The following is a 53,962-nucleotide window of genomic DNA, read 5'->3' as shown; positions in this document are numbered from 1 at the left end:
TGTCCTAACGGGCGTAGAGAGTTCTCTTTTTTTAGGTATGGTTTCCTGTTTTTGCAATATTGCCTCTTAAATGATACCCAATATCCACAACTTGTAAAAACTATTCAACTTTTGTCGGAGGACTAAACAAAAAAGTTTAATTAACCCCACATTTCCCTCATACATAGGCAGGGTCTATGATTTTTATCTCCTGCTCTGTTAGCTCGTAGAGCTGATACACCAGCCTATCTATCTCTCGCTCACAAGCACGCGTATCCGCTTGCGGGTTTTGTTGCTTGGCAGATAATATCTTTTCTACTAATCCCTCTATTTGCCTCACTATACCCTCGTTTGACGTAGTAACAGGAGGAATGGGTATTTTTTCAATAAGTATTTTTTGCAAGCCTCTACTTCCAATACCTAACTTTACAGAATAGCCATTTTCAAGTAAGTATTCTGCAATTTTGCTATTTAATAAACCCAAAATATATTTTTGATTTTTCCCTGAAAAAAAGAATGTTGTTTTGTCAAGAAAAATTTCAGATGATACATAAGAAAATCTTGGGTAATTTTTTGTTCCATCAAAGTATATTTTTATTGTTTCAGAATACACTACCTTCTCCTTTTCAAATTCTTGGATATAGGCACAGTTGCGAAGGTTTGTCCAATGGTCTCCTTGGTCTTGGCGTTTGATAAGTTCTTTTTCGTATTGCAGTAAATGCTTGTAAATGGCAGGGTAATCTTTTACCACATCAATTCTCGGAATATTTTTTTCTTTCACGCCGTTGTGCGTATTTATCACCCACAAATCTGCCCATTCGTAGTAATATCGTTTAATATCTCTGCCTCGTAAAATAGGTTTGATAATAGCTTGGGTGCGTGTGCGTTCGGCTTCGTCTTGGCAGTTTGCCAATATCTCATTGCGTTTTTCTGTGGTAATGATAAAGGCTTTGTTTAAGCCAGTCAATACACCACGATAAATATTCACGTCCCAGTCTTTGAGGGGCTTTCCTATGCGTTCAATTTTTTCTTTGAGTTTTTGCTCTGCACTACTGCCAATAAACCAAGCGTCTTGTGTAAGTTTTTGCAATATTGAGCCGTTTTTACGCAACTGCTCTTCAATAGAAACATTTGGCTGCTTTTGCAAAGTAAGGGCTTGCAGTTGTATGTTTGTAGTTTTTTGCTTTTGTATGAGCAAGATATTGGTATCCACTGTAGCACTTTCAAAGACGCCCGGTCCTAAATCTATGAGCAGTATAGGGCTGTACTGAATAAAGAATTTACGCAGTTTTTCGCCATATCCTGCCCTCATCCACTTATTAGAGGTAATGTAGCACAAAATGCCGTTGTTTTTAAGTAAATGTATGCCTTTTTCGTAAAAGAGGGCGTAAATATCTCCTGTGCGAGTGAAAGTTTCATAATTTTGTTTTTCAAACATTTTGGCAAGTTTTCCTGCATCTTTTTGCAGTTGTATGTAGGGTGGGTTTCCGATGAGAATGTCAAAGCCTTCTTTAATGCCAAACATCCATTCGGCGTCGAACCATTGTTGGCTTTTTTGGGTGTCGTAGATATCGGCCCTGGCGATGGCATCGGCAAATTCGGAAGCAAAGCCGCCATTTTTGAGGGCTTGTTGGATTTGAGAGCGGAGTTGTTGGTCTTGGTTTTTAAGTTTTTCTTTTTCTGCTTGGTCGGTGGTTTCGAAGTAGCGTTTGCGGAGTTGAAAGAGTTGCTTTTCGGCTTCTAGGATAGCATCGGTTTGCAAGCCTTCGTAGCGTGGCAAACTGATAAGTGTATTAGCGGCGATGAGTTTGGTTTCAAGGTTGGGCAGTGGCTCTATTCCTTGATTAGGCAAATGGTTGTCAATTTTCTCATCAACCAACAAAGATAAAAAGAAACGTAATTTTGCAATATGTATTGCAATAGGCTGAATATCAACGCCGTACAAGCAATTCTGTATAAGAAAAAGTTTTCGTCCATAGCCAAGTTCGTTGTGCTGAAAGACACTTTCTATATGGTGAATGGTTTTTTGTTTGAGCAAAGGATCAGCGATAAACTGCTCTATGGCTTGAATTTGTTGATTTTTCCAGAGTTCGTTTTTAGGGTCTAATTTGCTAAGCAAGTGTGTCATTTGGTTGAGAGCCTCCATCAGAAATGCCCCTGAGCCCACGGCAGGGTCTATGATTTTGACATCGTGCAGGGCTTTTATCAAAAGTTTCGTATCTTCTTTGTTGAAAGGATTAGCACTATCGTTGTGGGAAAAGAGTTGCTCTAAAAGCGTTTCCAGATTAGCAATCTTTTCAGAAAGTTGGTTTTTGAAAAATTCTATCAGCGAAGCCTTGACCATAAAATAGACAATCTCGCGAGGGGTGTAAAAACTACCTGTGGCTTTTCGGGCAGTTTCGCAGGTTTCGGGGTTGTAGGTGGCAAGTAGGTTTTCAAAGACTTTACCGAGCAGTTCGGGGTCAAGGGATACTTGCTGGTCGAAGGGGGTATTTTCTTCAATGGTAAAGTGGTATTTCTGAAAAATACTGACAATTCCCTCTGCCCCAAAAAACAACACATTCGGTACAAAGGCTTGTTTGGTGGCAATATCCGAGTAGCCATCTATACGGATTTCTTGGTTTGTGTGGTTGTGGGGGTCATCTTTTCGGAAGTCAAGGCACTCAAACAAGCCTCCGTTCAGAAAGGGAATGCTCTGAAACAACTGCAAGCTCTCTTCCGCATTTTCAAACAAGTAGTGGTATCGGTAGTAGCTATGGTTCATATAGTCGTTGTTTTTCCCCTGAAAGCTATGCTCTCGGCGGAACTTTCGTTGCTCAATGGGGGTATTGAGGGTAGCAAAAAAGAGATTTTGTAAAATGGCTTTGTAGTAGTTTCCGTTCTGCTCGTCGTTGGGTCTAAAGTTTTTGAGCATTTTAGCAAGTTGTGTTGCATCAAACAAAATAGAAGGAATAAGCCCTTTTTCTTTCATAAACCAAATGAAAAACAAGCGAGTAAGGAGTCGTATCAGGGCGATGTTGCGACCCTTTTCGTGCTTTTCGGCGTCTTCAGGAAACTGCACGAGTTGTAAAGCCCGTTCATACCAACGAGCCACTTCGGTGTAAAATTCTTTGGTTACTTTTTCAACCGAAAAGGCTTCTTTGATGTCGTTGAGAGAGATTTTATTGCCTTTCAAGGCAAGGAGATTGAAACGTTCCGTAGCGGTTCTGACGTTTTCGCCTTTGCCCAAAAGGTAGGTATAGCGTTTGGGTTCGGTTTGTATAGTTTGGAAATTGCCTTCGGCATCGAAGCCTGTCAGTTCGGAAACGTACATAAACCGCCACTTGGGCTTTTGAGATTGATAAAACACAATGAATGCCCCGTCAATATTTTTCCAGTATTTGCGAAGTAGGTTTCGCAGTCCTACGCGGTTGCGTTCTATTTGTATGTGTGTAGCGAGTTCTACTTCATAAACTGCCAACGTACGTTCAAAGCCGTTTTCGTGGAGGGTGATATTACCCAACAGAAAGGCTTGTTGGGCAAAATAAGTATCTATGCTTATTGGAATAGGTTCAGAGAGTAAAGCAACGTTTGGGAAAGTATCGGCAAGGAATTGTTTCCATTGCTGGCGGTCATAGGCTTGCTGAAAAAGCGAGCTAGTTTGCGTCTGAAACAACATAGGTTCAAAAAGTTTTGATTTGCCAAGAATATAAAAACAACTTAATCATTTTTTTTAACAAAATTATAAGTTTTTACATTTTTGTTTTGTTAAATAAAAATATTTGTCTATCAAGATATTATTATATCTTTATCGCCATTTTGTCAATAAAAATACATTTATTTCCCCTGATTTTTGTCAATAAAATAAAGTCTTTTTTTTCTTTCACCTTCAAATTGTATTTTATTAACTTTTGTTAGTTCAGAAAGAACAAAACGCAGCTTTCGTAATGGAATATCTTTACCTATTCTGGAATGAAGTCGGCTTATAGAACTCTTGCCAAATCGTTCTAAGTCGGTTAATATGAGAGCTTCAAGGCGGTGTTTGGAAATTTGTTTTAGGGTTGTTTTTTCAAGATTTTCTATATTTTTGAGAAACTCTGGATTTATGTAATACTCTGTTCCTTTGGTTCTCCCTCTTGTTTTAACTACCTCGTAATCTAATAAATTTCCTAACCAGTTTTTAATCTGTTTGTCATTGGTAGATTGGATAATTCTTGCAAATTCGGTAGCTAAAATAGCTTGATGTTGGACAATAATACCCAAACAAATGATTTCCTTTTGAGTAAGGTAGAAACGTTTTTTAACTTCCTCCAAAAAGCGAATAATATCAACAGATTTAATTTGTTTGTAAAGGGTAACAGATACCCTATCATTTCCTTCTTCTACTATGGGAATAGCTTTGGCTTCGGATAGCTGAATTTCATAGATTTTGTCGTAACCGCTTCCTTCTCGTTCCATTAACCCAAGGTCATAGAAAATTTTAGAGAGAAGTTCATTTCTCTTGACAGATTGATGCAAAATATTTTGGGGTGTTACGCCGAGAGGTAGTAAGCCTGGATTATGAATTTCCAGTCGGTCTTGATATAAATTGATAAAGATATCGCCTCTTGTAGTGTATGGGCGATGTACCAGAGCATTTGCCAATAATTCACGCACTACATTTTCGTTGTAATGATAAATGGTGTATCTTCCGAGAATACCATCTGAAAACTCTATTCCCTCTCTCCATTCGGGTATTTTGTACCATATTTCTTCAACAAGTTCTTTGGGATTAAACGAAAAATCATCCCACACTTCTTTTCGCACTTTGTTTTCATGCTCATCATATTTGAGAAACTGCACTATGGGGGCATACAACAACCTTGCTCTTTGTTCTCTTTTCCCTATCCAGAGTATGCCTAAATTAGTCAGGTATCCTTCTTCGTTAATAAACTGATAGTATCTTAATAGTTCTTCATCAGATTTTTGTTTGACAAAAACTGATACTCTGTCGGAGTTTTTAATATCAGTAATAAATTGATTAATTTTTTGTATATCACAATTTTCATAATATATTTTTTGTGTTACTTTGGTTTCCCACTGAAAGGCGGACTTGTCTGTAAAAAGACGGCTTAATTCATCAGGTAGCACTGGCTTGCAGTGGTCAGCAATGCGAATATAATACTGCCCATCGGTAGTAGAGGCAATGGTAGATTGTGAAGGTAAGACTTCTATTTTTATCCATTCTCCCGCATTAGAGGCTTTTTCTATGCTAACATTTATACCAACATTCACAGAAAGTTCGCTAATTCTTTTGCGAATAATTTCATCTAGTTTAGGGGGTATTTTTTGATGAGCAGGCGGATCTATTTCCTTGTCTTCAATTCCTATAGCAATGATTCCTCCTTTTGCATTTGCAAAGCAAACACACTCTTTGGTTAGGGCTTTCCAATCGGGGTTTCCTTTAGCGAATAGTTGTAATGATTTTTTTTCAAAAGTTTGATGTTCCATAATTTATTCAAATGATTCAGAAATAATCAATACGGGTTTTTCTAAACTTTCGTCCGACTCTTTTTGAACAAGGTTTGATTGCACCCCATACTGCAAAGCAATTTTATCTAATTCGGCGAGTGCATCATTTAGTTTAAGAACTTTCTTTTGTATTTTCTTTCGCAATTTGTTTATATCGGTAGCCAGATTAGTAAATTTGCCAATATCAATCAGTAATATAATTTTTTGAATATTCTCTTTTTGGCTTTCCGATACTATCGGATGCTTTACTATTTCGAAGAGAAACTTTTTAGCACTTTGAGCCACCCCACCCAAAGCTTCGGGAGTTTCTTGCAGAGCTACTAACTTATACTCCTGCGATTGAAAATGATTGATGGCAATCGCTACGTGCTTATGATGATTTTCAATCAGTTGGCAAGATTTTTCGTCGGGTTGAGCTTCAAAAATCTTGAAAGCTTCGAGCGGAGTAATTTCATAAGGCTGATTTTGGCTATCTACCCAATAAAATTCAAATTTTTTACTATTTTTTAAGAACACAGCGGTTCCGTTTTGTAGTTCAGGTCTATGGAGGGTTGTTGAGTTTCTACCTGTTCGTGATTTTAGAGGCAATTTTTTGATTTTTTCAAACCAAGATTTGTTTTCATCTCTAAATTTTCGCAAGAAATAGAGATATTTCAGGCGTTCGTCTTCTTCTTCACGGACAGCCTCTTTATTGAATAGTTTGACTTCATCTAAAATTTCTTCTTGCGAATAAACCTGATTGTCTTCGCCAAAAGCGGTATGAAATGCCTGAATTTTCGTTAGAGCGGTTTTATTGAGTTGGATTTGCGAGTCGCCTTGTGCGGAAGGATAAAATACATAATTGTAAATAGTATCGGCTTTTGTTCCAATACGATTGACCCGCCCAATCCGTTGTATCAAACGGGTGGCATTCCAAGGTGTATCATAATGCACAATCACATTAGAGCGATGCAAGTTCACCCCTTCGGCTAATACTTCGGTAGTAATGAGAATATTGTAGTCGTTCTTTTGTTTCTGATGCTCGCAATTAGCATCAAAATTAGCAACAATGGTTTCGTAGAGGTCGTTTCGGTTTTCAGAGGAAATAGTAAGTACATCTGTTCTGCCTTGTTCTTCTAAACGTTTTTTCAGGTAATCTGTTGTATCTTTTGATTCAGAAAAAATAACTAACTTGCCTTCTATGTTCGTTTTTTTGTTCAGGAATTGTGTTTGGAGTGCTTGTAAAAATACTTCTAATTTGGGGTCATCTTCTATTTCTTGCCACGAATTCACTAAATCATCTATGTTTTTTTTGTCTTTTTTTAGAAGCTGAATGAATTCAGGTTTGAAATCTGATGCCTTAAAAACTCTATTTTTGGGGTTTTCTTCGCTTAGTCGTTCAATTTCTTTTTCAATTTCTTCTTCACTCCAACCTTTTTCTAATAATTTGTTGATATCTGTATCAGGAGCGATGAATATTTTGTCATTTTCAAACATTTTAATCATTCGGTCGGTGGCTTTTTGGAAAGAATTCAGCGACTTTTTGAAAGCATAAAAACTACTTTCTAATCGCTTTATCAAGAGAGTTTTCATAATCATAGCCAAAGATTTAGAAGCTAATTCTGCACGTTCATATAATCCTTTTGCCGCCTCAGGTTTCAATCCAGCAATAGCTTGATAGCGAGCATAATTAAGTTTATCTTCATCAATCAGATAGAAAACCGTTTTGTAAAATAACTGATTGAGCTTTTCGTTCATCACATATTCAATTTTTTTAGGAGGTTCTACTTTGGGAAATCTGATGCCCTGCTCTGCTAAATCTTTTTGGTATTCGGGGATATTTTCTATATCTTTTCGGGTTCTACGAATAGTGATAGGTTCAATTATATTTTTTCGGATTTTGCCGTAAATATTGCGTAGCTTATCAATATCAGGTTTTTCAGTACGTTTAAGAGCTTTGTATTCCTCCACAAGCGAAGCAAAGAACGATGTCAGATTGGTAATAGGCAAAGTAGATTGCCGAGCATCTTGAAACATCAGTATTTGATGAAAAATATCATCGGGCTTGTTATTGAGAGGAGTAGCTGTTACGAGAATAACTTTTTTTTGCAGACCTTCTATGTGTCCTTTGTTAGCTCTTGGGCTTTTGCATATGAGTTGTAAATTCTGAAATGCTCCCGTAGTATGATTGCGAAATTTATGAGCTTCATCTACAATGATAAGGTCATATTCTTCTTTGTTCCAGTAGTCTGAATGCCCCTCTAAAATTTTATGCAAACTTCCGTTGGTAATAAACTTGGCATATTTATCAATGCCAAAATATTTGAAAGTGTTTTTCCAGTTTTTTTCCACAGCAGGTGGATAAATCACTAATATTTTGGTATTTTCTTTGCCGTTTTGCAGAATAAACTTTTTAGCTACCATTGTAGCTACTACGGTTTTGCCTAAACCTACTACATCAGCCAGTATAAAGCCATTATGCTTCAAAAGCATATGGAAACCTTCATTGACGGCATCTATTTGGTAGGAAAGTTTTTTGAAATTAGCAGGCAAGTCGCCAATAGAGTCGGGGTCATAGTTTATGCTTTCTCCGAAGTATTCTATAAGCAACTTAATGTAAAGCTCAAAAGGAGTAATATCATCGTTCAGGTAAGTTTTCTTTTCAATGTTTTGCACATCGACAGGCAATATATCTACAGCTTCTTTCCAAAGAATTTCAAATTCTTCGGTGGCAAATTTTACATCTTCATAATCGTTGAGTTGTACATTAAACTCGTAGTTGCGTATTGTGCTTGCACCTAATCCTGCATCGGTCAGGTTGGAAGAGCCTGTAATCACTGATGCAGGCGTATGCTGATTGAAAGGCTCAGGTCTGAAAATATACACTTTGGCGTGAATTTTCTTGTCGGGGTGAGCTTTGACTTCAACTTTTTTTGTTATGATGTCTTTAATAAATTGTAAAATACCTTTTTCGGTTTCTTGGTCATAGTGAGTTTGTTGAATATCTTCTTTGATTTCTTGAATAAATTCTTCTTTGGTTCTGTCTTTACTTCTAAAAAAGTCAAATCCTTTTTTTTGAGCTTCTGCTAATAGTTTATCTACATTGATACCTACAAGAATTCTGATTTTAGGCACTTTCTCTAAAAGCGGTCTGATACGAAAATACCCCGAAGCCCGAAAATATCCCACTAATGCATCAAAATAATGAATGTTTGGATTGTACTTAAACACTCCCTCAAACTTACTGATAAGAGTATTTTCGTCTTTGTTGGTGAAAAACTTAGTAGTCATAGCAAACTTTATTAGTTAGATACAAACATACAAAGAATGAGCAAGCAGTTTCATTTTCTCCGAATATATCCCGAACCCGTAGGTTTTAGGATTTTGTAATATTGTAAATCTTGGTTAGCCGTAAAACCTTCACCTTTTACGACATTATTACCACTCTCAATAACTACGAAATTATCGGTGAAAATGCGTTTTTCGTGAGGCGACCAGTGCAGAACTTCTGTTTTGAGTGTTTTATCTTCTACTAAATCTTTCAGTACCACTTTTCCTGTGGCAGTGTAAAGATTAGTAGCTTTATCGTATTTGCCTTTGAGAGCCGTCAGGCGAGAGCGGGCTTGTTTTTGTTCGTTGTAAAAAATCACTTCAACTCCTTCGGGATATTCTATGTTACCATTTTGGAACTGCCATTGTTTAGGGGCTGTAATTCGCATTTTCAGTTTGGCAGAATCGCTGTAAAGCGTCTGCACCTCAAAAGTTTCAATAATAGGTCCCGTGTAAGGCGGAATGGGTTTATCGTTTTCTTCATCACAAGCCACAAAAAGCAAACATAGAAAGCAATAAACAAAAATTCTTGATAGTCCCTTCATTGTTTTAAAAGTTCTAAAAATTCTTGTTCCGAAATAACTTTTACACCTAATTTTTGAGCTTTTTCCAATTTGCTCGGACCTGCCTCGTTACCTGCCACTAAAAAATTTACTTTGGAGGAAATTCCTGAAAGCACTTTTCCACCATTTTTTTCAATTTCATCTTTTAATCCCTCTCTACTGAATTGTTCAAATACGCCTGAAATTACGAAATTAAGTCCGTTCAATTTTTCGCTTTTCAGTTCTTTTAGAGCGTTTTTCATTTCAAACTGCAAACCCGCTTTTTGCAAGCGTTCTATAATTTGCAAATTATCTGCATCTTGAAAGTAAGCAAGCACACTTTTGGCAATTTTTTCTCCGATTTCGGGGACTTGCAATAGTTCTACGAGTGTAGCGTTTTGCAATTTTTCCAAGTTACCGAAGTATTCTGCCAATTTCTGAGCTACCGTAGCCCCCACAAAACGTATGCCCAAAGCAAATAAAACCCGCTCAAAAGGTACTTTTTTACTTTCTTCAATATTATTCAGAATTTTCGTAGCCAGCTTTTCGCCCATACGCTCCAAAGGTAAAAGCTCTTCTATGCGTAAATCGTACAAATCCGCAATATTATGTATCAGACCTGCTTGGTAAAGTTGCTCTATAATTTTTTCGCCCAAACTGCTAATATCCATTGCTTTACGCTGTACAAAATGCTCTATTTTACCTTTAATTTGTGGTGGGCAACCTTTTTCGTTAGGGCAATAATGCACTGCTTCTCCTTCCTTTCGTATCAGAGCTGTACCACATTCAGGGCAGTGCGTAATATACTGCAAAGGCATACTATCAGCAGGGCGTTTGCTCAAATCTATGCCTGTAACCTTCGGAATAATCTCACCGCCCTTTTCTACAAAAACCATATCGCCAATTCGTAAGCCCAAACGCTCAATTTCATTCGCATTGTGCAGAGAAGCACGTTTTACAATTGTGCCTGCCAGTTGTACAGGTGTAAGTTCGGCAACAGGCGTAATAGCCCCTGTTCTGCCTACTTGATACGTAATGCTTTTCAGAGTAGTGCTTGCCGTTTCGGCTTTGTATTTGTAAGCTATTGCCCAACGCGGTGATTTAGCAGTTGTACCCAACTCATTTTGTAAAGCAAAACTATTCACTTTTACTACTACGCCATCAGTTTCTACAGGTAAGTTGTGTCGTTTGTGTTCCCATTCGTGCAGATACTCTAACACTTCATCAATATTTCGGCAAAGTTTGTAGGTTTTAGAAACTTGAAAGCCCCAATTTTCTAATGCTTGCAAAGCCTCATAATGCGTCTGAAAAGGCAGATTTTCTCCTAATACAAAATACAAGTAGGCATCTAAACCTCTACGAGCCACTTCGGCGGAGTCTTGCAACTTGATTGTTCCCGAAGCAGTATTGCGAGGATTGGCAAAAAGTGTTTCACCAATATCTTCTCGTTCTTGATTGAGCTTTTCAAATTGCTCTTTGGAAATAAAAATTTCTCCACGTACTTCAAAACGCTCGGGAATATCATTTGCCTTAACTTTTAGGGGCAAAGTGCGAATGGTCTTGATATTTGGGGTTACATCGTCTCCCTGTACTCCATCGCCGCGTGTGATAGCTTGCTTGAAAACTCCTTTTTCGTAAATCAGACTGATTGAAACACCATCAAATTTTAGCTCACAAACATATTCAATAGCTTGGCTTGTATTCAGAAAACGCTTTATTCTTTCGTCAAAATCTTTTACTTCGGCTTCTGTGTAGGTATTGGCAAGCGAAAGCATTGGGTACTGATGTTTTATGGTAGGAAATTCTTTGGTAATCGTACCTCCTATGCGTTGCGTAGGTGAATCTTCTGCTCTAAACTGCGGAAATTCGTTTTCCAAGCGTATCAGTTCGGCTAAAAGCATATCAAATTCGTAATCCGAAATTTCAGAAATATGCTCATCGTAATATTTTTGGTTGAAATAATTGATTTTTTCAGTAAGATAAGCAATGCGTTTTTGAGCTTCTTGGGCAGTCATAGTTGATTTTTTTATGAAATTTGCAAGCAAATTACAAACATTTTGTTTGTTTTGTGTGTAGTAAAGCGAAAAAATTATGCTATTGGTAACCTATATCATTATTGGAATAACGGTTGTTTTGAGCTTTGTGGCTTGGAGCAACCCTAATCTTATGCAAAAATGGATTTTCAATCCGTATCGGGTAAGCAAAAGAAACGAATGGCATAGATTTCTGACCTCAGGCTTTATTCATCTGGATTACCTTCATCTTATTTTCAATATGGTTTCCTTATATTTTTTAGGGCTTTATGCCGAAAAAGAATTTTATAGGCAGTTTGGAGAAAATTATCAGTGGATTTTTGTTATTTTTTATCTTTCAGCTATTATTGTAGCCGATATTCCTGTATTTTGGAAAAATAGAAACAATGCCTATTACAATGCTTTGGGGGCTTCGGGGGCTGTTTCGGCGATAGTGTTTTCTGCGGTAATGATAGAGCCCAACATTCGTTTGCTGATTTTTCCTATTCCTTTTCCTGTACCCGGCATTTTGTATGCAGTGCTGTATGTTGCTTATTCGGCATATATGTCCAAAAATGCTCGCGACAATATCGGACACGATGCCCACTTGTACGGCTCGCTCTATGGCGTAGTCTTTACACTGATTTTCTTCCCCGACTCTATCAGCAAAATTATTGAGGCAGTGAAAGATATTTTTTCATAATTTTTGTTTTTTTAAAAACTATTTTATACGTTTGCGAAAACTAAATTCTTAAACTTATGACAACACAACACAACACAACACAACACAATTCAATTCAATTCAATTCAATTCAATTCTTAAATTTTTCAACGTACTCATTACGTTTATTTCTTTTACGCTTTTGATTTCCTGTAATCTTGTTCCTGAAAATATTATTGAACCTAACATATCAGATAATTATCAAAAGCGAGTTAATAGTAAAGTTAGATTTGAAAATGGCAGGCTAGTCTTTGAAAATTCCGAAGTTTTCAAAAATCTATTAAACTATTTAACTAAAAATCCTCAAAGTATTGACTCTTTTGAAAATGCTTTTCCAAATTATGTTTCTTGGCGAAGGTTCAATCGTCAAATTTTGAATGATAGTAGTGCAAGTCCTCTTATTTTGTGTGATAGTTGTCTTGAACTACCTAATTTTTTTCAGGTAATACTGAATTCAAAAGCTGAATTTCAAGTAGGAAACATCATTGTTTTTGTAAGTGAAGGTAAAAGCTATGAGATCCCTTATTCACAAGAAAATAGCCTAAAAGTCAATGGAGTATTTGATAAAAGATTGCTAATTGAAATTCCAAGTTATAACTTTGAAAATATTTTGGTTGAAAATAGAGAAAATGGAAGGAATTATGCAGATGCTAAATATCAATATGAATATCACTTTGGCGGACATACATATAAACAAGTATTTGAAATAGCCGCAACAAAATTTAAGTTGCCAGGTACTTCTTCTAGTGGTTCTTTTTTGTATATGCGGATGAAATTAGAGTATTTAAAAAGACGAACCTTTGGCTCTCCTATTTGGACACCAGCAGGCGAAAATAGAACGACTCTTGTGAATAATTTTAATGGTTCTTCAAGTTATAATAATCAATCTTACACATCACGTAACCATTACATTAATGAACCTTATACTACAAGCAATCAAAATAAAGAATTTTATCTCAATGAAGTGTATGGTAGTAGTCATTTAATTGACCCAAGCAAATGGACTTATAGTTTCAATAGTTACTTGATGCATTTGTATGTTTCTTCACACGGTCAAGGACCCAGCTTAATATACACAGGTGGCAGAGGTCTTTATGTACCAGGTGCAAATTGGCTCAAAACTTATTAAATTTATGAAAAATCTAAAAAAAATCCTTGCTTTTTTTGCGATTATTTTGGCTCTTAATGCCTGCAAACGAAAAGATATAGATGAATCGGCTGGTACAATGCAAATCACCATTTCCGACAATCAAGGAAATATTCGGACTATCAGTTACGAGAAGGTATCTGTTGGTATTCAGGAACCTCAATCCGATAATGTAAAAGATTTACGATTTATTCGTATCACTGGCTACCAAAAGAATAATAATGCTGAAATACAAACGCTCATTTCTTTTGCAAGAAAAAAATCCTCAACCACCCATCATACTAAATTGGTGCAAAATTACCACTTTTGGGACGATATTAAAACATATAGTATCAGTTTGATACGCCCCGAAGCAACTTATGCAGCCACTTGGCTTGATGAAAGATATGCAGATGAATATAACTTTCATATTTTAAGAGAAAATGAGCAATCTATGGAAGCAGAATTTAAGGCGATGATTGTAGAAGGACGTCAGCATAGTGATACTACAATTGTTACAGGTAGATTAGAAATTGATAAAAAAGCAAAGTTTTAGTTTTTTACATTTCAAAGCTTTTAATTACAAAAATGATGCAAGCTTTTGGCTTGCATCTTTCTTTTATTTGGAAGGAGGTTTTGATATACTTCTCAATTATTCTTGTTTGCGAAAATAGTGCGGCTACACTTACATAAAGTAAACTCGAATAATCAATGAATATGACTTAATCAAATAATTTTGAGTATAAAACTAAAAAAATCGTAATTTTGCAAGCAATTTTCAGAGTATTCACCCAAAAAGCAAAATTATGAGTAACACTACTCCTCACGTTCCTTCTGTGGGCAGAACCTTGGATAGGTTCATCAAGCAAGACCAAGCCCAATTCCCTAATGCCACAGGCGACCTATCGCAACTCTTGCGTGATATTGCTTGGGCAAGCAAAATCATTCACCGAGAAATCAATAGAGCAGGGCTGATTGATATTACAGGCTCCTACGGCACGCATAACATTCAGGGCGAAGAGCAACAAAAACTTGATGTCATTGCCAATGTGCGTTTTATTCGTGCCTTGAAAAACGGCGGCGAAGTATGCGGAATTATCTCGGAAGAAGATGATGATTTCATCGACACAGGCAACCTGAATGGCAAATATATTGTTGCCATAGACCCACTGGACGGCTCATCTAATATTGACGTAAATGTTTCTATTGGTACAATTTTTTCTATCTATCGCCGTAAAAGTCCTTTGGGAACGCCCCCTGTTTTAGAAGATTTTCTGCAAAAAGGTACTGAACAAGTAGGAGCAGGTTACGTGCTTTATGGCTCTTCCACAATGCTTGTCTATACCACCGGACACGGCGTCAATGCCTTCACTTACGAAAACTCTTTGGGCGAGTATATTCTTTCCAAACCCCATTTGCAAACCCCCGATGACGGCAAAATTTACTCTATCAACGAAGGCAATTACAATGACCTTTCCGAAGGGGTAAAAAATTATTTGAATTACTGCAAAGAAAAAAAATATTCAGCTCGCTATATTGGCTCTTTAGTAGCAGATTTCCACAGAAACCTGCTGAAAGGGGGAATATTTATGTACCCTGCTACTGCCAAAGATAAAAATGGCAAACTTCGCCTAATGCACGAATGCAACGCTCTTGCCTTTATTGTAGAACAAGCAGGAGGAGTAGCCTCCGATGGCAAGCAACGTATTTTAGAAATTGAGCCTACTTCTATTCATCAGCGAGTGCCTCTGTACATAGGTTCAAAAAATATGGTAGAAAAAGCTATTGCCTTTAATCCTTAAAAATAAAAGCCACCGACACAAAACTTTGCGTCGGTTTTTTTGTAAATTGCAATGCAACAACAAAATTTTATGCTTATGCAAATTTCACGTGTTTTTGACCTGCTAGAATACCAAGCCCAAAATTTTCCTAAAAAAGATGCTTTGGCTTGTAAAGAATATGGCGGCTGGGTACATTATAGCACCCAAGATTTTATCAGCATCACCAATCAACTTGCTACGGCTTTTTTAGAGTTAGGAATACAGAAGGGAGATAAAATCGCCATCATCAGCAATAATCGCCCCGAATGGAATTTTGTAGATTTTGCTATTCAGAAAGTAGGAGCCGTAAGCGTTCCTATGTACCCTACTATTACCGCTGAAGACTATCGCTATATTTTAGAACATTCGGAAGCCAAACTTGTTTTTGCGGGCAGTGGCGATATTTATGAAAAACTGCTGAAAGCTATCAAGGAAAGTCCATTTTTAACCCAAGAAAATCTTTATACCTTCGAACAAATTCCTAATGCCCAACATTGGCGAAACTTACTCAAAAAAGCAAACAAAGAAAGATTAAAAGATTTAGAACAGATAAAAAACTCTATCCAACCCCAAGACCTTTTCACCATTATTTACACTTCGGGCACTACGGGCAAACCCAAAGGCGTAATGCTTTCACATAAAAACGTGGTAAGCAATGTAAAATCAGCTATTAGCAGTTTGGTACTTACCCACGAACACAAAGCGTTGAGTTTTTTGCCTCTTTGCCACATCTTTGAACGAACCGTTACGTGTGCTTACATCTACAAAGGCATTTCTATTTATTATGCCGAAAATTTGGATACCATTGGCGAAAATTTGAAAGAAGTTCAGCCACACGTTTTTACGGCTGTACCACGTATTTTAGAAAAAGTCTACGAAAAAATTCTTGCCAAAGCTAAAACCCTTTCGCCAATTGCTCAAAAACTCTTTTTCTGGGCATTAGACCTTGCCGAGCAGTACGATACCCAAGAAAACAAAGGTTTATTTTACAATTTGCAATTGAGTTTAGCGAATAATTTGGTGTTTGATAAATGGCGTGAGGCATTAGGAGGTTATGTAAAATACGTTATTTGTGGCAGTGCGGCACTCAATCCGAAACTGGCACGCATCTTTTGGGGAGCTTGTATTCCGATTTTAGAAGGCTACGGAATGACAGAAACCTCGCCCGTTATTACCGCAGGCTCACCCAACAAAGAAGATTACATAATCGGCACCGTTGGCAAAGTAATTGAAGGAGTACAGGTAAAAATTGCAGAAGATGGCGAGATTTTGGTAAAAGGTGATAATGTAATGATGGGCTATTACAAAGACTCTGAACGCACCGCCGAAACTTTTACCGAAGATGGTTGGCTCAAAACTGGTGATATTGGCGAATGGGTGCAAGGTAAATATCTGAAAATCACTGACCGCAAGAAAGAAATTTTCAAAACCTCAGGCGGAAAGTACATAGCCCCACAACCCATAGAAAACAACCTCAAACTTTCGCTTTATATTGAGCAAGCTATGGTGATTGGTGAAAACCAAAAATTTCCTGCGGCTCTGATTGTCCCTTTTGAAGAGGCTTTGAAAAATTGGTGTTTGGAACAGGGTTTGCCCTACGAAAATCTCACCCAAGCCATAGATTTGGCAGAAGTTCAGATGCTTTACCAAAAGGAAATAGATAAAGTAAATGAGCAATTAGCTCAATACGAAAAGATTAAAAAATTTGTGCTTTTGCCTACTGCTTGGAGCATTGAAGGCGGGGAACTTACCCCTACGCTCAAACTCAAACGTAAAAATATTTCGCAAAAATATGAAGCCTACATCAATGAAATTTATGCAGAGCAAGTAGCCGTGTAAAAATGTAAAAAATAACAAGAAAACTAAAAAGCCTGTAAGCGTTACTTACAGGCTTTTTTAGGATTTATTTTTTTACCATAACCTTACAGAGGCGATAGTCATTTTCACCCGTCTGTTCATTTCTTTCTGTTGCTTGGTTTTGTTGTACTCAGCGATTTCTTCGGGTTTGGCAAGTGGCTTGGCATCAGGCGAATCTATTTCAAAAGGTTTAGTATCGCCATAACCTACGGCTTTCAAACGAGTAGCCGCAATACCTTTGGAAATCATATAATCCATTACGAATTTGGCTCTTGCTTCTGAAAGAGCTTTATTATCAGGGAAAGGAGATTTTTGAGGTTTCACATTGTCGGTATGACCTTCAATCAGCATAAAGGTTTCAGGCTTGCTTTTGAGAATATCAGCCACTTTATCCAAAATAGGATACCATTTCTTTTGAAGTTTTTCAGGAATAGTGGCTTTGCCCGACTCAAACTCAATTTTGCTGGCTTGTTTCAAGATAGCCTCTTCGGCGGCAGAAACAACTTTGGGACAACCTTTGGTTTCACGAGGTCCGGGTTTATCAGGACAACCATCTTCATAATCTAGCAAACCATCTCCGTCTGAGTCTTTCATTTCAGGGCAACCGCGATTGTGTTTAGGTCCCTTTTTATCTTTACAATCGTCTTCTTCATCAGGAACGCCGTCTTGGTCAAAATCAGGGGCAGGGCAACCAAAATAACGAGCAACCCCCGCCACATCGGGACATCTATCCTCATTATCTAAAAATCCATCACCGTCTTTATCCCCCCAGGGACAGCCGTTGTTTTCGCGAGGTCCCATAGTTCCCATATTGCCTTGTGCATCACCCGGTGTTCCTGGACATTTATCTTCATAGTCATACACACCATCTTTATCAGTATCTTGTGGACAACCATAGTCATCTACTTTTTGGCTTGTAGGCGTATTAGGGCATTGGTCGCGAACATCAGGTACGCCATCATTGTCGCTATCCACTCTATACACCGCAGGCACATTCACTTTACGGGGTTGCACACCTTTTTTAGGTTTAGCTTTTTGAGCATTTACACTCACACCCAAGGCTAAACTTAGCAATACAAGCAAGAAAATTCTAACTACTTTCATAACACTTTTTTTATTTTGGGCTGAAATTTAGGTTTTTGCAATACAAAAATAATGCAAGAGTTGTTTTTTTAGCAAAAAAATAAAAACTTTACCACAAAAACAAACTTTCTTGTTTCAAACATAGTTAAAAAATTTGAAAAACCAAAAAATATGGCAAAGCAAAGCAAAAATAAATCTGAAAATACACAAAACATTGATTGGCGTGAGGGTTTTGTGAAGTTTTCTTTGGAAAACAATCGTTTGCCTCAAAGTGCTTATGAACTCGCAAAATTCTTGGAAGTTTCGGAAGAGAGTTTCTACGAAAATTACAGCAGTGTAGGTGCTTTGGCACAAGAGATTTGGAAAGGTTGGTTTGAAACTACCAAAAGCCAAATACAAACAGATGAGCAATATCAGAGTTTTTCGGTACGCGAAAAACTACTCGCTTTCTATTATACTTGGCTTGAAAATCTCAAAGGCTATCGCAGTTTTGTAGAAATTGCAATGCAAACCAAAAATCTTTGCTCACAGGAGCAATACAAGGCTTTCAAAGAGAGTTTCAAAATCTTTGCCCAAGAGCTACTCAACGAAGCCCTTGAAACAGGCGAAGTACAAAACCGCAATATTCTGAACCAAAGCTATCCCGAGATTTTGTGGTGGCAGGTGATGTATCTGCTCAATTTTTGGCTAAAAGACACCTCGCAAGGCTTTGAACGTACCGATGCCGCCGTAGAAAAGGCTGTCAATCTCTTTTTTGACCTTGCAGGAAGAACCTTTTTGGATAGCCTTGTAGATTTTGCCAAATTCAACTTCCAAAAATAGGCTTATGATTTACACAACTGCGAAAGCACCTTTTGGAAACCTTGTGTTTTCGCAGTTATGCCCCAACTGGCTTACAAGGCTTTCATTTCCAAAATTTCGTTCTCAGAAAATAATTTAAGGGTTTTACCTTGAATTTCATAGCGTTTTACAGCTACATAATTGATACGCACCGTATCGCAACAGGCTTGCGTACATACAAAATCGGTGGCGTTCATCTGAATTTCACCTTTTCCTACAAGGCTGAATTTCCCTTCACAACCATTTACGTCTAAATTGTATTGCAAACGCCCATCTTGGGTAAAAGTGGCAAAGAAACTTTTATCCGAAAAATCTTGCTTTTTGCCTGTGTTTTTTTCAGTAATGCTCACGAGTTGCCATTTACCATAAATTTTGGCTTGAGAAGCACTTTGGGACATTGTTTTTTTGCTTTGGCAAGTCATAAAACTCATTAAAAAAAGTCCGATTACAAACTTTTGCATTTTCTTTTTTCGCAAATATAAGCAAAAATCATACGCAAACTTTTGGGAAAAGCTCGTAAAATTTTTTAACTTTGTTTAGTGAAAATGTTTTTTCATTAAAAAGCGAAAAATGAACTTTACCGAGCATAAAATCGCTTGTTATCAGCATATTTTCTTTGATTTAGACCACACCCTTTGGGATTTTGAAAAAAATTCTAACGAAACCCTTTTAGAACTGCATAAAGACTTTTTAGATGAACGAATTATTCCCAAAGAGCAGTTTTTGGCGGTTTTTCACGAAGTAAATGCTCATTTATGGCATCTACACGATACCGAACAAATTACTGCCCAAGAGTTGCGAGAAAAGCGTTTTACTATGGTTTTTCAGGAGTTTGATTTTCATAACCCCGATTTATCTATTGCTTTCTCGCAAATCTATTTGGAAAAAACACCCCGCAAGCCTCATCTTTTGCCCCAAGCCAAAGAAATGCTGGATTATCTTTCTCAAAAATATAAGTTACACATCATTACTAATGGCTTTCCTGAAATTCAGCGGATAAAAATGGAAAGTGCAGGCATATTGTCGTACTTTCAGGAAATTGTAACCTCGCAAGAAGCAGGCTGTAAAAAGCCCCAAAAAGGCATTTTTGAATATCTTTTGCAAAAAGTACAATGTCCCAAAGAAAATTGCCTGATGATTGGAGATAATTTACTCACCGATATTGAAGGAGCTTTGCAAATAGGTCTGGATTGCGTTTTTTACAATCCAAAAAAAGTCCCACACAATAGAAAGCCCTCTTATGAAATTAGTTGCCTTGGCGAATTGAAAGAGTTTTTGTGAGTTTTCTGTAAAAAAGCGATACTACTCTCGGGGTGAATAGTATCGCTATCTGAAAGAGTAGATTAGAAATTACTCTTTCACAATCATTTTTTCTAATATCCCAAATTCAGGGTGCAATACTTTCAGGTAATACAAACCTTGTGGCAGATGTGATACCATGAATTGTGTTTCTATACCCTGAACATTCTCCAATCTTATTTTTTGCTCCCCTTGGGCATTATAGAGCCTGATTTCGTAAGGTGTTTGGGCAAACATTGCCAGTACCTCTTCATCATTTTCACTATGCTCTATTTTTACCTGCAACACATTACCCGTAGGGTTTGGATAAGGATTGGATATGCGTAAATTGTAGCACTTTTCCCCATTGGGCGGGCAACCCGTTGCCTGATATACGGCTCTAATCGTGCCTATGCCACTATTGCAAGGGTTTGTCCCTAGTGCCTCTACGTAGATTTGTCCATCGGTCTCCCCTACTCTAAAACTACAAGACAAGCCCGTACCATTATGACCAGGTGCATAGCCCCAACAGAAATATCCCGTACAATTGTATGGCACAATAGGCTGTGATGTAGCAGGATCTACGGGCACCACCCACCAACGATACCCCGTAGCACCTGGTACAGGATTGATACGATAATTTACGATTTGTCCCCGCCATACCTGAGTAGGTCCAATGATGTTTTGTATTTGTGCCGCCGCCGAAGGCGTGAGCAATACATTGTAGGTAATTGTAGTGCCTCCTACTTGAGCCTGAATAAAACTACTCGTGTTACTCGATACATTGGTAGATACTACAAGTGTATTCGTATTACTGCTTACAATGCTAAGATTAGGACCCACTGACCAAGTAACACTCATACAAGTAGGTGCATTAGTGAGCGTAAAAGTAGCCGTTTGGCAAAACACACTCGGACCTACAATTTGAGCATTACTCGAAATAGCCCTTAACACCGCCGCATAGGCATCTACCAAGCCATAACCATAATTGTTATCAAACCCTGGCTCTCCTAAATCTTGGGCTGTTTCTTGCAGAATAGTACGCACTTGGGCTTCTGTAAGATTAGGATTTACTTGCAATAACAATGCCGCTACCCCTGCTACCTGAGGGCAAGCCGCTGATGTGCCATTGAAGTTAAATATGTACTGATTATTCCTACCAAGCGTTACAATGTCTCCAATAATACCACCACTTGGAGCTACTAAATCAATCTCGGGACCGCGACTGCTATAGTCATGTAAATTTCCATTTTTATCAATTGCTCCTACTGTTATTACACCGGGTAGGTTACCTGGATAAAGTACATTTCCAAAACTATTACCAGAGGCAAATACTACAACACAGCCTTTCCCATTTCTACCCATAGTTAAAGCATTTTGGATTGAATTGGTAATTAAGTTTGAAGGAGTATCCAATTTCCAAGAACAACTTAATATATCTGCTTTACCAATATGCCAAGACCATACTATACTATTAGCTATTTCCACATTTGAGTATGCAAGACCTTCACTTATCATTCTTACAGAAAGTATTTCCAAATTTGTAGCAATTCCAATGATACCAATGGTGTCATTATTTGCACCAATTATACCAGCACAAGCCTGTCCGTGAAAGTCAAAAAATGTTGTAGGTCTTCCAGGATTATCCCGATTACGGACATCTAAACCATTCAGTAACAAGCAACTTAAATCTTCGTGTGGCTCTATACCATCATCTAGCACAGCTACTCTTACCTTTTGATTTGTACTTGCACAAGTATTTATTAAGTCCCAAGCCTCAGGGGCGTTGATATCTATATTTGGTCTGCCTCCTCCTTGTCCTGTGTTATTCAGATAATATTGTAGTGGGTACAAAGGATTACAAGGACTACCAGATATGAGGTTTGGTTCTACCCATTCAACAAGACCACTTCCGTAAATAGCTTCTGTGAGTGCAAAAAGTTCACTAACTTCCTTTATATCTATGAGGTAGGTACCTAACAACTCTTGGTAACTTGTCTTATTGAATTTGCTTCCAAAAAGTTGCTCTACTTGTATAATAGTAGAATTTGGTTTTAGGGCGAGGACTATTTGATTGGTTGGATATACTTGCTCTCCTTTGTATTTGAAAGCTATCAAAAATTGCAAATCAGGAAAGGTATTCTTCAGAGAGTTTAGCTCGGATATTAAAGTATTAAATAATGAACCATTTTTTAATTTCAACAAAAAACTATTTGGTGATAGGTTTCGCAAATAAAGAGTAAAAGGTTTTGTAGATAAATTTCTGATAATCAAACTTTTACCCCCCCCAATTTGCATTTTTTCATTATGAAAAATAACTATGGTGGTAGTATCTGACTCCAAAGTTATTATTCTGTTTTCATAACGATAAAAAACAGACTGGGCTAATGTAAATGTAAAAGAAAAAAATACAGCAAATAATAGAGATATCTTCATAATCCTTAAATATTATTGATTAAATAAATTACATTGGTTTTGAATACTTATGAGAACATTAGGTGGAGGAAAACAATCTGTGTGATAACCCCACTCATCTATTACAGAGTAGTTTTTAAAGAAAATTTTTGTACCAACCACTTGCTTACTCTTGTCTAGGTTCTCTATTACCACACAATTATTAAAACCCTTCCAATTGACCCCAATATTTCTATTTTTAATTTGAACTACCGTAAAACATATCATTGAAAGGTCAGGATTTTCATTCATTTTTCTTGCTTCAGCGATAACCACTCCCTCAATGCACTCCTCTTGCGGGTTGGGGGATTTTTTGTTGCAAGCAGTGCTGGCGGCTATCAGCCCAATCGTGGCTAAAAAGCCTAAAATTTTTAGTGTTTGCATAAAATATTTGTTGGTTTATTTCTCCCTCACTTACAGGCAGAGGGTTGCTCCTTACTTGGTAAAAATAAAAGAATCTTTGCTAAAATACAAAGGCTTTTATAAATATTACGTATGCAAGTGGGAAAATGTTTCAAAAAGGTAAAAAATTTTGAGTGTAATAAAATTATAATTTTGGCGATGGGGAATCCTTTTTTTCAGAAAAATAAATAGCCTTGAAGGTTTCTCGCTATTCACATATTTTTCCAATAATTTTTCTTATTTCGCAAAGCAAAGAGCAATCCTCGGAAGGCTATTTGAATGTGATTGAATAGATTTGGTAAAAAACCAAAGTGTTTTTGCAAGATTCGGTAACGCTCTTGCAAAGAAATGTTTCGTTTTTGGGTAGTCAGTCCTCCGAGCAGATAGGTCGCTATGATTTCTTGTGTATTTACAACATTGGTAGCCTTTTGAAGCACCCGAATTACCCAATCAATATCAGCGGAAAGCGTATAAGTAAGGTCGTAAGGCTCACAAATGCTTTTTTTGACAATAAATGCCTGATGACAAACTACTAATCCTTTGCGTAAATCTTTCCAAGAAAGTCGCTCGGGCAAACAATGAGGAGTAATTTGACTACGCAAACCCAAAGGTTGCAAAGAATTTTCAGCTATTATCATTGCATCGCCATAATAAACGTCTGCATCTGCATTCAGGGCAAAAACTTTTTCCAAAGTCGTATCCTCATAGAAAGTATCGCCTGCATTCATAAAAACCACATAGTCGCCTGTGGCTTGGGCAAGCCCTTTATTCATAGCATCATAAAGCCCTTTATCAGGCTCACTAATCCAATAGTCAAGGTAATGAGCATTTCTTTTGATAATTGCAAGCGTGCCATCGGTAGAATTGCCATCAATGATGATGTACTCTTTGTTGGTGTAGGTTTGCAGAATTACACTTTTGAGCGTTCTCTCTAAATGTTTTTCGGCGTTGTAAGTAATGGTAATAATGGATATTTTGGGCGAAGGCATCTTTGTTTTAGTAAATCGTTAGTTTTTTCATCAAGATTTGTCCGTTTTGGGCATTTTTGATAAGCACCACATACAGACCCTTCTGAAAGAATTGTGTGTTGATTTGTAAAAACCCTTCTCCACGATACTTTTCCGAACACCACCTGCCACTTACATCGCAAATGGTTACTTCCAAAGGTGCATTTAGCCATTCAATTTTTACAAAATGCCGAGCAGGATTAGGATAAAGCAAAACTTCTTTTGCAAAGGAACTGACAAGACCTGAAACCACAGGATTTTCCAAAGTATAATTTTCATCGTTGGTAGGAACAGGCACTCCTACTGAAAGCGTATTATTTCCGTGCAGTAGAGCATAATACACTTCCGAAAACCCCGCAATATTACGCGGCTGATTGGTAGCAGTGCTAGCAATTTGCGTAGCAAGTCCCCCACGTGTATTGCCATTGATAAGCACCATTGCCGAATAAGTTCCCGCCGAAGTGAAAAAATTTTGCCCCGCTTGCTGATAAAATTTGAGCCAACTATTGCGATTTAAGTAAATACCAAATTTCAAGCGATATTTTGCCACTGCATAACTCACTGCACAACTATTGTTTTCGTAAAAATCATTATCGCTGGGGTTAAAGGCATTGGGCAAAATAGTAGTAGTATTCAAGAGAGACAAGCCATTGCTAAAACTCAAATTACCGTCGTAGGCGTTGTATTTGTTGGCTCGGTTGTTGGTTACGTAAATTTTTCCTGCTAATTTGCTGTTTTCGCCTATAAAAAGATTCAAAATCTGATTGCGGCGAATATGCGAATTAAGCAAAGCTCCTGTTTCACCACCATTGATAAACTGAAAGAAATTCGCAAAGCCCGTAATATTGACAAAAAGCACCTTTTTTGAAAGCCTGATAGCATTACGCAATTGATATTTATCACTCTGATTATTTGCGGCAATGGTTTGCAGAATGGTAATATTGCCTGTAGCCCCTCTGCTACGCAAATTTTGTCGGTACTGATGAGCTACCACAGTATCGCTTCCTGTTACAATGAGAATATTATCATTCACACTGCCACTATTTACAAAGTCTTGCAAAAGATTTCCATTTTCGCTTATTCCTTCACCCCCGCTGAGCCAAACCTGATAATTGGCGTTTTCTTGCGATACGGTAGGACTAACAAAACTACTCGCTTCTTGCAACATTGTCAGAGTATTCAGATTGATTTGGTGTCCGTGCAGGAGAATATGAGCTTTGAGGTCAGGCGTGTAAATTTTGTTATTTGGGAAAGAAAAACTTTGTGGAGCGTAAATATGCACTGCCCCTGAGCCGTAACAGGTCGCATTTTTAGAAGCATCTATGCAAAGAGCCGTTTTATCATCAACGCCAATACCTTTAACGAAATTACCTGTCTGTTGGTACCATTTTGCCAAAAAACCCATCAAACGGGCATTTCTGCCTCTTTCTGCAAAGTGAGTGTCAAAGACAAAATTAGGGAAAATGTGTATAAAATCGTTTTTCAAAGAATAATAAGGCGAATTGATATTTTCAAGAGCATCGGGGGGAAAAAGACTACCATTTTCAGCACTGAACAAAATTGATGAAAGAATTGCCATACCCGCCGAAGTTCCTGCAATCACGCCCCCTGCATTGAATTTATCTTCAACAGCTTGCTCTACGAGTGTTCCTTTGTAAAGCGTGTAATATTGGCTTTGGTCGCCTCCTTTGAAAAAGAAAACATCGTGGTTCATCAAGTCGCTATATGTCGTAGGCGAATTTGCTTGAGCAGTGGTACTAATGGTAAAATTAGTAGCATCTGTGGCTCCCAAGCTCAAAAAGTAATTCCGAAGCCAATTATCTTGCGTCTGATAGCTGATAATAGCCACTTTTTTATTAACAGACTGATTAACCGCCCACTGATAAGGAGCATCGCTCCAACCACCCTGAATTTCAGTGCCTCCACCTACCAAAACAAGTTTTCCTTGCGAAAAGGTGTTTTTTTGTCCTACCATTAGCAAAAGCAATAGCAATAAAAACCTACAAGTTTTCATAATTTTGATTTTTTAAGCATTAACAAGTTTCTGCAAATTTCGGAAAAAATGCAGAAAATTTTTGGATTGTGAAAGAAAAAAAGGTGTCTTTACTCGAAAAATTTTTCTAAATCTTTTCTCATTTGTAAAAAGGACTCTTTGTGTATGTACATCATATGCCCCGCCTCATAGTAAGTAGTACGAATGTTTTTCTTTTGTTCAGGGCGTAAAAAAGCGTGATTGAAAGTGTAATCTGTGGCAAAGTAAGGGGTTGCAAAGTCATAATAACCGCTACATACCCAAACTTTCAAGGCAGGATTTTTCGCCATAGCACTACGCAACTCTTCGGCTACGTTCAGATACCTATTCTGAACATTGTTGTAATTCCAAGGTTGCACTCTACTGGTAAGCACTTCATAAGCTAAATGTGTTTCAAATTTAAGCTCTTGCCGAATATACTGATTGATAGCCGTTGCATAAGGTCCTGATATAGTGGCATTCAGGCTGGGGTCAAATTCAAATCTTTCGCCTGCATTGTCGTAATCTACGCCTATCATTCGGCTATCCAAACGCCCTACGGTTTTGCCTTCTTTGCGTAAAAGTTCTTTACAGAAACGCCCAATTTCTATTCTATAAAAACAATTTGCCAAAAATTCAGCAGAAAGTCCTGTATAACGTTGTAGCTTTTCTGCGACACTCTTTTTTTCTGTTTCTGTTGCCCAATCGCCTTTTACAAGAAAAGTAGCATATTCATTCAGAGCAAAATTTTCTACCTCTTTAAGCAAAGACTTCAAATCTTTTTGTTGTAAGTCGGTGGGTAGCTTTTTATGATACCAAGCCGTAGCCGTATAAGTAGGCAAAAATAAAATGTAGGGCAAATCGTTGCCTTTATCAAAACGCACCGTTTGAAACTGCAAAACCGCCGAAATCAGACACAAACCATTAAAATACATATTGTAGCGGTCTTGTAAATAATTTGCCAAACCAACAGCACGTGTAGTGCCATAGCTTTCTCCTGCTAAATATTTCGGCGAAGCCCAACGAGCATTTTTAGAGCAGTACAAACGAATGAACTCACCCACACTTTCAATATCTTCCACATAACCCAAAAATTGAGCAGGTTTTTCCCCTTCTACGGCTCGGCTGTAACCTGTATTCACGGGGTCAATGAATACCAAATCCGTTTTATCTAACCAGCTAAATTCATTATCAATATATTTGTAAGGTGGGGGTAAAGGTTCGCCTTTGTCTGTCATTAGCACTCTTTTGGGTCCTATCACGCCCAAATGAAGCCAAAGCGAAGCCGAACCCGGTCCGCCATTGAAACAAAATGTAATCGGACGTTTAGTAACATCACTAATTCCCTCTTGAGTGTAGGCTATGAAAAAAATATTTGCTTTGGGTTTGCCGTATTCGTCTTGCAGCTGCAAAAAACCTGTTTGGGCTTTGTATTTGATGATTTTTCCCTGAATAGTAATCTGATGATTGGTTTCTACGATTTTAGGCGGTGGATTTTCTCGCTTACCCTCTTTTTCTTTATTTTCAGTTTGTTGGGCAAAAGCGTAAGTAGTAAAAATCCACAGCAACACAAGTATTGTAACTTTTGGCATTTGCATAAACATAAATTTTTATTGCTCAACGTTGGAAAAAAGAAAAAATTTTGTCTTTCCTTAAAAAATAAAAGTTTCTGTTTCAAAGTTAATTTATTGTTGCTTAAAAGCTGATTAAAAGCCCAAAAATTCAATATTTCGTAATATTTTTTTTACACTCAAAACAAAGAAAAAGACGTATTTTGTAAAAAAACTGCCTTGAAAAAGCATCATAAAACCATCGTTATTTCTGATGTTCATTTGGGGGCATCAGGTTCAAAAACCAAACAGCTTGTCCGTTTTCTAAAACAAAATACTTGCGAAACCCTTATCTTAAACGGCGATATTATCGACGGCTGGCAACTGCAACGCTCAGGCAAATGGAAACGTAAGCATACGCGTTTTATCAAAGTTGTCCTGAAAATGATGGACAAATACAAAACACGTGTCATTTACGTTAGAGGCAATCACGATGATTTTCTTGACCAAATCTTGCCATTGCGTATTGGCAGACTTTCCATTTGCAAAGATTACATTTATGAAAGTTTTGGCAAACGCTACTATATTACACACGGCGATATTTTTGATAGCATCACTACCAAATTAAAATTTGTAGCTAAATTGGGCGACATTGGCTATAACTTTCTGCTTTGGCTTAATAAGCGTTACAACCAGTACCGAGCCAAACGAGGGTTGCCCTATTATTCGCTTTCGCAAAAAATTAAAGCCAAAGTAAAAACGGCAGTTTCTTATATTGATGATTTTGAAAAAGAACTTGCTCATTTCGCTAAAATCAAGCAGTGCGATGCCGTAATTTGCGGGCATATTCATCAGCCTGCTATGAAAGAAATAGACGGCATTTTGTACCTTAATTCAGGTGATTGGGTTGAGTCGCTTACGGCTCTTACAGAGGATTTCAATGGAAATTGGGAACTTGTGCATTACATCAAAGATGTGGATATTCACGCCGAGTACGCCCAAGAAGATGAAAAAGACGAAGAGCTTGATGAAATGAACGATTTTAATGTAGAAGAATTAGAATTGGTTGAAAACCTGCTCCATAGAAAAATATCCTAAATCAAAATTATGAAAGAAAAAAGAAAGCCTCAAATCATCAGATTTTGAGGCTTTTTTGTCGGGATGACTGGATTTGAACCAGCGACCCCTCGCACCCTAAACGAGTGCACTACCTGGCTGTGCTACATCCCGAACAATCTTTCGGACTGCAAAGGTATAAAAAAACTTTTCAACTCCAAAAGAAAAATCATAATTTTTTCTAAATTGCCCCTCTAAATTTAGAATTTATGCGAAAAATTTTATTCCTTGACCGCGACGGCACTATTATTGTTGAACCTACCGATAATTTTCAAGTAGATAGCCTTGCAAAACTTTCATTTATTCCGAAAGTAATTCGCAATTTACATTTTTTGCAAAATAATTTAGGCTACGAATTGGTAATAGTTACCAATCAAGATGGCTTGGGTACTGCCTCTTTGCCTGAAACCGATTTTCTCCCTCCTCATCAAAAAATGCTTCAAACACTGGAAGGTGAAGGTATTACTTTCGCCGAAATTCTTATTGATAAAACCTTTGAACACGAAAATGCCCCTACTCGCAAACCCCGTACAGGACTTGTAGAGCATTATCTCAACCAAAACGATATTGATTACTCACAATGCTACGTTATTGGCGACCGCCTCACCGACCTTGAACTTGCCTATAATATGGGCATCAAAGGGATTTTGTTCAACGCTTCTACTTTGCCACTTGCCGAAAAACATCAAAAAGCTCTCGCTTTGCAAACGAATGACTGGGACGAAATTGCTCAATTTTTAGCAGAAAAAAATAAAACCGAACGCAAAGCCCTCATTCACCGAAAAACCAAAGAAACGGATATTCGTGTAGAACTCAATTTGGACAGCTACGAATATACCGATATTCAGACACGCATTGGCTTTTTTGACCATATGTTGGAGCAAATCTCCAAACACGCCCGCATTGCCTTACGCATACGCGTACAAGGAGATTTACATATAGACGAGCATCATACCATTGAAGACACTGCTTTGGCATTAGGAGAGGCTTTCAAAGTGGCTTTGGGTAATAAAAAGGGCATTGCTCGCTACGGACATTTTACCCTACCAATGGACGAAACCCTTGCCCAAGTGGCTTTGGATTTTTCAGGCAGACCTTATTTCGTGGCTCAAATGAATCTCAAACGCGAGAAAGTCGGTGATTTCCCTTCGGAAATGTGCAAACACTTTTTCAAATCTTTTTCCGATACAGCCCTTTGCAATTTGCATATTTACTCGCAAGGCGAAAACGACCATCACATCATTGAAGCTACTTTCAAAGCCTTTGCCAAAGCCATTCGGCAAGCTATACAAATAGAACATCAGGATATTCCTTCTACCAAAGGAATTTTGTAGCTTTCGGGTTGCAGTTTTCAGAAAATTTCAGAAAGGGCTATAAAAGCCCTTTTTTTCTTGGCTAAATTCAAAAAAAACTTACTTAAACACAATTTTGGGAAAAATTTTAGCGAAAAATAAAATTTTAGCGAAATTTCGCTTGACTTATATTTTTCGCTAAATTATCTTTGTAACAGATTTCCGTATGAAAAAGTGTTTTTCAAAAGAAAAATGGTTTCACCCAAAACATACTAACCCAATGACACGCCAAGAAAAAATCAATGCTCTACTGCAAGACTGGGCAAGCAATCCCCGCTGGAAAGGCATAGAACGCCCCTACACTGCCGAAGATGTCGTGAAACTCACAGGCTCTTTGCAAATTGAATACACATTGGCTCGCAAAGGAGCAGAAAAATTGTGGAAAAAACTCAATACTCAGCATTACGTAGCAGGGTTAGGGGCTTTGACAGGCAACCAAGCCATTCAAGAAGCACAAGCAGGTTTAGATGCTATTTATTTGAGCGGCTGGCAAGTAGCCGCCGATGCCAATTTGGCAGGCGAAATGTACCCCGACCAAAGTCTTTATCCCGTGGATAGTGTTCCTGCGGTAGTAAGGCGTATCAATAAAGCCCTTTTGCGTGCCGACCAAATTCAATACCTTACAGGCGAAGGCAATGTAGATTATTTCTTGCCTATTGTTGCTGATGCCGAAGCAGGTTTCGGAGGAAACCTCAATGCCTACGAGCTTATGAAAATGATGATTGAAGCAGGTGCCGCAGGCGTACATTTTGAAGACCAGCTCTCTTCGGCTAAAAAATGCGGTCATTTGGGCGGAAAAGTGCTTGTTCCTACCCAAGAAGCTATCCAAAAACTCATTGCCGCAAGGCTTGCAAGCGACGTAATGGGTGTGCCTACCGTAATCATTGCTCGCACCGATGCCGATGCCGCTAATTTGCTTACCAGCGATATAGACCCTCGCGACCAAGCCTTTATTACAGGAGAACGCAGTAGCGAAGGATTTTACTACGTAAAGTGTGGCATTGAGCAAGCTATTAGCCGTGGGCTTTCTTATGCTCCTTATGCCGATTTGCTTTGGATGGAAACCAGTCACCCTGACCTTGGCGAGGCTCGCGAATTTGCACAAGCCATTCACGCTCAATATCCGGGCAAATTGCTTGCTTACAATTGCTCACCTTCGTTCAACTGGGCGGCAAAACTTTCTGAAAAAGAAATGCTCACTTTCCGAGAAAACTTGGCAGACTTGGGGTATAAGTTTCAATTCATTACGCTTGCAGGTTTCCACGCTCTCAATACCAGTATGTTTGAATTAGCTCTCGCTTACAAAGGTAAAGGTATGGCAGGCTATTCTGAACTACAACAAAGAGAATTCGCCCTACAAAGCAAAGGTTTCAAAGCTGTAAAACATCAGTCTTTTGTGGGTGTAGGTTATTTTGATAGCGTGCAAGAAGTCATTACAGGAGGGGAAGCCTCCACTGTGGCTCTGAAAGGCTCTACCGAAGAAGCTCAATTTAAGCACTAAAGATAAACAGATTGCGTTGTTTCTTGACCAAAAGTTCTCGCCTATGGCGGGAATTTTTGTTTTTTAGCCGATTGCTTTCAGAATAGTTTCCATTTTCAGGGCTGTTTCATTCCATTCCTTTTCAGGGTTAGAATTAGCCGTAATACCTCCACCCGCATACACATAAGCCTCTTGCAAAGAAGGTAAAATCTGCATACAACGTAAATTTACAAAAATGTGCGTTTCTTGCTCTATATTCACTTGCCCCAAAAAACCGCTATAAAACTCCCTATCGTAGCCTTCAAAGTTTCGGATAAATGCCAAACTTTCATCTTTGGGCATACCACAAACCGCCGAAGTAGGGTGCAAAAGTCCTAACATCACTTGCCAAAGGTGCGGAAAATGTACTTCGTTCAGATTTACCCAAAAATCGGTACGCAAATGAGCCAAATTTCCTGCCCTAATAGTTCGGGGACCATCTTCTTCAAATTCTCGCAAACGTATTTTCTTAAAAGCATTGATAATGTAACGGCTCACAAGAGCCTGCTCCTCTATTTCTTTCTGTGTCCAAGTGATTTCGGAAAGATTTGCCTCTTCGGGGTATTTTTGCGTACCTGCCAGTGCCATTGTGCGAAAGATGTTATTTTTATCCACACTGACTAAAATTTCAGGACTTGCCCCTATCCAAATATTGCAGTTAGGCACATACACCACCGAAACAAAAGCCGAAGAATACAAAGCACAAAGATTTTGAAAAACATAAGAAATTTGCAAAGCATCAGAAATCCCTACTTTCATCTTTCTTGAAAGCACAACTTTCTGAAAAGTCTTTCCCTTGATAGCTCCAACCGCCTTTTCTACCAAATGCAAATGTTGTGTTTTCTCCAAATCTGTATTTGGCAAAATCAACTGAACTGGACTTCGGGGGGTATCGGAAAATTCCTTGTACTTGCTATTAAAATCTTTGAGAAGAAAAATGCTTTCAGCGGTTAGAGTTTGGGCGGAATTACTGTAAAAATCAGCATTCAGGAAAAAAATTTTCTGCAAACTCTCATTTTCAAAAGGACTGAAAATAAAGCCTTTTCTTTCGTTAAATTCATCTACCTGCAAAGGCTGTGGCTCAATTTTTTCAGAAAAATCAATTAGGCAATGTATAGTTTTGCTATCAGGCAAACGCCATAAAGCCGTAGCGTAACCCTTCTGCAAAGCCCATTCAAAAATTTCTGTGGGTAAAATAGTAAGCGAACTGGTGGTAAATGTTTCCAATTTTTTCTTTTCCAAACAATTCTAAAAAGTGAAAAGTTTTTGTTTTTCATAAAAATGCCTGTAAGATTTTGAAAATCTCACAGGTATCAAGTAAAGCAATTGTGCCAATCAAGCTACCAAAACTTTCAGGCTTTGTGGCTGAATGGTAACCTTCAACTCTTTTCCAAAAGCATAATTTTCGCCGTCCAAATGTACTGCACCCGCTTGGGAACGTTTGAGCTTTACACTTTTTACTCTAAAACTTTGATAATATTTAGTTTTAGGTAAATTTTTCAGAAACAAATCTAAACCTATTTTGGGCATTTGCCACTTTGGGAAAGGAGTGAGTACGCACACATCAAGCCAGCCGTCCTGAATATCGGCTTGGGGAGCAATAAAAGCATTATTGCCGTATTGCGAGGCATTGGCAAAAGTTACCGAAAAGGCTTCCATTTCCATTGTACCATTTTCGGTTTCTAAAATGTAAGTTTCAGGTTTATACTGAAAAAAAGCTTTCAAAGTGCTTTCTACATAAGTCTGAAAACCTCTTTTGCCTGCTTGTGCGAAAAGACTACTAACGTAAGCATCAAAACCTACGCCCGAAGTGCAAAGAAAAGGCTTTTCGTTAATAACGCAAGTGTCTATTTTTTGCGGATTGAATTTTTTGATAATTTCAACGGCTTTTTCGGGCGAAGCATACATATTAAGGTGGCGAGCCAAACCATTCCCCGAACCATAAGGAATAATCCCCAAAGGAATTTCCGAACCTATCAAGGCTTGGGCTACTTCGTTGATAGTGCCATCACCTCCCACTGCTACTACCACATCAACAAGTTTTTCTACTGCCCTCTGTGTAATTTCGGTAGCGTGCTTTTCTTTTTCGGTGAAATTTATGGCTATTTCATATTCACTTTTCGGAAAATGCTTCTGTAAAGCCTCAATTACTCGTTTTTTAGATTTACCGCCTGAAATAGGATTGATTACAAATTGCAGTTTCATAGCTTGATAACATTAAATTAACATAAAAGGAACGTAAAGTTAATAGAAAAAATTTTTTATGCAAATTTTTTCAGAAATTTCTTTTCTTTTTCCAACGTTTATGCGACCAAAGCCAATTCGGCGGAGTTTCCTGAATTTGTTTTTCTAAAAGCCTGACATAATTTTCTGTAATTTGCCTATCAGGTCTCCTTTGAGGGTGATAAATCTCTTCAAAATACAATTCGTAATGCCCTCTTTTTAGCTTACGTACTCCTCCAAAAAGCACAGGCAAGTTTAATTTAAGGGTAATTTTTTCAACTCCTGCAAAAAAAGCTGTATCCTGATGTAAAAAGTGCGTCCAATGGTCTTTTTCTGTACCCGCAGGACTTTGGTCTGCCAAAAACGCCACTATACGACTTTCCTTGTGATTTTGTAAAACATCTTTCAGGACATTCTGCATTTTAAGAGGTTTCGCCCCAAAGCGAGTACGAATTTGAAGCATTAGGTCGTCAAAGAAACGATTACTCAAAGGCTGATACACAAAATAAAGCGGATAAGGCTGTTTCAGGTTGCAAATCAGCGAGAGCCACTCCCAATTGAACAAATGCCCTACAAAAACTAGTACAGCTTTATTTTCAGAAAGATAACTTGTAAGTTTATCTAAATCTTTTACCCGCACCCTTTTTTCTAACTCTTGTGGCGAAATAGCAAGTACTTTCAGCGTTTCTACAAAAACATCTATTAAACCCCTGTAAAACTGCTTTTGAATAGCTTTTAATTCTTTTTCAGATTTTTCGGGAAAAGAGTTTTTCAGATTTTGCCAAACTACCTTTTTGCGATAGCCAACCACATAATACGCTAAAAAATACAAAAAATCACTCAAAACATACAGCAAACGTAAAGGTAGCTTGGCAAGCAAACGAAAAAAGAAAGCCATTATTCAGAAAATTAAGCATTCAGAGGCATTTTCTCGTTTTCGGAGATTTCAAACTCTATGGCATTAGCCACTTTTTGCGAAAGCAAAGCAAGTGAAAGCACTTCTTGTGCGGTATCTACGTAATGAATTTGCAAGTCTTTCAGGTAATGAGCTGGAATTTCTTTGACATCTTTTTCATTGCGTTTGGGCAAAATAACCTCTTTGATACCAGCTCTGATAGCGGCTAAAAGTTTTTCTTTTACGCCCCCAATAGGCAAAACTTTACCTCTTAAAGTAATTTCGCCTGTCATAGCTAATTTTTCTTTCACTTTTCTTTGCGTAAAAGCAGATGCCAAGGCAGTAAGTATGGTAATTCCTGCCGAAGGACCATCTTTGGGAACAGCTCCCGCAGGCACGTGAATATGCAAATCGTATTGTCCAAAGAGGCGATGGTCTATTTGGTATTTGTGGGCGTGAGCTTTCAGGTAAGAAAGAGCCGCCGTAACAGATTCTTTCATTACCTCGCCCAATTGCCCCGAAATAGTGAGTTTGCCTTTACCCTTGCTCAAAGAGGCTTCAACGAACAGAATTTCGCCGCCTGTGGCAGTCCAAGCAAGTCCTGTAACGATACCTGCGATTTCGTCATTTTCGTAAATTTCTTTGTCGAAAGTAGGTGAGCCTAACAATTTTTCTACCACTTCGGGGGTTATTTTTTTGGCATAAGGTTCTTCTAAAGCTACCGATTTAGCTACCTTACGCATAACTGCCCCAATTTTTCGCTCCAAATTTCTCACCCCCGATTCGCGAGTGTAGTTTTCAATAATAGTCTGAATAGCACTATCCGAAAAGCTCACTTGGCGGGCAGTCAAGCCATTTTCTTGTCTTTGTTTAGGAATGAGGTGTTTTTTAGCTATTTCCAATTTCTCTTCTGTGGTATAACCACTGATTTCAATAATTTCCATTCTATCACGCAAGGCGGGGTGAATGGTATCCAAAGTATTAGCAGTAGCAATAAACAAGACTTTGGAAAGGTCATATTCTACTTCCAAGTAGTTATCAACGAAAGTGCTATTTTGTTCGGGGTCTAACACTTCCAAAAGTGCCGAAGCGGGGTCGCCTTTGTAATCAGCACCAATTTTATCAATTTCATCAAGTATCATCACGGGATTGGAAGTGCCTGCTTTTTTGATACTACTAATGAATTTACCCGGCATAGCACCAATATAAGTTTTGCGATGCCCACGAATTTCGGCTTCGTCGTGCAAACCACCCAAAGACATACGTACATATTTTCTGCCCAAAGATTTTGCAATAGAACGCCCCAAAGAGGTTTTTCCTACGCCGGGGGGTCCGTAAAGGCAAAGAATAGGTCCTCGTAAATCTTTTTTGAGCTTCAAAACTGCCAAATATTCTAAAATTCTTTCTTTGACCTTTTCTAAGCCATAATGGTCTTCGTCCAAAATTCTTTGAGCGTTCTTCAGGTCTAAATTATCTTCCGAGTATTCGCCCCAAGGCAAATCTAATAGTAGCTCAATGTAATTGAGATTGATAGCATATTCGGGCGAGGCGGGGTTGGCACGTTGCAAACGCACGAGTTCTCGTTCAAAATGTTTAGCGACTTGCTCGTTCCACTTTTTTTGAGCGGCTTTCTGACGAAGTTCATCAATTTTTACACCGCCTGCCTCATCACCGAGTTCATCTTGCAGTACTTTGAGCTGTTGGCGTAAAAAGTAATCACGTTGTTGTTGTTCAATATCGGAATGTGCTTTGCTTTGAATTTCGTGTTTCAACTCGAGCATTTGCACTTCTCGGAGCATCAGTTCTAATAGCTTGGTAGCTCTTTCTACACCATCGCTGATTTCCAAGAGTTGTTGCTTTTCGTGCAATTCAGCATTGAGGTTGGAAGCCAAAAAGTGTGTAAGAAAAGGCAAGGATTCAATGTTATCCACAGCAATTTGAGCCTCCTGTGGAATATCAGGGTTGAGTTTCAAAATTTTGATAGCCGCCTCCTTCAAAGAAGCTATCAGGGCTTTTACTTCGCGAGAATACTGCATTGGGAATTTTTCAGGTAACCCCTCTATTTTTGCCCAAAAATAAGGCTCCTCACGCAAAAATCGCTGAATTTCAAAACGCCCACGCCCCTGTATGATGATAGTCATACTGCCATCAGGCATATTGATAGTTTTGAGAATATGCCCCAAAGTACCTATATGGTACAAATCTTGAGCAGTGGGCTCTTCTACATTCGGATTTTTAAGAGCTACTACTCCTAATATTTTATCACCCTTATTTACTTTTTTAACCAAACGAATCGCCTTTTTTCGGCTCACCGTAACAGGAACAACCACTCCCGGATAAAGAACCGTATTGCGGAGAGCTAAAATCCCAATCTCTTCGGGTATTTTTTCGTTATTTTGATCACCTTCACCAAAAATAGAAATTATCTCTACACCAGTATCATTTCCATTTTCCTTCAAAAATGTTGAATTATTTTTTTTTGCTTTCTTTGTCATTGTAGAACGATTTTTGCTTAATCAACCAAAAAGGAACTGACAAAAAGTCATTTAAGAATATGTGAGAAATTTGCAGGTAATTCTGAATATAAACCTGCTTAAATATCATTTTGGTATGTGCTTGATTGAAAAATTTAGCAAAAATAAGTAATTTCAATTATTGTGCCAAAAAGAGGTGGCAGGGCAGAAAGTCAGATAAATGATTTTTTTGTAAGTTTTTAGCAAAAAATTAGTTTTTTTACTAATTTTACAAATTGATAAGCAAAAATCACAGACTTTACGCAAAGCAAGTTATTTCATAATACAATGCAAACTATGATTTATCGTTGGCGAATAGGTATTTTTTTCTTTGTACTTTCTATCCATTTTTTACAAGCCCAGCCCGATAAAATAAAATCGCAAGGGGTTGTAAAAGTCAAAGACCCCGTTGTAGGCAAACATTCTGAAAGCGTATTTGAGTTCCCCAAAATCAACTCTACCAAATATTATTCTGATGAAAAAAAATGGCAAAAAATAGAAAAACTCATTAAAAATCACAAATATAAAGAGGCTTATCCTTTACTTTTTGACTATGTCAAGAGCTTTGGTATTGAAAACTTCTATCGCGACGCAGAAAAGATGTGGATTTTGGCTAAAATGATAGAATTATTAGATGATTTTGAAGCCTCCAAAAGCCTTTACAGAACTATTCTCAAACATCACAAAGGTAGCGAAGTAAAAGCCATAGAATTACATTTTGATAGTATGACCGTCAATCAGAAAATTTACTACGTACCAATTGAATACTACTATGAACTTGTAGAATATCGCAAACTTGTTGATACCCTAATGCCCCCCGAAGCCTTGCTTTTGGAAATGGATTTTGCCGTCAATTCTACCAAAGCCGATTACGCCCCCACAACCTTCGCAAGACAAAATGACAGCCTCATCATTTTTAGCTCCAAACGCAAAGAAAAGCAGGTGATGGCTATCAAGCGTGAAACCAAAGCAAACGAAGACCTTTATTTTTCTCGTAAAATAGACGGATACTGGGCTGAAGCCAAAGAGTTCAAAGGACTAAATACAGGCTATAACGAAGGGTCTGCACATTTGAGTAAAGACGGCAAAACACTGTATTTTTCTCGTTGTGATGCCCCCGATTGCTATGGCAATTGTGATATTTACGTAGCTTATTTACAGCCTGATAGCACTTGGAAAGTTCAAAATTTAGGTATCAATGTCAATAGTGTAGCTTGGGACTCACACCCTGCTCTTTCTAAAAATGAGGATACCTTATATTTTGCCTCTGATAGATTGGGGGGATTTGGGCTTTCAGATATTTATTTCACTTACAAATTACCTGATGGTTCTTGGGCTAAAGCCCAAAATTTAGGTCCCACTATCAATACACGTGGCAGTGAGGTAAGCCCTTACGTGCATCCCATATACGATGTGCTATATTTTAGTTCTAATGGGCATTTGGTTAATTTTGGCGGTTTTGATATTTATAAATCTTACAAACTTTTTGGGCGTTGGCAAGAGCCTTTCAATGTAGGTCCGCTTGTCAATAGTAATGCTGATGAATATTATTTTACAATTGACCACCAAGCCAAGTATTTGTACTACGCCAAAGCCACGGAAGATGAACCCGATAATCTCAATCTATTCTCTTTTCCTGTACCTATGGAAGCAAAGCCTGATGCTACGGTAGTTTTCAAAGGTAAAGTCGTAGATCGCCAAACTGGTAATCCTTTTCAAGGAATTGTTTCCATTATTGATTTAGATAATGGTATTGAAATTGCCCCTCAGTATCTACGCCCCGATGGTTCGTATGAATTTCAATTACGCAAGAATAATAACTACCTTGTGATTATTACGGGAGATGATTTTTTCAGGATTGAGAAAAAGTTTTTCCTTACAGGCGATACACAAATGGATTTGCAAGGGGAAGCTATTCGCTTTAATAAATGGAAATTTGCTTCATTGGAATTTGAAGGGGGTAGTGCAGAAATCAAGCCTGAAATGCAATCCGATTTAGATAAGGTAGTTCACTTTATGGCAGACCACCCCAATATTCGTATTAAAATCAGCGGACATACTGACTCTGACGGCAATGATGAGGCTAATCTTAAACTTTCGCAAGCCCGTGCCGATGCTATCAAAAATTATATTGTAGAAAAAGGTAAAATTTCACCCAGCCGTATAGATGCTATTGGCTATGGCAGTACCCGCCCCATTGTGGTAGAAAAAACCGCCGAAGATAAAAAACTTAACCGCCGTGTGGAATTTGAAATCCTGACTAAAACCAAATAATCTACCCCGACTAATACTTCATTTTTCCAAAATCAAAAACATAAAAAAGACACAAAACTTTTTGGAATTTTGTGTCTGAATTTTTTTACCAACTTGCTTTTTTTACACCGGGCAATTTGCCTTCCAAAGCCCACTGACGAAGCAAGACCCTTGAAATTCCAAATCGGCGAATGTAACCTTTGGGGCGACCTGTAATTTTGCAACGATTATGCAAACGTACAGGCGAGGCATTACGAGGCAGTTTATCTAGAGCCTCATAGTCTCCTGCTTCTTTGAGAGCTTTGCGTTTGGCGGCGTAGCGAGCTACTAATCTTTCTCTTTTTCGCTCACGTGCTTTGATAGATTCTTTTGCCATAAGTTTGGTTTAATTATTTTTTCAAGTTTGCAAAAGGCATACCGAACGCTTTGAGCAATTCGTAGGCTTCTTTATCGGTTTCGGCAGTAGTTACAAAAGTAATATCCATTCCTGAAATACGATTTACTTTATCAATACTAATTTCAGGGAAAATGATTTGCTCTTTTACACCCAAAGTGTAATTTCCTCTGCCATCAAAACTTTTGTCACTTACTCCTTTGAAATCCCTTACACGAGGCAAGGCGATAGTCATCAATCTATCCAAGAACTCATACATAATATTACCACGAAGGGTTACTCTTGCACCGATAGGCATATTTTCACGGAGTTTGAAATTGGAAATAGCCTTTTTAGCAAAAGTAGGCACAGCTTTTTGCCCTGTAATCATTGTGAGTTCTTCTACTCCCTGTTCAACGAGCTTCTTGTCGGCTACGGCAGCACCAATACCTTTATTGATGACAATTTTAGTAATGCGAGGAACTTGCATTACAGATTTGTAGCCAAACTGCTCCTTTAGGGCAGGGACGATTTCCTTCAAATACTTTTCTTTCAGCCTAGGAGTTGTTGCCATTATTGTATAAATTCGTTAGTTTTTTTAGAATAACGTTGTAATTTGCCTTTATCGTTGCGTCTTCTACCTGTACGGGTAGGTTCGCCTGTTTTGGGGTCTATGAGCATTAGGTTGCTGATATGAATACCCGCTTCCTTTTCTACAATTCCCCCTTGCGGATTAGTAGCCGAAGGTTTAACGTGCCTTTTTACAATATTTAAACCCTCCACAATGGCACGGTCTTTTTCGGTAAGCATCTTAATAACCTTACCTTTTTTACCTTTCTCATCACCTGCAATCACCAAAACCATATCACCAGTTTTGATGTGGTATTTTTTCTGTTTATTGAACTTTCTTTCCATAATGCTTACAATACTTCGGGGGCTAATGAAACGATTTTCATAAATTGTTTTTCACGCAATTCACGAGCCACAGGACCGAAAATACGTGTTCCACGAGGTTCGTCTTGGTTATTGAGCAATACAGCGGCATTGTCTTCAAAACGAATGTAAGAGCCGTCTTTACGGCGTACTTCTTTTTTAGTTCTTACGATAACAGCACGCGAAATTGCCCCTTTCTTGATGTTACCCGAAGGGATAGCCGATTTTACGGTAACAACAATTTTATCGCCTACGGTTGCATATTTTTTGCCTGTACCGCCTAAAATACGGATACAAAGCACTTCTTTGGCACCGCTGTTATCAGCCACATTTAATCTTGATTCTTGGCGTATCATAATTACTTGGCTTTTTCAATGATTTCAACTAATCTCCAACGTTTGCGTTTGCTAAGTGGTCTGGTTTCCATAATTCTGACCACATCACCGATATTACACTCGTTCTTTTCGTCGTGAGCCATAAACTTGGTAGTTTTTTTCATAAACTTACCATAAATAGGGTGCTTCACTCTACGCTCTACGGCAACTACGATAGATTTTTGCATTTTATTGCTAACTACTTTGCCAACTTTTTCTTTACGGGCATTTCGTTCAACGGCAGTCTGTTCCATAATTTTCTTATTTTCCGAGTTCTTTCTGTCTGATAACCGTCTGAATACGAGCTACAACTTTGCGAGCCTCACGCAAACGCATAGGATTTTCTATGGGAGCGATAGCGTGAGCCATTTTCAGTTTTAAGAGAGCATCTCTTTCCTCTGCCAGTTTCTCTTTCAACTCTTCCAAAGAGAGTTTTTTTAATTCCATTGCTTTCATAACACACAAGCATTAAGATTCAACATAATCTCTACGCACAACAAATTTGGTTTTCACGGGTAGTTTCTGAGCGGCAAGCCTGAGAGCCTCTTGGGCAACCTCTTGTTTTACGCCTGCAATTTCAAAAAGAATAGTACCCGGTTTCACGCAAGCTACCCAATATTCAGGAGCCCCTTTCCCCTTACCCATACGCACTTCGGCAGGCTTTTTGGTTACAGGTTTATCGGGGAATATGCGTATCCAAACTTGTCCTTCACGTTTCATTTCGCGAGTCATTGAAATACGAGCCGCTTCAATTTGGCGAGCCGTAATCCAAGCCGCTTCCAAAGATTTGATAGCAAAAGAGCCAAAAGCAATTTCTGCTCCACGTGTAGCAATGCCTTTCACACGTCCTTTTTGCTGTTTTCTGTATTTGGTTCTTTTTGGTTGTAACATTGCTCTTTTCGTTTAATAGGTAACCACATAACGAAAGCCTCCTTGCTCAATGGTAACGGCATTGAACCGAAGGCTTAAGGCTTACTTTTCTTTTCTTCTTCTTTTCTTTCCTCCACCACTACCGCCTTTTTTTCGATTTTCTTTCAAAGAAGAAGCCTCTTCTGAAAGACCCGGATAAAGATTGGGTTTTCCGTAAATTTCACCCTTGAAAATCCAAACTTTTACACCAATTTTACCATATACGGTATCTGCTTCTGCCACCGCATAATCAATATCGGCACGCAAAGTATGCAAAGGGATACGCCCTTCTTTATATTGCTCAGTACGAGCCATATCGGCACCACCCAAACGACCCGAAACTTTCACCTTGATACCTTCCACACCTACACGCATAGCCGCCGCTATTGCCTGTTTCATAGCTCTACGATACGAAACACGAGCTCTGATTTGCTGTGCAATGGTATCGGCTACCAAGCGAGCATCTTTTTCAGGGCGTTCTATTTCAAAGATATTGATTTGAATATCTTTGCCAGTTAGCTTTTTAAGTTCTTCCTTGATTTTATCTACTTCGTTACCTCCTTTGCCAATCACCACGCCGGGACGAGCAGTTTGGATAGTAAGTGTAATACGTTTCAAGGTACGTTCAATCAGGATACGAGCAATGCCTCCTTTGGGAACACGTGCTTCAACGTATTTTCTGATTTTTTCATCTTCTACTAATTTTTCAGGGAAATCTTTTCCACCGAACCAATTAGATTCCCAACCTTTGGTAATACCTAATCTGAAACCTATCGGATGCGTTTTTTGTCCCATTGTGTTTATTCATTTACGAGTTTATCAAGAGAAGGAGCAAACAATGCGTTTCTATCATCAATAATCACGGTTACGTGGTTAGAACGCTTACGAATACGATGAGCTCTGCCTTGTGGAGCAGGGCGAAGACGTTTGAGCATTCTGCCGTGTCCTACGAAAATAGTCTTTACAAACAAATCAGCATCTTCCAATCTGGTATCGGGGTTGTGCTGTTGCCAATTTGCCACTGCTGAAAGCAAAAGTTTTTCAAGGCTACGAGCGGCGTGATTGGGCTGATATTTGAGTACATTCAGGGCTTGTCCTACCTCCATACCACGAATTAAATCCACCACAAGTTTCATTTTGCGAGGCGAAGTAGGTACATTTCTAAGTTTAGCAACTGCTTCCATACTTTGTTGTTTTTAAGAGGTTTTTCGGAGTATCCTCCATTCCATACATTACTTTTTACCTTTATCTTTTTTGGCGGCGTGTCCGCGGAAGGTACGCGTAGGGGCAAATTCGCCAAGTTTATGACCAACCATTTGTTCAGTTACATATACAGGGATAAATTTGTTTCCGTTATGTACTGCAAAGGTATGTCCTACGAAATCGGGAGAAATGGTAGAACGACGCGACCAAGTCTTGATAACCGACTTCTTACCCGACTTTTCCATATCCAAGACTTTTTTGGTAAGTCTGAAATCTACGTAAGGTCCTTTTTTCAGTGAGCGTCCCATACTTCTTGTTATTTTTTACGTCTGCTGATGATTAAACGAGTAGAATACTTTTTCTTGTTACGAGTTTTCTTACCTTTGGCAAGCAAACCTTTGCGAGAGCGAGGGTGTCCTCCCGATGCTCTACCTTCACCACCACCCATAGGGTGATCCACGGGGTTCATAGCAACACCACGCGTACGAGGTCTGATACCCATCCAACGCTTTCTACCCGCCTTACCGATTTGTTCGTTCATATGGTCGGCATTAGAAACCTTACCCACGGTAGCCATACAAGTGGCAAGAACCATACGCATTTCACCAGAAGGCAATTTTAGTGTAACATATCTTTCATCTTTGGCGAGTACCTGTGCATATGCTCCCGCACTACGGGCAAGCCCACCACCTTTTCCAGGTTTGAACTCAATGTTATGTACAATAGTACCAAGAGGCATTTCTCCGAGAGGCAAAGCATTTCCTAAATCAGGGGCTACGTTTTTACCCGACTTGATAGTCATTCCAACTTTCAAGCCTTCGGGAGCGATAATATAACGTTTTTCCCCATCTTCGTATTGTACCAAAGCGATGTATGCCGTACGATTAGGGTCGTATTCTATGCTTAGCACTTGTGCTGATACATCAAATTTATCGCGTTTGAAATCAATGATACGATAGCGTCTTTTGTGTCCGCCACCGATATAACGCATAGTCATTTTTCCTTGGTTATTGCGACCTCCTGTTTTTTTCAGGGGAGCAAGCAAGGATTTTTCGGGCTCAGTTTTGGTGATTTCCGTAAAAACGGGAGCTATTCTAAAACGTTGCCCGGGTGTTACGGGTTTTAATTTCTTTACTGCCATTTTGTTTCTTCTTTTTCAGTGAAGCACTATAATTAATGAAAGTTTCAGCAAGGTACGCTTAGCCATTGCCATACACATCTATAAAATCGCCTTCTGCTACACGTACAAGGGCTTTTTTATAGGCTTGTGTTCTACCAGATAAAACATTGGTTTTGGTATAACGTACTTTGGGCTTTCCTCCGTAGCGTAAAGTATTTACACTCTCTACGGTTACGCCGTATATTCTTTCAATTTCATTTTTGATTTCCACTTTGTTGGCTTTTTTATCAACAATAAAAGTGTAGATACCTTTATCGTGAAGCCCTGCGGCTTTTTCGCCAATCACCGCCTTTTTAAGTATCGTCTTCATATCCTTATTCTTTTACTAAAATTTCTTGGATTTTGGCAACTGCTCCTTCGCACAAAATTACCACATCAGCATTCATTACTGCGTAGGTATTGAGGTCAGAAGCTACGATAGTATTTGCTTTGGGTAAATTTCTACCAGAAAGATACACATTAGGTGTGTGTTCGGGTAGCACGAGAAGCGTCTTTTTGTCTTGAACAGCTAATTTTTCAAGAATTGCCAAATATTCTTTGGTTTTGGGCTTATCAAAGCTGAAATTTTCTAATACTTTGATAGCATTTTCTTGAGCTTTATAGGTAAGAGCCGATTTACGAGCCAAAATTTTGGTTTTCTTGTTGAGCTTGAAATCGTAATCACGAGGTCTGGGACCGAAAATTCGTCCTCCGTGGCGGAACAAAGGGTTCTTGATACTACCTTTACGAGAGCCACCTGTACCTTTTTGGCGATGAAGTTTGCGGGTAGAGCCGTGTACTTCGTTTCTTTCTTTGGATTTATGCGTTCCCTGACGCTGTGCCGCCAAATAGTGCTTTACATCTAAATACACAACGTGCTGATTAGGCTCAATCGCAAAAATCTCATCAGGCAGGTTAATTGCTCTGCCAGTTTCTGTGCCTTGTATATTCAAAACGGGTAATTGCATCGCTGTAAAAATTATTTTTCAATGATAACAAAAGAGTTTATCGCACCGGGTACCGAACCTTTTACGATAATGAGGTTCTTTTCAGGAATAACTTTCAAAACTTTCAGGTTTTGCACTTTTACACGGTCATTACCAGTTCTACCTGCCATACGACGACCTTTGAAAACGTGCCCAGGTGTAGAACCAGGACCCATTGAACCAGGGTGGCGTTGGCGGTTGTGCTGTCCGTGGGTTTGCCCACCCACACCGCTAAATCCGTGTCTTTTTACAACACCTTGAAAACCTTTACCTTTGGAAGTTCCCACTACATCAACTAAATCACCTTCTGCGAAAACATCTTGTACAGAAAGCGTATCGCCGAGTTGAAGAGGTTTTTCAAACCCTTTGAACTCCACTAATTTACGTTTCGGGGTAGTACCCGCTTTCTTGAAGTGTCCGAGCAAAGGCATTGGCGTGTTTTTTTCTTTTGCTTCGCCAAAACCCAGCTGTACTGCTTCATAACCGTCTTTTTCCTTCGTCTTCACTTGCGTAACTACGCAAGGACCAGCTTCTATCACCGTGCATCCGACAAGCTGTCCATCGGCACTGAAAAAGCTAGTCATTCCGATTTTTTTTCCAATAAGACCAGACATTGTACTTTTTTGCTTAAATTTCAAAAAATCAATCCCTTACGATAGGGTTTCCGTAAGGGACTGCAAATTTAGGAATAATTTTTGAAAACAAAAAAATTTTAAGAATTATTTTTCAATAATTCAGCTATTTGTCTTGGAGAAGCTATCCTTGAAATCCTATTTTCTTATGCGAACCATCGCAAAAGGGCTTTTTTTCCGAGGCACCACAACGACAAAGAAAAGTTTTTTCTTTTTCAATTTTTTGAATCTCTCCACTCACTTTTAATGTACAACTGCCATAAACCACCATAGGTCCGTTGGGGAGAATCTCAATTTGCAAGGTTTGTTGTTCCATAAAATCAAAGATTTAGGTGTAAAATTATTGCAAAAACATCAAATCGGAACATTTACGTGCCTTTCGGCGTGATAAGAAGAACGCACCAAAGGTCCCGCTTCTACATATTTCAACCCTCTTTTCAAACCCTCTTCTTTGTAATGCTCAAACAAATCGGGGTGAATGTACTCAACTACTTCCAAGTGCATTTTAGTAGGTTGTAAGTATTGTCCCAGTGTAAGAATATCTAAACCATTGGCTACCAAATCGTCCATTGCTTCATACACTTCCTCACGGGTTTCACCCAAGCCCAACATTATCCCTGATTTGGTACGTTTGCCAAATTCTTTGGTTCGGCGAATTTGCTCCAAACTACGCTCATATTTAGCTTGTGGGCGTACTCTGCGATACAAACGCTTAATGGTCTCCATATTATGCGAAACTACCTCCTGCCCTGCGGAAATCATAGTATAAAGAGCTTCCCAATTGCCTTTCACATCGGGAATAAGCGTTTCAATAGTAGTTTCAGGACATAATTCTTTGGTTAGCCTTACGGTTTCGTGCCAAATCGCCGCTCCTCGGTCTTTGAGTTCATCTCTATTTACCGAAGTAATAACAGCGTGTTTTACACCCATAAGTTTAATCGCCTCTGCTACTCTGCGAGGCTCATCGGTATCGTATTCGGTAGGTTTGCCCGTAGCAACCGCACAAAATGTACAGCTACGCGTGCAAACATTTCCTAAAATCATAAAAGTGGCAGTACCCGCTCCCCAACATTCGCCCATATTAGGACAATTACCACTTTCACAAATTGTATGCAGTTTGTAGGTATCTACGAGTTTTCTCACTTTGGCGTATTCGTACCCAACGGGCAATTTTACGCGTAACCAATGCGGTTTTTTGGTTTTATATTCTTTTTCAGAAGTTACAATGGGTAATTCTATCATAATAATAATTTTTGCAATAAAAAATGTTCTGACTACAATAAAACGCACAAATCTATAAATAAATTTGGCAAAATGTCTTTTCCTGTAAGGGTTTTATCGGCAAAACCTTCTACCATCTCAGGTTCTTGGGTGTTTGGTGTGTAAATATAAACCTTTTGCTCTTGCAAGTCTATTAGCCACGCAAGTTTTACGCCATTAGCCAGCCATTCTCGCATTTTTTCTTGCAAATCTTTGAGCCTATCCGCAGCAGATTTAATTTCTATCACAAAATCAGGACACAGAGGCACAAACTTTTCTTTTTCTACTTCGCTCAATGCCTCCCAACGCTCTCGCTTGATAACCGCTACATCAGGCGATTTGATAGAGCTATCAGGCAAACGAAATCCTGTGCTGGAATCAAATACTACTCCAAATTTTTCTTTTCTATTCCACAATATAATTTCTGCATTCAATTCTGAATTAAATTTCCCCGTTTTTCCGCCTGTAAGTGCCACAACAATAATATCGCCTTGGGCAGTGCGTTCAAATTTCAAATGGTCGTTCTGTCTGCAAAATTCAAAAAATTCGTCATCTGTAAAACTTAGCTTTTCAGGAATATGCAAAATAGTAGTTTCCATATCTGTTGGAACTTGGCGGCGTTTTTACAAAGATAAACATTTTCATAGAAAGGAAGGTTTTGCAAAGTGAAATTTTTACTGCCAACCTCCTCCCAAAGCCCTGTACAAAGCAATAACATACTGAAACTGATGCAAGCGAATTTCAAATAAATCTATTTCTGCCTCCAAAACAGCTTTTTGCGTGGTAATAACTTCTAAATAATTCGCAAATCCTGTTTTGAATAAGTCTTGCGAAGTAATTATTGCTTTTTGAAGTTCTTCTACCTCTTTGTTTCGCAACTCATAGACTTGTTGAAGGTTGGCAAGAATTTTTTGAAAAGTCTGTATTTCTTGAAATGCACGTAGCACTGTTTTCTGATATTCAAAATACGCCTCATAGTTTTGAGCTAAATTCACCTTATAGTTGGCTTTCAAGGCATTGTTTTGAAAAATGGGAGCAGTAAGCCCCCCCAAAATACCATAAGCTATGGAAGCCGAACTAAACAAGACATTTCCTCTGAAAGCGTTCAGCCCTGCATAAGCATCTATGTTTAAGGAAGGTAGAAAAGCCGCTTGTGCAGAACGTAAATCTAAACGTGCCGCTGCTAATTGTCTTTCTGCCAAACGCACATCAGGACGTAAACGAAGCATCTGTAAAGGCGTACCTATACGAATAGTAGGAATAGTTTTTTCTAATAAGTTCTGACTGCGAGCAATTTTTTGAGGCACTCGCCCACATAAAAAATTGATTTGATTTTCTAAATCTGTAATCTGGTTTTCCAAAAGAAATTTCAAACTTCGGGTACGATAAAGTTGTGCTTGTGTTTGTTGCACAGCAAGTTCTGTTGCTTTTCCTGCTTCTTTTTGTGTTTTCATCAAAGCTAAAACTTGCTCTTGCAACTGAATATTTTTTACAACCACTTCCAATTCACTATCCAAAGCTAAAATCTGATAGTATAAAGTGGCTATTTGTACTACCAATTCTGTTGTAATTAAGTTTTTATATTCTTGCGAAGCTAAAATGCGTGCTTGTTGAGCTTTCTTGGAACTACGAAGTTTTGTCCAAATATCTATTTCCCAACTACTACGCAACCCTACAAATAAGTCCGTAGTCGGATTTGTAGGGATACGCTGATTTTCACCAATGTTTCCTGATAGGTTGGTGTCAAAGTTGCCCACACCATTCATCGTAAAATCGCCAAATTTATCTGCCCCTGCCGAAGCGTGAAAACGCACATTAGGCAATAAAATGCCTTTGGTATAAAGATACTCTGCTTTTGCCTTTTCAATACGTTGTAAGGCAATTTGTAAATCTCTGTTATTTTGTAAAGCGATGGCTATCAAGTTTTCAAGTTCATCATCTTGAAAAAAATCTTGCCATTTGAGCAAAGCCACTGAATTAGTATCTTGCGAGAGGCTTACAAAATTTTGGGGAATATCTATTTTCAAAGGCTCTTGAATGGGTGCAAAATAACGTTGGCAAGAAAAAGCTAACAATAAGACAGCCCAGAAACAATATTTTTTCAGGTTCATAAGATAATTAGCTATGATTAGTTTTTTTCGGAAAAGGTTAAAAATTCTTGATTTTCAGCAATATGATTTTCTTTCAAAATACCCTCTTTGGCATTAGATTTCTTTTTACCTAATTCAGCCATAATTACATACAAGCCTGGAATAACAAAAACACCAAGCACGGTACCTATCAGCATACCTCCTACGGAAGCAATTCCGATAGACTGATTACCTGCGGCACCCGCTCCCGAAGCCAAGCAGAGAGGTACTAACCCTGCAATAAAAGCCAGCGAGGTCATCAAGATAGGACGTAAGCGAGAACCTGCTCCTTCTATTGCCGCCTGCAAAGCTGAAATACCCTGTCGCTGGCGTTGAATAGCAAATTCTACAATCAGAATAGCGTTTTTCCCTAAAAGTCCTACAAGCATTACAAGAGCTACTTGTGCGTAAATGTTGTTTTCTAATCCTGTAATTTTCAAGAAAAGATAAGAGCCAAATACTCCAAAAGGCAAAGAAAGCAGTACTGCCAAAGGCAGAGCAAAACTCTCATACTGAGCCGAAAGTATCAAATACACAAAAAGCAAACAAATTAAAAAAATATAAAGCGTTTGATTTCCCGCCAAAATCTCTTCTCTTGTAATTCCTGACCATTCAATAACATAACCTTTTGGCAGAACCTCTCGGGCAACCTCCTCAACAGCACGAATGGCATCACCACTGCTATAACCTTCGGCGGCTTCGCCATTGATAAGTGCCGTAATATACATATTGTAACGAGTGATTTGCTCCGCCCCATACACACGCTCCAAACGTACAAAAGAAGCAAATGAAACCATTTCGCCTTGCTCATTTTTTACATAAAGTTGTAGAATATCTTCGGGTTTGGAGCGATATTGTGGTTTGAGTTGAATCATTACTTTGTACATTTGCCCAAAACGAATAAAATTAGAGGCATAATAGCTACCAATAAGAGCTTGCAATGTTTCCATTGCGTTCTCAATGCTTACTCCCTTTTTGGCGGCAACTTCTTGGTCAAGATGAATGAGATATTGCGGAAAATCTGCATTAAAAGTAGTAAAAGCCGTTTTGATTTCAGGGCGTTTTTGGATAGCTTCTATGAATTTTTGCGTAATTTGGGCGGTCTTGGTAAGAGAAAGGTCTTCGGTTTTGTTTTGCAAACGAAGTTCAAAACCACTTGAATTTCCAAAACCAGGCACCGTAGGTGGTAAGAAAAACTCTATTTCTGCTTCTTTAATCTCTTCGGTAAGTTGTGCAAAAATTCGTGTGAGTTCTTCGGCGGTTTCTTTGCGATCTTCCCAAGGTTTGAGGTTAATCATTCCCATACCATACGAGGCTCCTGTGGATTCAGTCAGAATACTATAACCCGCAAGTGTGGAAATAGACTCTACTGCCGCGTGCTTTTGCAAAGCTCTCTGAATTTTATCCAAAGTAGCAGATGTTCGCTCCAAAGTAGAACCCACAGGTGAGGTTACACTCACATAAATCATTCCTTGGTCTTCGGTAGGAATAAATCCTGTGGGTAAAATTTTGCTAATGCCTACCACTAAAACAATTGCCATCACGGTAGTGAGCAAAGTAACTTTTTTCAGCGGAGCTATACGGGCTACTATTTTCTTATAGAAATTTTCAAACCACTCATACTTTTGATTGAACTTTTCAAAAAATTTATAAATCCAAGCCTTTTTCAAGGATTCTTCACCCTCTTCGGGGTCGTGGTAATGCGTGTGTTTGAGCCACAAAGCACACAAAGCAGGTGTAAAAGTAAGAGCATTGATACCTGAAATCACTATTGCAAAAGCCAAGGTGAGTGAAAATTGTCGGTAAAAAATCCCCACTGGTCCTGAAAGAAATGCCACAGGCACAAATACCGCCGACATTACCAGCGTGATAGCCAAAATAGCCCCTGCAATTTCATTCATTGCTTCAATGGTTGCTTGCAAAGGCGAACAATGTTTTTCGTGCATTTTTACGTGAACTGCCTCTACTACCACTATCGCATTATCCACCACAATTCCGATAGCAAGCACTAATGCAAACAGCGTGAGCATATTTACCGAAAAACCCAAAAGTTGCATAAAAACAAAAGTTCCCACCAGTGCCACAGGCACAGCCAAAGCACTAATCACTGTAGAACGAAAATCTTGTAAGAAAAGATACACTACCACAAAAACCAAAATAAACGCCTCTATGAGCGTTTTAATAACTTCGTGAATGGAGGCATCAAGGAAGCGAGAAACGTCATAGGCAATGCTGTAAGTCATTCCAGGGGGGAAAGAAGTTTCTTTCAGTTCAGCCATTTTGGCTTTGATATTCTTAATAACTTCTGCCGCATTGGAGCCAGGGCGTTGTTTTATCATAATAGACGCCGAAGGTCTCCCATCTGTTTTAGAGACCATTGAATAAGTAAGCGAACCAAACTCTACATCAGCAATATCTTTCAGACGCAAAATAGAGCCATCTTTTTCGGCACGGATAACCAAATTTTCGTACTCTTCGGGGGTTTTGAATTTTCCCGTATAACGTAGTACATACTCTAAACTTTGAGCTTTTTTAGCCGAACTTTCCCCTGTTTTTCCCGGTGCAGCTTCAATATTTTGTCTGCGTATGGCTTTAATCACATCATCAGGGCTAATCTTATAGGAACTCATTCGGTAAGGTTTGAGCCAAATACGCATAGCGTATTCTTTGGAGCCAAGAATTTCACAAAAACCTACTCCATCAATACGTTTGAGTTCCTTGATGATATTGATATCGGCAAAGTTGTAAATAAACTCCTCGTCTGCGTTTTCGTCATTGCTGTAAATATTTAAGTACATCAACATACTATTCACTTCCTTCTCGGTAGAAACGCCTGCACGAATAACCTCTTCGGGAAGTTCATCAATTACGGTAGCTACCCTGTTCTGTACGCTTACCGCCGCTACATCGGGGTCTGTGCCTACTTTGAAATAGACCGTAATAAGCGTAACACCACTATTGTTGATAACCGTACTCATATAAGTCATTCCTGGTACGCCATTGATAGCCCTTTCCAAAGTTATGGCAACGGCATTCATACAGGTTTCGGCATTAGCACCTGTATATTTGGCAGTAACGGTTACCGAAGGAGGAGCAATATCAGGGAATTGTGTTACAGGGAGTTGGAATAAAGCCAAAACGCCCAGTAATACAAAAAAAATAGAAATGACCAATGAAAGAATAGGTCGCCGAATAAAACGCTCTACCATAAAAATTATTTACAAGTTTTCAGCTAATAAACTATCAACAGAAATTATTTTAGGATTGATGCTAACTCCTTCCTTCAAACCTTGAATACCTTCTACTACTATTTTTTCACCTACTTTCAGACCCGATTTTACAATATAAAAATTTTCGCGTCTTTTGAGTGGAATAAAACTGCGTAATTGAGTTTTGTTGTTTTTATCTAAAACGAAAACATAGTTTTTATCTTGAATTTCCATCACTGCCTTTTGAGGAATAAGGATAGATTTTTGTATTTTTTTAGAAGCCAACACTTTACCTGTAGCACCGTGTTTGAGCAAGCGGTCTGGATTTGGAAATTTAGCCCGAAAGGCAATAGAACCCGAACCACCCTCAAAATCTCCTTCTAAAGTCTCTATTACCCCTTCGTGTGCATACACACTATTGTTGGAAAGTACAAGTTTCACGACTTGTTGCTTTATGCTGGTATCCAACTGACGCTTCTTCATATACTCTAAATATTCATTTTCGGTAATCTTGAAATAGGCATACATATAAGAGTTATCAGAGATAGTTGTAAGCAAAGTCCCTTCTTGCAAAAGGCTACCAATTTTGAGGGGAATTCTATCAATTAAGCCATCAAAAGGGGCGTGAATAATAGTATAAGAAAGTTTAAGCTCTGCTTTTTGGAGCTCGGCACGAGCCTCTTCTACTTTGGCAAGAGAGGCTTTCCATTTAGCTTCTGCCATTTTTAGTTCTACTTCTGAAACTACTTTTTTATCTACCAAAAGTTTCACGCGTTCTACTTCAATTTCAGCCGTATGAGCTTCTGCCGTTGCCGTTTGTAAATTTGCATTAGCGGTAGCTACTTCCGCTTTATACTCTAAATCATTGATTTTGAAAAGGGGCTGTCCCTTACTTACTTTTTTCCCCTCATCAACAAAAATTTGCTCCAAAAAGCCTGCTACTTTGGTGCGTATCTCAACATTCTTTACTGCCTGAATATCAGCTACATAATACTCATAATCTTCTACATCTTGCTCTTTTACCTGCACAACAGACAACGGAATAGGAGTTTGTTGCTCTTGGTTTTCTTTTGTACAAGCAATAAAAAAAATCGTGCCTAAAAGCAAAGCACCCAAAAAGTTTTTATACATAAAGCAATGAAAATGTTTGGTTAGAAAAATTTAAAATTAGAAAAAGCTATGCTTCAATCTCTAAATGCAAATAAGAAAGGTGTTCAAAATTTTGGTTATTTTTTCGCAAATTTATTCATTCTTCTGAAATCCATAACTTTTTTTCGGAGAAAATGTTTGAAATTTTATTTTTTTAAAATGAAGTTCAATATGACCGCCAATTGAGGTATTTGGAAAAATAAAAAAATGGCATTTATTTAGGAAAATTTTCCAACGATTAACCTAAAAAAAATGCCAAATTTATTAGAAATCCTCCTGCTTTTACAAACAGAA

The 53,962-nt window shown here is 38.5% G+C and carries 47 protein-coding genes and 1 tRNA gene; 11 read left to right on the top strand and 37 right to left on the bottom strand.

Annotated features, from left to right (window positions below):
* Window positions 1-157 precede the first annotated feature (157 nt).
* From Rain11_RS08760 to ligA, 5 genes are all read right to left on the bottom strand, one after another.
* The gene (locus tag Rain11_RS08760; RefSeq protein ID WP_101358980.1) at window positions 158-3,637 is read right to left on the bottom strand and encodes an Eco57I restriction-modification methylase domain-containing protein; all 3,480 of its coding nucleotides are present in this window, start codon (window positions 3,635-3,637) and stop codon (window positions 158-160) included.
* 158 nt (window positions 3,638-3,795) lie between these two features.
* Window positions 3,796-5,448 (bottom strand): ATP-binding protein, encoded by a 1,653-nt coding sequence (locus tag Rain11_RS08755; RefSeq protein WP_101358979.1) that lies wholly within the window; start codon window positions 5,446-5,448, stop codon window positions 3,796-3,798.
* A gap of 3 nt (window positions 5,449-5,451) precedes the next feature.
* Entirely contained in the window at window positions 5,452-8,739 is a 3,288-nt protein-coding gene (locus Rain11_RS08750; protein ID WP_101358978.1) for a helicase-related protein, read from the bottom strand.
* Window positions 8,740-8,789: 50 nt separating this feature from the next.
* Window positions 8,790-9,323, bottom strand: coding sequence for an LPS export ABC transporter periplasmic protein LptC (gene lptC, locus Rain11_RS08745; RefSeq protein WP_101358977.1), 534 nt, complete (start codon window positions 9,321-9,323; stop codon window positions 8,790-8,792).
* Window positions 9,320-11,335: an NAD-dependent DNA ligase LigA gene (gene ligA, locus Rain11_RS08740; RefSeq protein WP_101358976.1), complete on the bottom strand. Its 2,016-nt coding sequence runs from the start codon at window positions 11,333-11,335 to the stop codon at window positions 9,320-9,322. Before ligA ends, lptC begins: the two co-directional genes overlap by 4 nt.
* Window positions 11,336-11,411: 76 nt before the next feature.
* Here ligA and Rain11_RS08735 point away from each other — a divergent pair, with 76 nt between their 5' ends.
* The 5 genes from Rain11_RS08735 (at window position 11,412) to Rain11_RS08715 (ending at window position 16,838) form a co-directional block, all read left to right on the top strand.
* On the top strand, window positions 11,412-12,035 hold the full coding sequence (locus tag Rain11_RS08735; RefSeq protein ID WP_101358975.1) for a rhomboid family intramembrane serine protease: 624 nt from the start codon (window positions 11,412-11,414) through the stop codon (window positions 12,033-12,035).
* Window positions 12,036-12,195: 160 nt separating this feature from the next.
* Window positions 12,196-13,182: a hypothetical protein gene (locus Rain11_RS08730; RefSeq protein WP_101358974.1), complete on the top strand. Its 987-nt coding sequence runs from the start codon at window positions 12,196-12,198 to the stop codon at window positions 13,180-13,182.
* Window positions 13,183-13,186: 4 nt separating this feature from the next.
* A complete protein-coding gene (locus Rain11_RS08725) occupies window positions 13,187-13,735 on the top strand; it encodes a hypothetical protein (protein ID WP_101358973.1) in 549 nt (182 codons plus the stop codon).
* A gap of 250 nt (window positions 13,736-13,985) precedes the next feature.
* Window positions 13,986-14,981, top strand: a complete 996-nt coding sequence (gene fbp, locus Rain11_RS08720) for a class 1 fructose-bisphosphatase (protein WP_101358972.1) — start codon at window positions 13,986-13,988, stop codon at window positions 14,979-14,981.
* Window positions 14,982-15,056: 75 nt separating this feature from the next.
* Entirely contained in the window at window positions 15,057-16,838 is a 1,782-nt protein-coding gene (locus tag Rain11_RS08715) for an AMP-dependent synthetase/ligase (RefSeq protein WP_101358983.1), read from the top strand.
* A gap of 72 nt (window positions 16,839-16,910) precedes the next feature.
* Here the strand turns inward: Rain11_RS08715 and Rain11_RS08710 are convergent, their stop codons facing one another.
* Window positions 16,911-17,960 carry an OmpA family protein gene (locus tag Rain11_RS08710; RefSeq protein WP_101358971.1) on the bottom strand — a complete coding sequence of 350 codons (1,050 nt, stop codon included), beginning with the start codon at window positions 17,958-17,960 and terminating at the stop codon, window positions 16,911-16,913.
* Between the two features lie 150 nt (window positions 17,961-18,110).
* Here Rain11_RS08710 and Rain11_RS08705 point away from each other — a divergent pair, with 150 nt between their 5' ends.
* On the top strand, window positions 18,111-18,761 hold the full coding sequence (locus tag Rain11_RS08705) for a TetR/AcrR family transcriptional regulator (RefSeq protein ID WP_101358970.1): 651 nt from the start codon (window positions 18,111-18,113) through the stop codon (window positions 18,759-18,761).
* Window positions 18,762-18,832: 71 nt separating this feature from the next.
* Here Rain11_RS08705 and Rain11_RS08700 read toward each other — a convergent pair whose 3' ends face one another.
* Window positions 18,833-19,240, bottom strand: coding sequence for an META domain-containing protein (locus tag Rain11_RS08700; protein ID WP_101358969.1), 408 nt, complete (start codon window positions 19,238-19,240; stop codon window positions 18,833-18,835).
* A 109-nt stretch (window positions 19,241-19,349) separates the two neighbouring features.
* Between Rain11_RS08700 and Rain11_RS08695 the strand changes: the two genes are divergently transcribed.
* Complete coding sequence (locus Rain11_RS08695; RefSeq protein WP_101358968.1) at window positions 19,350-20,060, top strand: YjjG family noncanonical pyrimidine nucleotidase; 711 nt, start codon at window positions 19,350-19,352, stop codon at window positions 20,058-20,060.
* 69 nt (window positions 20,061-20,129) lie between these two features.
* On the opposite strand, the gene Rain11_RS08690 is transcribed toward Rain11_RS08695, so the two are convergent.
* From Rain11_RS08690 to Rain11_RS08670, 5 genes are all read right to left on the bottom strand, one after another.
* Complete coding sequence (locus Rain11_RS08690) at window positions 20,130-22,262, bottom strand: S8 family serine peptidase (RefSeq protein ID WP_165778102.1); 2,133 nt, start codon at window positions 22,260-22,262, stop codon at window positions 20,130-20,132.
* Between the two features lie 243 nt (window positions 22,263-22,505).
* Window positions 22,506-22,895 carry a hypothetical protein gene (locus Rain11_RS08685; protein ID WP_101358966.1) on the bottom strand — a complete coding sequence of 130 codons (390 nt, stop codon included), beginning with the start codon at window positions 22,893-22,895 and terminating at the stop codon, window positions 22,506-22,508.
* A gap of 230 nt (window positions 22,896-23,125) precedes the next feature.
* The gene (locus tag Rain11_RS08680; RefSeq protein WP_101358965.1) at window positions 23,126-23,902 is read right to left on the bottom strand and encodes a glycosyltransferase family 2 protein; all 777 of its coding nucleotides are present in this window, start codon (window positions 23,900-23,902) and stop codon (window positions 23,126-23,128) included.
* A gap of 7 nt (window positions 23,903-23,909) precedes the next feature.
* Window positions 23,910-25,934 (bottom strand): T9SS type A sorting domain-containing protein, encoded by a 2,025-nt coding sequence (locus tag Rain11_RS08675; RefSeq protein ID WP_101358964.1) that lies wholly within the window; start codon window positions 25,932-25,934, stop codon window positions 23,910-23,912.
* 89 nt (window positions 25,935-26,023) lie between these two features.
* Window positions 26,024-27,502 carry a S10 family peptidase gene (locus Rain11_RS08670; RefSeq protein WP_243390571.1) on the bottom strand — a complete coding sequence of 493 codons (1,479 nt, stop codon included), beginning with the start codon at window positions 27,500-27,502 and terminating at the stop codon, window positions 26,024-26,026.
* 219 nt (window positions 27,503-27,721) lie between these two features.
* Between Rain11_RS08670 and Rain11_RS08665 the strand changes: the two genes are divergently transcribed.
* Window positions 27,722-28,579: a UDP-2,3-diacylglucosamine diphosphatase gene (locus Rain11_RS08665; RefSeq protein ID WP_101358963.1), complete on the top strand. Its 858-nt coding sequence runs from the start codon at window positions 27,722-27,724 to the stop codon at window positions 28,577-28,579.
* Window positions 28,580-28,637: 58 nt separating this feature from the next.
* On the opposite strand, the gene Rain11_RS08660 is transcribed toward Rain11_RS08665, so the two are convergent.
* Window positions 28,638-28,711, bottom strand: a tRNA-Pro gene (locus Rain11_RS08660).
* 95 nt (window positions 28,712-28,806) lie between these two features.
* Here Rain11_RS08660 and hisB point away from each other — a divergent pair.
* The gene (hisB, locus tag Rain11_RS08655) at window positions 28,807-29,931 is read left to right on the top strand and encodes a bifunctional histidinol-phosphatase/imidazoleglycerol-phosphate dehydratase HisB (protein ID WP_101358962.1); all 1,125 of its coding nucleotides are present in this window, start codon (window positions 28,807-28,809) and stop codon (window positions 29,929-29,931) included.
* A gap of 238 nt (window positions 29,932-30,169) precedes the next feature.
* Entirely contained in the window at window positions 30,170-31,450 is a 1,281-nt protein-coding gene (gene aceA, locus Rain11_RS08650; RefSeq protein ID WP_101358961.1) for an isocitrate lyase, read from the top strand.
* 63 nt (window positions 31,451-31,513) lie between these two features.
* Here aceA and Rain11_RS08645 read toward each other — a convergent pair whose 3' ends face one another.
* The 4 genes from Rain11_RS08645 to lon all read right to left on the bottom strand — a co-directional run bounded on the left by Rain11_RS08645 (window position 31,514) and on the right by lon (window position 37,081).
* Window positions 31,514-32,695, bottom strand: coding sequence for an isochorismate synthase (locus tag Rain11_RS08645; protein WP_243390570.1), 1,182 nt, complete (start codon window positions 32,693-32,695; stop codon window positions 31,514-31,516).
* A 108-nt stretch (window positions 32,696-32,803) separates the two neighbouring features.
* Window positions 32,804-33,673 (bottom strand): diacylglycerol/lipid kinase family protein, encoded by an 870-nt coding sequence (locus tag Rain11_RS08640; protein ID WP_101358959.1) that lies wholly within the window; start codon window positions 33,671-33,673, stop codon window positions 32,804-32,806.
* A 70-nt stretch (window positions 33,674-33,743) separates the two neighbouring features.
* Window positions 33,744-34,589 (bottom strand): lysophospholipid acyltransferase family protein, encoded by an 846-nt coding sequence (locus Rain11_RS08635; protein WP_101358958.1) that lies wholly within the window; start codon window positions 34,587-34,589, stop codon window positions 33,744-33,746.
* Between the two features lie 11 nt (window positions 34,590-34,600).
* On the bottom strand, window positions 34,601-37,081 hold the full coding sequence (gene lon / locus Rain11_RS08630) for an endopeptidase La (RefSeq protein WP_101358957.1): 2,481 nt from the start codon (window positions 37,079-37,081) through the stop codon (window positions 34,601-34,603).
* A gap of 306 nt (window positions 37,082-37,387) precedes the next feature.
* Here lon and Rain11_RS08620 point away from each other — a divergent pair, with 306 nt between their 5' ends.
* Window positions 37,388-39,373, top strand: a complete 1,986-nt coding sequence (locus tag Rain11_RS08620; protein ID WP_243390569.1) for an OmpA family protein — start codon at window positions 37,388-37,390, stop codon at window positions 39,371-39,373.
* Between the two features lie 85 nt (window positions 39,374-39,458).
* Here Rain11_RS08620 and rpsN read toward each other — a convergent pair whose 3' ends face one another.
* The 20 genes from rpsN to Rain11_RS08520 all read right to left on the bottom strand — a co-directional run bounded on the left by rpsN (window position 39,459) and on the right by Rain11_RS08520 (window position 53,650).
* Window positions 39,459-39,728: a 30S ribosomal protein S14 gene (rpsN, locus tag Rain11_RS08615; RefSeq protein ID WP_101358954.1), complete on the bottom strand. Its 270-nt coding sequence runs from the start codon at window positions 39,726-39,728 to the stop codon at window positions 39,459-39,461.
* Between the two features lie 13 nt (window positions 39,729-39,741).
* On the bottom strand, window positions 39,742-40,299 hold the full coding sequence (rplE, locus tag Rain11_RS08610; protein WP_101358953.1) for a 50S ribosomal protein L5: 558 nt from the start codon (window positions 40,297-40,299) through the stop codon (window positions 39,742-39,744).
* A complete protein-coding gene (rplX, locus tag Rain11_RS08605; protein WP_101358952.1) occupies window positions 40,299-40,640 on the bottom strand; it encodes a 50S ribosomal protein L24 in 342 nt (113 codons plus the stop codon). Before rplX ends, rplE begins: the two co-directional genes overlap by 1 nt.
* Before the next feature lie 5 nt (window positions 40,641-40,645).
* Entirely contained in the window at window positions 40,646-41,014 is a 369-nt protein-coding gene (rplN, locus tag Rain11_RS08600; protein ID WP_101358951.1) for a 50S ribosomal protein L14, read from the bottom strand.
* Window positions 41,015-41,016: 2 nt separating this feature from the next.
* A complete protein-coding gene (gene rpsQ, locus Rain11_RS08595) occupies window positions 41,017-41,286 on the bottom strand; it encodes a 30S ribosomal protein S17 (RefSeq protein ID WP_101358950.1) in 270 nt (89 codons plus the stop codon).
* A gap of 7 nt (window positions 41,287-41,293) precedes the next feature.
* Window positions 41,294-41,488, bottom strand: a complete 195-nt coding sequence (rpmC, locus tag Rain11_RS08590) for a 50S ribosomal protein L29 (RefSeq protein WP_101358949.1) — start codon at window positions 41,486-41,488, stop codon at window positions 41,294-41,296.
* A 12-nt stretch (window positions 41,489-41,500) separates the two neighbouring features.
* Window positions 41,501-41,923 carry a 50S ribosomal protein L16 gene (rplP, locus tag Rain11_RS08585; protein ID WP_101358948.1) on the bottom strand — a complete coding sequence of 141 codons (423 nt, stop codon included), beginning with the start codon at window positions 41,921-41,923 and terminating at the stop codon, window positions 41,501-41,503.
* Between the two features lie 81 nt (window positions 41,924-42,004).
* On the bottom strand, window positions 42,005-42,736 hold the full coding sequence (gene rpsC, locus Rain11_RS08580; protein ID WP_101358947.1) for a 30S ribosomal protein S3: 732 nt from the start codon (window positions 42,734-42,736) through the stop codon (window positions 42,005-42,007).
* 5 nt (window positions 42,737-42,741) lie between these two features.
* Window positions 42,742-43,125 (bottom strand): 50S ribosomal protein L22, encoded by a 384-nt coding sequence (rplV, locus tag Rain11_RS08575; protein ID WP_101358946.1) that lies wholly within the window; start codon window positions 43,123-43,125, stop codon window positions 42,742-42,744.
* 48 nt (window positions 43,126-43,173) lie between these two features.
* Window positions 43,174-43,452 (bottom strand): 30S ribosomal protein S19, encoded by a 279-nt coding sequence (gene rpsS / locus Rain11_RS08570; RefSeq protein ID WP_101358945.1) that lies wholly within the window; start codon window positions 43,450-43,452, stop codon window positions 43,174-43,176.
* Between the two features lie 8 nt (window positions 43,453-43,460).
* Window positions 43,461-44,285 carry a 50S ribosomal protein L2 gene (gene rplB, locus Rain11_RS08565; protein ID WP_101358944.1) on the bottom strand — a complete coding sequence of 275 codons (825 nt, stop codon included), beginning with the start codon at window positions 44,283-44,285 and terminating at the stop codon, window positions 43,461-43,463.
* Between the two features lie 58 nt (window positions 44,286-44,343).
* Entirely contained in the window at window positions 44,344-44,634 is a 291-nt protein-coding gene (gene rplW / locus Rain11_RS08560) for a 50S ribosomal protein L23 (protein ID WP_101358943.1), read from the bottom strand.
* 4 nt (window positions 44,635-44,638) lie between these two features.
* The gene (gene rplD, locus Rain11_RS08555) at window positions 44,639-45,271 is read right to left on the bottom strand and encodes a 50S ribosomal protein L4 (RefSeq protein WP_101358942.1); all 633 of its coding nucleotides are present in this window, start codon (window positions 45,269-45,271) and stop codon (window positions 44,639-44,641) included.
* Between the two features lie 11 nt (window positions 45,272-45,282).
* Window positions 45,283-45,903 (bottom strand): 50S ribosomal protein L3, encoded by a 621-nt coding sequence (gene rplC / locus Rain11_RS08550; protein WP_101358941.1) that lies wholly within the window; start codon window positions 45,901-45,903, stop codon window positions 45,283-45,285.
* Between the two features lie 142 nt (window positions 45,904-46,045).
* On the bottom strand, window positions 46,046-46,237 hold the full coding sequence (locus tag Rain11_RS08545; RefSeq protein WP_207764439.1) for a CDGSH iron-sulfur domain-containing protein: 192 nt from the start codon (window positions 46,235-46,237) through the stop codon (window positions 46,046-46,048).
* Between the two features lie 38 nt (window positions 46,238-46,275).
* Complete coding sequence (gene lipA, locus Rain11_RS08540; protein ID WP_101358940.1) at window positions 46,276-47,163, bottom strand: lipoyl synthase; 888 nt, start codon at window positions 47,161-47,163, stop codon at window positions 46,276-46,278.
* A gap of 32 nt (window positions 47,164-47,195) precedes the next feature.
* Window positions 47,196-47,780: a Uma2 family endonuclease gene (locus tag Rain11_RS08535; RefSeq protein WP_101358939.1), complete on the bottom strand. Its 585-nt coding sequence runs from the start codon at window positions 47,778-47,780 to the stop codon at window positions 47,196-47,198.
* Window positions 47,781-47,855: 75 nt separating this feature from the next.
* A complete protein-coding gene (locus Rain11_RS08530) occupies window positions 47,856-49,292 on the bottom strand; it encodes a TolC family protein (RefSeq protein WP_101358938.1) in 1,437 nt (478 codons plus the stop codon).
* Between the two features lie 17 nt (window positions 49,293-49,309).
* A complete protein-coding gene (locus tag Rain11_RS08525) occupies window positions 49,310-52,519 on the bottom strand; it encodes an efflux RND transporter permease subunit (protein ID WP_101358937.1) in 3,210 nt (1,069 codons plus the stop codon).
* Between the two features lie 9 nt (window positions 52,520-52,528).
* Window positions 52,529-53,650 carry an efflux RND transporter periplasmic adaptor subunit gene (locus Rain11_RS08520; protein WP_101358936.1) on the bottom strand — a complete coding sequence of 374 codons (1,122 nt, stop codon included), beginning with the start codon at window positions 53,648-53,650 and terminating at the stop codon, window positions 52,529-52,531.
* Window positions 53,651-53,962 lie beyond the last annotated feature (312 nt).

The organism is Raineya orbicola, assembly GCF_002843425.1.
Lineage (GTDB): Bacteria > Bacteroidota > Bacteroidia > Cytophagales > Thermonemataceae > Raineya > Raineya orbicola.
Note: the sequence above shows the minus strand (reverse complement) of the source record. Positions and strands in the feature narration are given on the sequence as shown.

Bases quoted from the DNA above. Each gene is read 5' to 3' on its own strand.
- rplE (WP_101358953.1), bottom strand. From the start codon at position 40,299: ATGGCAACAACTCCTAGGCTGAAAGAAAAGTATTTGAAGGAAATCGTC.
- rpmC (WP_101358949.1), bottom strand. From the start codon at position 41,488: ATGAAAGCAATGGAATTAAAAAAACTCTCTTTGGAAGAGTTGAAAGAG.
- Rain11_RS08545 (WP_207764439.1), bottom strand. From the start codon at position 46,237: ATGGAACAACAAACCTTGCAAATTGAGATTCTCCCCAACGGACCTATG.
- rplN (WP_101358951.1), bottom strand. From the start codon at position 41,014: ATGATACGCCAAGAATCAAGATTAAATGTGGCTGATAACAGCGGTGCC.
- lipA (WP_101358940.1), bottom strand. From the start codon at position 47,163: ATGATAGAATTACCCATTGTAACTTCTGAAAAAGAATATAAAACCAAA.
- Rain11_RS08680 (WP_101358965.1), bottom strand. From the start codon at position 23,902: ATGCCTTCGCCCAAAATATCCATTATTACCATTACTTACAACGCCGAA.
- Rain11_RS08525 (WP_101358937.1), bottom strand. From the start codon at position 52,519: ATGGTAGAGCGTTTTATTCGGCGACCTATTCTTTCATTGGTCATTTCT.
- fbp (WP_101358972.1), top strand. From the start codon at position 13,986: ATGAGTAACACTACTCCTCACGTTCCTTCTGTGGGCAGAACCTTGGAT.
- Rain11_RS08520 (WP_101358936.1), bottom strand. From the start codon at position 53,650: ATGTATAAAAACTTTTTGGGTGCTTTGCTTTTAGGCACGATTTTTTTT.
- aceA (WP_101358961.1), top strand. From the start codon at position 30,170: ATGACACGCCAAGAAAAAATCAATGCTCTACTGCAAGACTGGGCAAGC.
- Rain11_RS08635 (WP_101358958.1), bottom strand. From the start codon at position 34,589: ATGGCTTTCTTTTTTCGTTTGCTTGCCAAGCTACCTTTACGTTTGCTG.
- Rain11_RS08700 (WP_101358969.1), bottom strand. From the start codon at position 19,240: ATGCAAAAGTTTGTAATCGGACTTTTTTTAATGAGTTTTATGACTTGC.
- Rain11_RS08715 (WP_101358983.1), top strand. From the start codon at position 15,057: ATGCAAATTTCACGTGTTTTTGACCTGCTAGAATACCAAGCCCAAAAT.
- Rain11_RS08755 (WP_101358979.1), bottom strand. From the start codon at position 5,448: ATGGAACATCAAACTTTTGAAAAAAAATCATTACAACTATTCGCTAAA.
- ligA (WP_101358976.1), bottom strand. From the start codon at position 11,335: ATGACTGCCCAAGAAGCTCAAAAACGCATTGCTTATCTTACTGAAAAA.
- Rain11_RS08535 (WP_101358939.1), bottom strand. From the start codon at position 47,780: ATGGAAACTACTATTTTGCATATTCCTGAAAAGCTAAGTTTTACAGAT.
- Rain11_RS08710 (WP_101358971.1), bottom strand. From the start codon at position 17,960: ATGAAAGTAGTTAGAATTTTCTTGCTTGTATTGCTAAGTTTAGCCTTG.
- lptC (WP_101358977.1), bottom strand. From the start codon at position 9,323: ATGAAGGGACTATCAAGAATTTTTGTTTATTGCTTTCTATGTTTGCTT.
- rplV (WP_101358946.1), bottom strand. From the start codon at position 43,125: ATGGAAGCAGTTGCTAAACTTAGAAATGTACCTACTTCGCCTCGCAAA.
- Rain11_RS08640 (WP_101358959.1), bottom strand. From the start codon at position 33,673: ATGAAACTGCAATTTGTAATCAATCCTATTTCAGGCGGTAAATCTAAA.
- rplW (WP_101358943.1), bottom strand. From the start codon at position 44,634: ATGAAGACGATACTTAAAAAGGCGGTGATTGGCGAAAAAGCCGCAGGG.
- rplD (WP_101358942.1), bottom strand. From the start codon at position 45,271: ATGCAATTACCCGTTTTGAATATACAAGGCACAGAAACTGGCAGAGCA.
- Rain11_RS08705 (WP_101358970.1), top strand. From the start codon at position 18,111: ATGGCAAAGCAAAGCAAAAATAAATCTGAAAATACACAAAACATTGAT.
- Rain11_RS08750 (WP_101358978.1), bottom strand. From the start codon at position 8,739: ATGACTACTAAGTTTTTCACCAACAAAGACGAAAATACTCTTATCAGT.
- rpsS (WP_101358945.1), bottom strand. From the start codon at position 43,452: ATGGGACGCTCACTGAAAAAAGGACCTTACGTAGATTTCAGACTTACC.
- Rain11_RS08725 (WP_101358973.1), top strand. From the start codon at position 13,187: ATGAAAAATCTAAAAAAAATCCTTGCTTTTTTTGCGATTATTTTGGCT.
- Rain11_RS08760 (WP_101358980.1), bottom strand. From the start codon at position 3,637: ATGTTGTTTCAGACGCAAACTAGCTCGCTTTTTCAGCAAGCCTATGAC.
- rplC (WP_101358941.1), bottom strand. From the start codon at position 45,903: ATGTCTGGTCTTATTGGAAAAAAAATCGGAATGACTAGCTTTTTCAGT.
- rpsC (WP_101358947.1), bottom strand. From the start codon at position 42,736: ATGGGACAAAAAACGCATCCGATAGGTTTCAGATTAGGTATTACCAAA.
- Rain11_RS08620 (WP_243390569.1), top strand. From the start codon at position 37,388: ATGCAAACTATGATTTATCGTTGGCGAATAGGTATTTTTTTCTTTGTA.
- Rain11_RS08675 (WP_101358964.1), bottom strand. From the start codon at position 25,934: ATGAAAACTTGTAGGTTTTTATTGCTATTGCTTTTGCTAATGGTAGGA.
- lon (WP_101358957.1), bottom strand. From the start codon at position 37,081: ATGACAAAGAAAGCAAAAAAAAATAATTCAACATTTTTGAAGGAAAAT.
- rplX (WP_101358952.1), bottom strand. From the start codon at position 40,640: ATGGAAAGAAAGTTCAATAAACAGAAAAAATACCACATCAAAACTGGT.
- rplP (WP_101358948.1), bottom strand. From the start codon at position 41,923: ATGTTACAACCAAAAAGAACCAAATACAGAAAACAGCAAAAAGGACGT.
- rplB (WP_101358944.1), bottom strand. From the start codon at position 44,285: ATGGCAGTAAAGAAATTAAAACCCGTAACACCCGGGCAACGTTTTAGA.
- Rain11_RS08685 (WP_101358966.1), bottom strand. From the start codon at position 22,895: ATGCAAACACTAAAAATTTTAGGCTTTTTAGCCACGATTGGGCTGATA.
- Rain11_RS08530 (WP_101358938.1), bottom strand. From the start codon at position 49,292: ATGAACCTGAAAAAATATTGTTTCTGGGCTGTCTTATTGTTAGCTTTT.
- hisB (WP_101358962.1), top strand. From the start codon at position 28,807: ATGCGAAAAATTTTATTCCTTGACCGCGACGGCACTATTATTGTTGAA.
- Rain11_RS08735 (WP_101358975.1), top strand. From the start codon at position 11,412: ATGCTATTGGTAACCTATATCATTATTGGAATAACGGTTGTTTTGAGC.
- Rain11_RS08695 (WP_101358968.1), top strand. From the start codon at position 19,350: ATGAACTTTACCGAGCATAAAATCGCTTGTTATCAGCATATTTTCTTT.
- rpsN (WP_101358954.1), bottom strand. From the start codon at position 39,728: ATGGCAAAAGAATCTATCAAAGCACGTGAGCGAAAAAGAGAAAGATTA.
- rpsQ (WP_101358950.1), bottom strand. From the start codon at position 41,286: ATGGAACAGACTGCCGTTGAACGAAATGCCCGTAAAGAAAAAGTTGGC.